Source organism: Klebsiella sp. GW_Kp181, from assembly GCF_040062315.1.
GTDB lineage: Bacteria > Pseudomonadota > Gammaproteobacteria > Enterobacterales > Enterobacteriaceae > Klebsiella > Klebsiella oxytoca.
In genome coordinates, this window is sequence record NZ_JBEAFR010000079.1 from 56449 (window position 1) to 97279 (window position 40831).

At 55.2% G+C, this 40831-nt stretch carries 37 protein-coding genes (1 of these 37 cut by a window edge); 16 read left to right on the forward strand and 21 right to left on the reverse strand.

Features of this window, described 5'->3' with window-relative positions:
* From hlyD to ABLV11_RS21845, 3 genes are all read right to left on the reverse strand, one after another.
* Positions 1 to 52: the 5' portion of a secretion protein HlyD gene (hlyD, locus tag ABLV11_RS21835; protein WP_049095994.1), read on the reverse strand. Its footprint begins 941 nt before the window's first position; the window shows 52 of its 993 coding nt (coding positions 1-52); its start codon is at positions 50 to 52; its stop codon lies beyond the left edge, outside the window.
* Positions 49 to 726, reverse strand: a complete 678-nt coding sequence (gene cecR, locus ABLV11_RS21840) for a transcriptional regulator CecR (protein WP_064370642.1) — start codon at positions 724 to 726, stop codon at positions 49 to 51. The genes hlyD and cecR overlap by 4 nt, the downstream gene beginning before the upstream one ends.
* A gap of 71 nt (positions 727 to 797) precedes the next feature.
* On the reverse strand, positions 798 to 1721 hold the full coding sequence (locus tag ABLV11_RS21845) for a LysR substrate-binding domain-containing protein (protein ID WP_016808147.1): 924 nt from the start codon (positions 1719 to 1721) through the stop codon (positions 798 to 800).
* 341 nt (positions 1722 to 2062) lie between these two features.
* Here ABLV11_RS21845 and ABLV11_RS21850 point away from each other — a divergent pair, with 341 nt between their 5' ends.
* The 5 genes from ABLV11_RS21850 to rhlE all read left to right on the forward strand — a co-directional run bounded on the left by ABLV11_RS21850 (position 2063) and on the right by rhlE (position 7710).
* Entirely contained in the window at positions 2063 to 3394 is a 1332-nt protein-coding gene (locus tag ABLV11_RS21850) for an MFS transporter (RefSeq protein ID WP_016808146.1), read from the forward strand.
* Positions 3395 to 3444: 50 nt separating this feature from the next.
* Positions 3445 to 4194, forward strand: coding sequence for a glucose 1-dehydrogenase (locus ABLV11_RS21855; protein ID WP_004100470.1), 750 nt, complete (start codon positions 3445 to 3447; stop codon positions 4192 to 4194).
* Between the two features lie 13 nt (positions 4195 to 4207).
* A complete protein-coding gene (locus ABLV11_RS21860; protein ID WP_017146299.1) occupies positions 4208 to 5053 on the forward strand; it encodes a transketolase in 846 nt (281 codons plus the stop codon).
* Positions 5053 to 6045 carry a transketolase family protein gene (locus ABLV11_RS21865; RefSeq protein ID WP_016808144.1) on the forward strand — a complete coding sequence of 331 codons (993 nt, stop codon included), beginning with the start codon at positions 5053 to 5055 and terminating at the stop codon, positions 6043 to 6045. Before ABLV11_RS21860 ends, ABLV11_RS21865 begins: the two co-directional genes overlap by 1 nt.
* 300 nt (positions 6046 to 6345) lie before the next feature.
* Positions 6346 to 7710, forward strand: a complete 1365-nt coding sequence (gene rhlE, locus ABLV11_RS21870) for an ATP-dependent RNA helicase RhlE (protein WP_049121245.1) — start codon at positions 6346 to 6348, stop codon at positions 7708 to 7710.
* A gap of 114 nt (positions 7711 to 7824) precedes the next feature.
* On the opposite strand, the gene ABLV11_RS21875 is transcribed toward rhlE, so the two are convergent.
* On the reverse strand, positions 7825 to 7950 hold the full coding sequence (locus ABLV11_RS21875; RefSeq protein ID WP_100214974.1) for a small membrane protein: 126 nt from the start codon (positions 7948 to 7950) through the stop codon (positions 7825 to 7827).
* 444 nt (positions 7951 to 8394) lie between these two features.
* On the opposite strand from ABLV11_RS21875, the gene dinG reads away from it, so the two are divergent.
* Positions 8395 to 10539: an ATP-dependent DNA helicase DinG gene (dinG, locus tag ABLV11_RS21880; RefSeq protein ID WP_023320613.1), complete on the forward strand. Its 2145-nt coding sequence runs from the start codon at positions 8395 to 8397 to the stop codon at positions 10537 to 10539.
* 42 nt (positions 10540 to 10581) lie between these two features.
* Entirely contained in the window at positions 10582 to 11550 is a 969-nt protein-coding gene (gene ybiB, locus ABLV11_RS21885; RefSeq protein WP_049121244.1) for a DNA-binding protein YbiB, read from the forward strand.
* Between the two features lie 132 nt (positions 11551 to 11682).
* On the opposite strand, the gene ybiJ is transcribed toward ybiB, so the two are convergent.
* The 3 genes from ybiJ to ABLV11_RS21900 all read right to left on the reverse strand — a co-directional run bounded on the left by ybiJ (position 11683) and on the right by ABLV11_RS21900 (position 13355).
* Complete coding sequence (gene ybiJ / locus ABLV11_RS21890; RefSeq protein WP_004100481.1) at positions 11683 to 11943, reverse strand: DUF1471 family protein YbiJ; 261 nt, start codon at positions 11941 to 11943, stop codon at positions 11683 to 11685.
* Between the two features lie 285 nt (positions 11944 to 12228).
* On the reverse strand, positions 12229 to 12495 hold the full coding sequence (locus ABLV11_RS21895; protein ID WP_004100483.1) for a DksA/TraR family C4-type zinc finger protein: 267 nt from the start codon (positions 12493 to 12495) through the stop codon (positions 12229 to 12231).
* Positions 12496 to 12740: 245 nt separating this feature from the next.
* On the reverse strand, positions 12741 to 13355 hold the full coding sequence (locus ABLV11_RS21900) for a flavin reductase family protein (RefSeq protein ID WP_004100485.1): 615 nt from the start codon (positions 13353 to 13355) through the stop codon (positions 12741 to 12743).
* A gap of 96 nt (positions 13356 to 13451) precedes the next feature.
* Here ABLV11_RS21900 and rlmF point away from each other — a divergent pair, with 96 nt between their 5' ends.
* A complete protein-coding gene (gene rlmF, locus ABLV11_RS21905; protein WP_053064723.1) occupies positions 13452 to 14366 on the forward strand; it encodes a 23S rRNA (adenine(1618)-N(6))-methyltransferase RlmF in 915 nt (304 codons plus the stop codon).
* Here rlmF and ybiO read toward each other — a convergent pair.
* The 6 genes from ybiO to rhtA all read right to left on the reverse strand — a co-directional run bounded on the left by ybiO (position 14361) and on the right by rhtA (position 20923).
* Entirely contained in the window at positions 14361 to 16571 is a 2211-nt protein-coding gene (ybiO, locus tag ABLV11_RS21910; RefSeq protein WP_049121243.1) for a mechanosensitive channel protein, read from the reverse strand. The genes rlmF and ybiO overlap by 6 nt on opposite strands.
* Positions 16572 to 16681: 110 nt before the next feature.
* On the reverse strand, positions 16682 to 17404 hold the full coding sequence (gene glnQ, locus ABLV11_RS21915; protein ID WP_049121241.1) for a glutamine ABC transporter ATP-binding protein GlnQ: 723 nt from the start codon (positions 17402 to 17404) through the stop codon (positions 16682 to 16684).
* Positions 17401 to 18060: a glutamine ABC transporter permease GlnP gene (gene glnP, locus ABLV11_RS21920; RefSeq protein ID WP_004100490.1), complete on the reverse strand. Its 660-nt coding sequence runs from the start codon at positions 18058 to 18060 to the stop codon at positions 17401 to 17403. Before glnP ends, glnQ begins: the two co-directional genes overlap by 4 nt.
* Positions 18061 to 18193: 133 nt before the next feature.
* The gene (gene glnH, locus ABLV11_RS21925) at positions 18194 to 18940 is read right to left on the reverse strand and encodes a glutamine ABC transporter substrate-binding protein GlnH (RefSeq protein ID WP_004100491.1); all 747 of its coding nucleotides are present in this window, start codon (positions 18938 to 18940) and stop codon (positions 18194 to 18196) included.
* Positions 18941 to 19315: 375 nt separating this feature from the next.
* Positions 19316 to 19819 (reverse strand): DNA starvation/stationary phase protection protein Dps, encoded by a 504-nt coding sequence (gene dps, locus ABLV11_RS21930; RefSeq protein ID WP_004100493.1) that lies wholly within the window; start codon positions 19817 to 19819, stop codon positions 19316 to 19318.
* A 216-nt stretch (positions 19820 to 20035) separates the two neighbouring features.
* A complete protein-coding gene (gene rhtA, locus ABLV11_RS21935) occupies positions 20036 to 20923 on the reverse strand; it encodes a threonine/homoserine exporter RhtA (RefSeq protein ID WP_004100495.1) in 888 nt (295 codons plus the stop codon).
* 351 nt (positions 20924 to 21274) lie between these two features.
* Here rhtA and ompX point away from each other — a divergent pair, with 351 nt between their 5' ends.
* Positions 21275 to 21787 (forward strand): outer membrane protein OmpX, encoded by a 513-nt coding sequence (gene ompX, locus ABLV11_RS21940; RefSeq protein ID WP_004100497.1) that lies wholly within the window; start codon positions 21275 to 21277, stop codon positions 21785 to 21787.
* A gap of 71 nt (positions 21788 to 21858) precedes the next feature.
* Here ompX and ABLV11_RS21945 read toward each other — a convergent pair whose 3' ends face one another.
* Positions 21859 to 23436, reverse strand: coding sequence for a phosphoethanolamine transferase (locus tag ABLV11_RS21945; RefSeq protein ID WP_126489700.1), 1578 nt, complete (start codon positions 23434 to 23436; stop codon positions 21859 to 21861).
* A gap of 267 nt (positions 23437 to 23703) precedes the next feature.
* Positions 23704 to 23829, reverse strand: coding sequence for a manganase accumulation protein MntS (mntS, locus tag ABLV11_RS21950; protein ID WP_004100500.1), 126 nt, complete (start codon positions 23827 to 23829; stop codon positions 23704 to 23706).
* Positions 23830 to 24011: 182 nt separating this feature from the next.
* Here mntS and mntR point away from each other — a divergent pair, with 182 nt between their 5' ends.
* The 5 genes from mntR (at position 24012) to ABLV11_RS21975 (ending at position 29055) form a co-directional block, all read left to right on the forward strand.
* Complete coding sequence (gene mntR / locus ABLV11_RS21955) at positions 24012 to 24485, forward strand: manganese-binding transcriptional regulator MntR (RefSeq protein WP_017146296.1); 474 nt, start codon at positions 24012 to 24014, stop codon at positions 24483 to 24485.
* Positions 24482 to 25588, forward strand: coding sequence for an anion transporter (locus ABLV11_RS21960; RefSeq protein ID WP_004111594.1), 1107 nt, complete (start codon positions 24482 to 24484; stop codon positions 25586 to 25588). The genes mntR and ABLV11_RS21960 overlap by 4 nt, the downstream gene beginning before the upstream one ends.
* Positions 25589 to 25698: 110 nt before the next feature.
* On the forward strand, positions 25699 to 26739 hold the full coding sequence (locus ABLV11_RS21965; protein WP_024273951.1) for an aldo/keto reductase: 1041 nt from the start codon (positions 25699 to 25701) through the stop codon (positions 26737 to 26739).
* A 152-nt stretch (positions 26740 to 26891) separates the two neighbouring features.
* Positions 26892 to 28268, forward strand: coding sequence for a glycoside hydrolase family 1 protein (locus ABLV11_RS21970; protein WP_126488828.1), 1377 nt, complete (start codon positions 26892 to 26894; stop codon positions 28266 to 28268).
* A gap of 70 nt (positions 28269 to 28338) precedes the next feature.
* Positions 28339 to 29055 (forward strand): GntR family transcriptional regulator, encoded by a 717-nt coding sequence (locus ABLV11_RS21975; protein ID WP_004100505.1) that lies wholly within the window; start codon positions 28339 to 28341, stop codon positions 29053 to 29055.
* A gap of 45 nt (positions 29056 to 29100) precedes the next feature.
* Here ABLV11_RS21975 and ldtB read toward each other — a convergent pair whose 3' ends face one another.
* Together ldtB and ABLV11_RS21985 are read right to left on the reverse strand one after the other, a co-directional pair.
* The gene (ldtB, locus tag ABLV11_RS21980; protein ID WP_004100506.1) at positions 29101 to 30015 is read right to left on the reverse strand and encodes a L,D-transpeptidase; all 915 of its coding nucleotides are present in this window, start codon (positions 30013 to 30015) and stop codon (positions 29101 to 29103) included.
* 190 nt (positions 30016 to 30205) lie between these two features.
* On the reverse strand, positions 30206 to 30988 hold the full coding sequence (locus ABLV11_RS21985; RefSeq protein ID WP_004100507.1) for a tyrosine-protein phosphatase: 783 nt from the start codon (positions 30986 to 30988) through the stop codon (positions 30206 to 30208).
* Positions 30989 to 31166: 178 nt separating this feature from the next.
* Here ABLV11_RS21985 and ABLV11_RS21990 point away from each other — a divergent pair, with 178 nt between their 5' ends.
* Positions 31167 to 32759 (forward strand): ABC-F family ATPase, encoded by a 1593-nt coding sequence (locus ABLV11_RS21990; protein ID WP_016808105.1) that lies wholly within the window; start codon positions 31167 to 31169, stop codon positions 32757 to 32759.
* 608 nt (positions 32760 to 33367) lie between these two features.
* Here ABLV11_RS21990 and ABLV11_RS21995 read toward each other — a convergent pair.
* On the reverse strand, positions 33368 to 35731 hold the full coding sequence (locus ABLV11_RS21995) for a glycoside hydrolase family 31 protein (protein WP_108704041.1): 2364 nt from the start codon (positions 35729 to 35731) through the stop codon (positions 33368 to 33370).
* Between the two features lie 15 nt (positions 35732 to 35746).
* Positions 35747 to 37048, reverse strand: coding sequence for an MFS transporter (locus ABLV11_RS22000; protein ID WP_348855774.1), 1302 nt, complete (start codon positions 37046 to 37048; stop codon positions 35747 to 35749).
* A 298-nt stretch (positions 37049 to 37346) separates the two neighbouring features.
* On the opposite strand from ABLV11_RS22000, the gene ABLV11_RS22005 reads away from it, so the two are divergent.
* On the forward strand, positions 37347 to 38420 hold the full coding sequence (locus ABLV11_RS22005) for a LacI family DNA-binding transcriptional regulator (RefSeq protein ID WP_004100514.1): 1074 nt from the start codon (positions 37347 to 37349) through the stop codon (positions 38418 to 38420).
* Here the strand turns inward: ABLV11_RS22005 and ABLV11_RS22010 are convergent.
* Both ABLV11_RS22010 and ABLV11_RS22015 read right to left on the reverse strand, forming a co-directional pair.
* The gene (locus ABLV11_RS22010; RefSeq protein ID WP_126488829.1) at positions 38417 to 39682 is read right to left on the reverse strand and encodes a DUF1479 domain-containing protein; all 1266 of its coding nucleotides are present in this window, start codon (positions 39680 to 39682) and stop codon (positions 38417 to 38419) included. The two genes, ABLV11_RS22005 and ABLV11_RS22010, sit on opposite strands and share 4 nt — an antisense overlap.
* Before the next feature lie 136 nt (positions 39683 to 39818).
* Entirely contained in the window at positions 39819 to 40634 is an 816-nt protein-coding gene (locus tag ABLV11_RS22015) for a Cof-type HAD-IIB family hydrolase (RefSeq protein ID WP_004100518.1), read from the reverse strand.
* Between the last annotated feature and the right edge of the window lie 197 nt (positions 40635 to 40831).

Below are 40831 nucleotides of genomic sequence, written 5' to 3' on the forward strand. Positions count from 1 at the left end.
TGACAGCGGCCAGCAGGAGAAGCAGCACAACGACGATGAGCGGTTTTTTCATGACTCCAGACCCCTTTGCGATAATCCTTCCAGAACGAAATCTATATGGCAGGTAATAACTTCAAAAATTTGCTCGGTTTTTTGCCGATCGAATTCAGCCCAGCCCGCGCGGCGTAGCACCGTTTCCCGGCCAAGACGAAAGGCGAGCACTTCGCCAAGTAGCGCGTGCGTGTGCAGCACCATCTGCGTGCTGTCAGGGTTAAGGCCGGTATAAGCGGCGATTAAACGGGTCAGGTAGCAGTGTAGCGGAGCAATGACCTGATCGTGGATAAGCCGGTAGGCCGCAGTCGGCGATAGCTGTTCGCGGGAGATAAATTTGCTCAAGTTAACCGTATCATCCTGGGTCAGTAGCAAAATCATATTCTGACAGGCGCGCAGAATCAGAGTGCGCATGGCGGCTTTGTCCGGAACAGGCTGAGCGAATAGCGCTTCCGCCGCCTGCGCGTGGGGACGGAAATTGTGCTCGATAAAATCGGCGATCCACTGGGCGCAGGCGAGATAGAGATCGTCCTTAGAACCAAAATAGTAGGCGATCGCAGCGATATTCTGCCCGGCCTGGGCGGCAATATCGCGGGTCGTGGCGTGCAGGCCGTATTCGCCGAACTGGGCGATAGCGGCGGCGATGAGCTGGCTTTTCGCCTGCTCTCCCTTGCTGGTAGTCGGTGTGGTGGTCATCGCGCTGAAAGAGTTAATCAATCGATTGATTAACTCTAGGCGCAGGTTGCCGCTTTGTCCAGCGTCGACGGTTAGATATGAAATCCCTCATGACTGAGCTCTTCGGCAACCCAGTTAAAAAAGATCTTCACTTTCTCTTTTTGCTCGTTAGGGTGCGGCAAAACGAAGTGATGGGCGTTAACCGGCATACTCGCGTCGCTTGAAAAAACCGGCTCGAGGTGCCGTTGACGAACGCTCTGACCGGCCAGCAAATTACTCTCAAGAATAATGCCCATACCCATGCGCGCGGCCTCAATGCTCATATAGGAACGGTCAAAATTAAAAATAAAGCTTTTATTCCAGCCGCGAACCTTGTGCCAGGATAACCAGTTGCTCCAGCCGATCAGCGTGCTGTCGGAGTGGATAAGATCGCAGGCCAGTAAGTCTTCAATAGTCTGAACTTCGCGGCTGGCTAAATAAGTTGATGAGCTATAGGGGAGCATGCGTTCATTTTTTATGGTTTTGACCACCAGAGTCGGCCATTGTGAGAGCCCATGGCGAATATCGATATCAATATTATCGCGGGAGAACTGGATACTTTCATAAGAGCAGGTCAGGCTAATTTTAAGCTCGGGCCAGGCCTGGCGAAATTTGTTCAGGCGGGGCATCAGCCACAGGAGCCCAAAGCTGGGCGCGGAGTGAATGCGTAAATAATCCTGATGGATATCGTTAATCACCTGATTGGTGGCCTGGCCAATAATATTTAACGCTCCGGAAACCTCTTTAAGATATTTTTCACCAATTGCGGTTAACACCATGCCTTTACTGCTGCGGGAAAATATTTTCTTTCCGAGATACTGTTCCAGGCTGGCTATCTGATGGCTGACCGCTGAGGCCGTAATATTGAGATGCTCTGCGGCCAGATTGAGACTGCCGGTATCCGCCACTTCAATAAATGCCTGAATATTGCGTAAGGAGGGCATCGGTAAACTTTTATTTTGCAGCGGCTGATTCATCATTTCTCCAGCAAGTAGAAAATGTCTGGTGGTGTTATTTTTACTTCGCAAGAAGCTACGCTCGTCCTTATCTCCACAATGGCACATCAGCATAACACAGAGACAAAATAAGTAATGGCGTAATTCGTGATGAAGTTAACAGTTTTAGGGCGAGGGATGCCAGGCAACATAATTCGCAGGAATTTGCGTGCAGTCACGAAGCAAATTTTTCTCACTCATAATTGAGGTTTTTTGAATACCCTTTCTTTTTTGGGTTGTTATATTGCAACCACAGGCCTGATACCAAGGCGCGATGCGGTAAGGTTCGCGACAAAAACATAAAACAATAATGAGGATACCCTATGTCACGTATAGATACTGTTGTCTGTACTGACGCCAGGAAAACAAAATATCGTTTCGTGGTTTTGACGATGATTTTTCTGGTGTATGCCATAAATTACGCTGACAGAACGAATATCGGCGCGGTGCTGCCGTTTATCATTGATGAGTTTCATATCAATAACTTTGAAGCCGGGGCCATCGCCAGCATGTTTTTTTTGGGCTATGCGGTAAGTCAGATCCCGGCAGGATTCTTTATTGCCAAACGCGGTACCCGGGGGTTGGTTTCGCTATCCATTTTCGGCTTTTCCGCTTTTACCTGGCTGATGGGCACCGTGAGCTCCGTTTTTGGTCTGAAAATGGTGCGTCTGGGACTGGGTCTTAGCGAAGGGCCGTGCCCGGTAGGACTGGCTTCAACCATTAACAATTGGTTCCCGCCGAAAGAGAAAGCTACGGCGACGGGCGTTTACATTGCAGCTACCATGTTTGCGCCGATCATCGTTCCGCCGCTGGCGGTGTGGATTGCGGTAACCTGGGGGTGGCGGTGGGTCTTTTTCTCCTTTGCGATACCGGGGATTGTGGCGGCGATAGCCTGGTACCTGTTGGTTAAGTCAAAACCCTCGGAGAGCGGATTTGTCTCACCAGCCGAACTGGAAGAGATCAATGCCGGGCGTGAAACCGATGATAACCTTGTGCGCGAAAATATCTTAATTGCCAATCGTTTTACCTGGCTGGATAAAATTATTCGAGTGAAGAAAATGGCGCCTATCGATACGGCGAAAGGATTATTTACCTCAAAAAATATTCTCGGTGACTGTCTGGCCTATTTTATGATGGTTAGCGTACTGTACGGGTTATTAACCTGGATCCCGCTGTATTTAGTCAAAGAGCGCGGTTTTGATGTGATGAGCATGGGCTTTGTGGCAAGTATGCCGTGCATCGGCGGTTTTATTGGCGCGATCGCCGGAGGGTGGATTTCAGATAAAGTATTAGGCCGTCGGCGTAAACCCACCATGATGTTTACCGCTATTTCAACGGTGGTAATGATGTTAATCATGCTGAATATTCCAGCGAGTACCCTGGCGGTCTGCATTGGTTTGTTCTTCGTCGGCTTTTGTTTAAATATCGGCTGGCCGGCTTTTACCGCTTACGGTATGGCCGTTTCGGACAGTAAAACCTATCCGATCGCCTCTTCTATTATTAATAGCGGTGGCAACCTTGGCGGATTTGTTGCCCCGATGGCTGCGGGATTTTTACTGGACCAGACCGGCAGCTTTAATTCTGTATTTACTTATTTTGGTATCTGCGCAGCAATTGGTTTGCTGGTTATTCTCTTTCTCGATGAGCCACAATAACGGAAATATATCCTGTTAATTAATATGACGTAACGTCATGGAGTAAAATTATGTTATTAAAAGATAAAGTCGCCATTATTACTGGCGCGGCCTCCGCACGCGGTTTGGGTTTTGCTACCGCGAAGTTATTTGCCGAAAACGGCGCTAAAGTGGTCATTATCGACCTCAATGGCGAAGCCAGCAAAGCCGCGGCGACGGCATTAGGCGAAGGCCATCTCGGGCTGGCGGCAAACGTCGCCGATGAAGTTCAGGTTCAGGCGGCAATGGAACAGATTCTGGCGAAATATGGTCGGGTAGACGTGCTGGTGAATAACGCCGGTATCACCCAGCCGCTGAAGCTGATGGACATTAAACGTGCCAACTATGACGCGGTATTGGATGTCAGCCTGCGCGGTACGCTGCTGATGTCGCAGGCGGTTATCCCGGCGATGCGGGCGCAAAAATCGGGCAGCATTGTCTGTATCTCGTCGGTTTCCGCCCAGCGCGGCGGCGGTATCTTCGGCGGCCCGCACTACAGTGCGGCAAAGGCCGGAGTGCTTGGCCTGGCGCGAGCGATGGCCCGCGAGCTGGGTCCGGACAACGTCCGCGTCAACTGCATTACCCCGGGGCTGATCCAGACCGATATCACCGCCGGTAAGCTGACCGATGAAATGACGGCCAACATCCTCGCCGGAATCCCGATGAACCGCCTCGGCGATGCGGTTGACATCGCGCGCGCCGCGCTATTCCTCGGCAGCGATCTCTCTTCCTACTCTACCGGTATCACTCTTGACGTAAACGGCGGCATGTTAATCCACTAAGCGAGGCAAGCAGATGAAGATCACCGAAGCACAAAAAGTCGCCGCGGCGGCGTGGCGGATTCGCCGCTATGCCCTGCGCATGGGGGAGGTTCAGGGTCAGGGCTATATCGGCCAGGCATTAGGCTATGCGGATGTACTGGCCACCGCGTTCAGCCACGCGATGACCTACCGTCCGCAAGAGCCGCGGTGGGAAGGACGCGACCGCTTCCTGCTCTCTCACGGCCATTACGCCATCGCCTACTATGCGGCGCTGCTGGAGGCGGGAATTATCCCGGAAGAGGAGCTGGAAACCTACGGTTCTGACGACAGCCGCCTGCCGATGTCGGGAATGGCGACCTACACCCCGGGGATGGAGATGTCCGGCGGCTCGCTGGGGCAGGGGCTCTCTATTGCCGTCGGGATGGCGCTGGGGCTGCGGCAAAAAGGGAGCGCATCCTGGGTCTACAACTCCATGTCGGATGGGGAGCTGGATGAAGGTTCCACCTGGGAAGCGGCGATGTCGGCGGCGCATTACGGCCTGACTAACCTGATCAACATCGTTGACGTGAATAAACAGCAGGCGGACGGCGATTCGCGCAAAATTCTCGGCTTTGAGCCACTGCATGAAAAATGGGCCGCCTTCGGCTGGTACGTGCAGCGCGTCGACGGTAACGATCTGGCGGCGGTGATGGCCGCCTTTGATAACGCGAAAAATCATGCGGGCAACCAGCCGCGGGTCATCTTATGCGACACGTTGATGGGTAAAGGGGTCCCGTTCCTCGAAACCCGGGATAAAAACCATTTTATTCGCGTCGATGCCGATGAGTGGCAAAAAGCGATTGCGGTGCTGGACGCCAACAAACCGGAAGGAGTGCTGTAATGAGCCAGAGTAAACCACGTTTAAAAACGTCCGCGATGATCGCTTCTATTGCTGACGAAGGTCAGGCGACGATTCCGGCACCGTTTGGCGTTGCGCTCTCGAAGCTGGCGGCGCAGCGACCGGAAATCGTTGGTATGACCGCGGACCTGTCAAAGTACACCGATCTGCACATTTTCGCGCAGGCTTTCCCGGATCGCTTTTTCCAGATGGGAATGGCGGAACAGCTGCTGATGGGGGCGGCGGGAGGAATGGCGAAAGAGGGATTCATTCCCTTCGCCACCACCTATGCCGCTTTTGCTACCCGCCGCGCCTATGATTTTATTCATCAGGTCATTGCCGAGGAGCATCTCAACGTGAAGATCTGCGCGGCGCTCCCGGGCCTGACCACCGGCTACGGGCCGAGCCATCAGGCAACGGAAGATCTGGCGATTATGCGCGGCATTCCCGGCATGGTCATCGTTGACCCATGCGATGCGCTGGAGATAGAGCAGGCGGTACCGGCGATTGCCGACCATAACGGTCCGGTATATATGCGCCTGCTGCGCGGTAAGGTGCCGCTGGTGCTGGATAAGTACGACTATCAGTTTGAGCTGGGCAAGGCGAAGCTGCTTGAGGATGGCAACGATGTGCTGATTATCTCTTCCGGGCTGATGACCATGCGCGCCCTCGAGGCGGTCGAAAAGCTGCGGGCCGATAATATCAGCGCAGCCGTACTGCACGTGCCAACGATCAAACCGCTTGATGAAGAAACGATCATTGCACAGGCCTCGAAGCCCGGTCGCCTGGTGGTTACTGCCGAGAACCATACTTCGGTTGGCGGACTGGGGGAGGCGGTTGCCGCGTTGCTGATGCGCAAAGGCGTGCGCTGCGAGCTGGATACCGTTGGCTTGCCTGACGAATTCCTGCTGGCCGGCGCGCTGCCGACTCTGCACGATCGCTACGGCATTTCCACCGCGAGGATGGTCGAAAAAATTAAGTATCGCCTGCGTTAATTGCTTTCGCCGCCGCGTCCTGCGGCGGCGCTTCTCTGCTTTTGTTCGCGGTTTCCCTGTCGAGGCATTAAACGTGCTATTTTGGGGACGCCTGGCGCGAAGCGCCATCGCCGCTTCTCATCGACAGAACGGGGAGCTGTCGTTTGTGAGACAGAGGATTCTTTTCGGCAGATTTTATGCGGTTCGTCACAAAATCTGCTAGACTGCGCAACTTCATGGCATTGTGGTTTTTGCCATCTCTTTCGCAATAATCTCCCTGAAAACTACGCCTGTGACGGGCCGGGGCGGTTCGGAGTTGTTATGTCTTTTGATTCCCTTGGCCTGAATCCTGAAATCCTGCGCGCCGTCGCTGAGCAGGGCTACGTAGAGCCAACCCCTATTCAGCAGCAGGCTATCCCGGCAGTATTACAGGGCCGCGATCTGATGGCCAGCGCCCAGACGGGTACCGGCAAAACGGCGGGATTTACGCTGCCGCTGCTTCAGCACCTGATCCAAAAAGAACCCCACGCCAAAGGTCGTCGCCCGGTGCGCGCCCTGATCCTGACCCCGACGCGCGAGCTGGCGGCACAGATTGGCGAGAACGTCCGGGATTACAGCAAATACCTTAACGTTCGTTCGCTGGTGGTTTTCGGCGGCGTGAGCATTAACCCACAGATGATGAAGCTGCGCAGCGGCGTCGATATTCTGGTGGCAACCCCTGGCCGTCTGCTGGACCTTGAGCATCAGAACGCCGTGAGCCTGGACAAAGTCGAAGTGCTGGTGCTGGATGAAGCCGACCGTATGCTGGATATGGGCTTTATTCACGATATTCGCCGGGTGCTGGCGAAGCTGCCGGCAAAGCGGCAGAACCTGCTGTTCTCCGCAACTTTCTCCGACGACATTAAATCACTGGCGGAAAAGCTGCTGCATAACCCGCTGGAAATCGAAGTCGCCCGCCGTAACACCGCTTCTGAGCAGGTGAGCCAGCTGGTACATTTTGTCGATAAAAAGCGCAAGCGCGAGCTGCTGTCGCAGATGATCGGCGAAGGCAACTGGCAGCAGGTTCTGGTCTTTACCCGCACCAAACACGGCGCAAACCACCTGGCGGAACAGCTCAATAAAGACGGCATCCGCAGCGCCGCTATTCACGGCAACAAGAGCCAGGGCGCGCGTACCCGAGCGTTGGCTGATTTTAAATCCGGCGGCATCCGCGTGCTGGTCGCAACCGATATCGCCGCGCGCGGTCTGGATATTGAAGAGTTGCCGCACGTGGTGAACTACGAGCTGCCAAACGTGCCGGAAGATTACGTGCACCGTATTGGTCGTACCGGGCGCGCTGCGGCAACGGGCGAAGCGCTGTCGCTGGTCTGCGTAGATGAACATAAGCTGCTGCATGATATCGAACGCTTGCTGAAGAAAGAGATCCCGCGCATCGCCATTGCGGGTTACGAGCCGGATCCGTCGATCAAAGCCGAGCCGATTCAGAACGGTCGCCAGCAGCAGCGCGGCGGCGGTCGTGGCGGTCAGAGCCAGGGCCGGAGCGGCCAGGGACGTGGTGGTCAGGGACAAGGTCGTGCCCAGCAGGCTGCTCCGCGTCGCTCCGATGGCGAAGCGCCGAAAGCGCGCACTCAGGACGGTAAGCCTCCTCGCCGTCGCCGCCCGCGCAAACCTGCTGCGGCTGAGTAAAGTTGTTCTGGCTGCGGTGGGGAAATCTACCGCAGCTTGTTCCTTTCAGAACACATCGCGATTAAAATTTAACACTCTCCCGCTAAGTCTGACTTCAATGTTGCCGCTCGCTATTTATCTTTTATGAGATCTTACTTTTGGCAATGAACTATTTTTACGATTTTTGCAATAACTAACAAAGTTATAACCTGCAACTATCAAAAGAATGACAGATACTAATAACATTAAAAAAGCAACCATATATACCCTCAATAATTTACAGACCCTGCGGGTTCATAAAGCAGTATACGGATTAGCGTTTAAGATATAATATATTATGAGTGTAGATATTCTTAATGCATCTGAAATTAAAGGATTAATTTTAATTTCACGGTCTTTTTGACGATATTTTTCGGAATTCGTTTAGATGATTTTAAACATCTTCATGTTTTTTTGAATGCCCATAAAGTTAAATTGATAGCGATTTTGGTGACTGTGCTGGTATTTTGAAAATTATATTCAGCCCGGATAAAATAACGTTATGACACATTATTCATTAAGTGGATGTCGAGCGTTGGTTGTGGCTGCATAAACCGACTTCAACCTGATTCTGCGAGACCGCTTCCTGTTTGCCGAAAAAGGGATACCTCCCTCCCGGCAAAAATGGCACAATAGTGGCTGTTTATACAGTATTCAGGTTTTCTCATGGCTTTGACCGCAGCGCTGAAAGCGCAAATCGCCGCCTGGTATAAGGCGCTTCAGGAACAAATTCCTGACTTTATTCCCCGGCCTCCGCAGCGGCAGATGATCGCCGATGTGGCGAAGACGCTCGCCGGAGAAGAGGGGCGGCACCTGGCGATTGAAGCGCCGACCGGGGTCGGCAAAACCTTGTCGTATCTGATCCCTGGCATTGCTATTGCCCGCGAAGAGCAAAAAACGCTGGTGGTCAGCACCGCCAACGTTGCGCTGCAGGACCAAATCTACAGTAAAGATCTGCCGCTGCTGCGCAAAATCATCCCCGATCTGCGCTTTACCGCCGCCTTTGGCCGCGGGCGCTACGTCTGCCCGCGTAACCTGGCCGCGCTTGCCAGCACGGAGCCGACGCAGCAGGATTTGCTGGCCTTTCTTGATGACGAACTCACGCCTAACAACCAGGCGGAGCAGAAGCTGTGCGCAACGCTGAAAGCGGATCTCGATAGCTACAAATGGGACGGCCTGCGCGATCATACCGACAAAAACGTGGATGATTCTCTGTGGAGCCGCCTGAGCACGGATAAAGCCAGCTGCCTGAATCGAAACTGTCACTATTATCGCGAGTGTCCGTTCTTTGTCGCCCGACGGGAAATCCAGGAAGCGGAAGTGGTGGTGGCGAACCATGCGCTGGTGATGGCGGCTATGGAGAGCGAAGCGGTGCTGCCGGAGCCGAAGCATCTACTGCTGGTGCTTGATGAAGGCCACCATCTGCCGGAGGTCGCCCGCGATGCGCTGGAAATGAGCGCTGAAATTACCGCCCCGTGGTATCGCCTGCAGCTGGATTTGTTCACTAAGCTGGTTGCGACCTGCATGGAGCAGTTTCGCCCTAAGACCACGCCGCCGCTGGCGAATCCCGAACGTCTGACTGGACACTGCGAGGAGCTGTTCGAGCTAATCTCCTCGCTGAATAATATTCTCAATCTCTACATGCCGGCCGGCCAGGAGGCGGAGCATCGCTTTCCGATGGGGGAACTGCCGCAGGAAGTCATGGAGATCTGCCAGCGGCTGGCGAAACTCACCGAAACGCTGCGCGGCCTGGCGGAGCTGTTCCTTAACGATCTGGGCGAAAAAACCGGCACGCACGATGTGGTGCGTCTGCACCGGGTTCTGCTGCAGATGAACCGCGCGCTGGGGATGTTTGAAAGCCAAAGTAAACTGTGGCGGCTGGCGTCGCTGGCGCAGTCCTCCGGCGCACCGGTGACTAAATGGGTTACCCGCGATCTGCGCGATGGTCAGATGCATATCTGGTTCCACTGCGTGGGGATCCGCGTCAGCGATCAGCTGGAAAGGCTGCTCTGGCGCAGCGTCCCGCATATCGTCGTTACCTCCGCGACGCTGCGTTCGCTGAACAGCTTCTCTCGCCTGCAGGAGATGAGCGGGCTGAAAGAGAAAGCCGGAGATCGCTTTGTGGCGCTGGATTCGCCCTTCAACCACGTCGAACAGGGTAAAATCGTCATTCCGCAGATGCATTATGAACCGCTTATCGATAACGAAGAGCAGCATATTGCCGAAATGGCCGCCTATTTCCGTGAACAGGTCGAGAGCAAAAAGCATCTCGGCATGCTGGTGCTGTTCGCCAGCGGACGAGCGATGCAGCGTTTTCTCGAGCACGTGACCGATCTGCGCCTGCTGCTGCTGGTTCAGGGCGATAAGCCCCGCTACCGACTGGTGGAGCTGCACCGCAAACGCGTTGAAGGCGGCGAGCGCAGCGTACTGGTTGGGCTGCAATCCTTTGCGGAAGGTCTGGACTTAAAAGGTGAGCTGTTAAGCCAGGTGCATATCCATAAGATAGCTTTCCCGCCGATAGACAGCCCGGTGGTGATCACCGAAGGTGAATGGCTCAAAAGCCTCAACCGCTATCCGTTCGAAGTCCAGAGCCTGCCCAGCGCGTCATTCAACCTGATTCAGCAGGTGGGACGCCTGATCCGCAGCCATAGCTGCTGGGGAGAGGTGGTGATTTATGATAAACGTCTGTTAACCAAAAATTACGGTAAGCGCCTGTTGAACGCATTACCCGTATTTCCGATAGAGCAGCCTGCCGTCCCTGAGGTTATAGTAAAAACGAAAGCAAAACCGACGCGTCGCAAGCGGCGATAGTGGTGCAATGTCGACGATGTGAGAAGCTCAGAGGAGCCTGCAATGGACTACAGCAAGATTATTAAAGAAGTCGGGCGCGGAAAGAACCACGCCCGCGACCTGGATGTGGAGACAGCCCGCGCGCTCTACTCGCGGATGCTTAACGGCGAGGTGCCTGAGCTTGAGCTCGGCGGCATTCTTATCGCTCTGCGCATTAAAGGCGAAGGCGAAGCGGAGATGAAGGGCTTCTATGAAGCGATGCAGGCGCATACGATTAAGCTGACTCCGCCGGTCGCTAAACCGATGCCCATTGTGATCCCCAGCTATAACGGCGCGCGTAAACAGGCAAACCTGACCCCTCTGCTCGCCGTCCTGCTGCATAAGCTCGGCTTCCCGGTCATCGTCCACGGCGTGAGCCACGATCCGACCCGCGTGGTGACGGAAACGATTTTTGAACTGATGGGTATCCCGGCGACGCTTCACGCGGGTCAGGCCCAGGCGCGATTGGATAGCCATCAGCCGGTTTACGTTCCGGTCGGCGCATTTTGCCCACCGCTGGAAAAACAGCTGGCGATGCGCTGGCGCATGGGCGTGCGCAACAGCGCCCACACGCTGGCCAAGCTGGCGACACCCTTTGCGGAAGAGGCGGCGCTGCGCCTGTCGAGCGTTTCACACCCGGAATACGTCGGTCGGGTAGCGAAATTCTTTGCCGAAATCGGCGGGCGGGCGCTGCTGATGCACGGTACCGAAGGGGAGGTTTACGCCAACCCACAGCGCTGTCCGCAGATTAGCCTGATTGATGCATCTGGTATGCGGGTGGTAAATGAACGACAGGATAGCGTAGCCGCGCAGGCACTCGCCCTGCCGGAGTCAAAAGATCCTGAAGTCACCGCCCGCTGGATTGAGCGCTGCATCGTCGGGAGCGCACCGCTACCGCAATCATTGCGAATTCAGTTGGCCTGCTGTCTTGTGGCCACCGGCGCCGTTTCGTCTCTTGAACAGGGCCTGGCAAAGGTGGCTGAGCGCTGGTAACCGTAGCGGCAGGCAAAAAAAAGCCCGTCCAGTGGCGTGGACGGGCAAGGCAAGGGTATTAAAGGATCTTACAGGGTTAAAACAGTGGCATTACAGGGTGTTGCTACAGGAAATAGCGGCAATTAGCGGCGATTATTTGTAGATAACCGCGGTACCGCTAAGTTTGTTGTTGCTGTTAGCTGAGGTGATGCTATAACCGGTCGCGCCGGCAGCCTCTGCTTTTTCAGCCAGTTTAGCTTCCAGTCCATCCAGCGTCGTCGCGCCTTCAGCGGAAACTACACCAATTTTATTCATGCTTTCTGCCTGAGCCGAGGTCACCGGCTGGGCGGCGAATGCGCCAAAAGAGAGAGCGGAAAGGGCGATGGCAGCGGCAGCAAATTTCATGTTTTTCATAGTTAATCTCTCGCAGGTTGTTCTGTTCAGGGGACGATGTTGCGTCGATGTGATAAGTATCACGGTTTTTTACGGGAGATAAAATCGAAGGAAATTAACAGTGTCCATCTAATTTTTTGAATAAGTATTAATTTATTGAATATTAATAAATTATTTTGGCCGGGAAAAGCAAAACCCGTGAGGATGAAGTTCAGAGGGCTTTAAGGGCACATATTGCCACGCCGCTTGCCAAAAAACGTGCGCGAAAAGATAACGCGATATGTGGTAATGAACGGTAAATATCGGTCAGCGAAGCTGGCTATCTTTGGAACCTCTGCGATTATATCCTGAAAATGTATTGTTATGTAAATCTTTCTCCTGCTGGCATTTGATGCAGTATTTCACGCCCGCGACCGCGCGCTGACGCGCTTCGGGGATCGGCTCTCCGCATTCTTCACAAAATTTGTTGCTCTCACCCGATGACAGCTCATTTCGCGCCCGTGCAATCGCGTCATTGATAGTGCTATCGATTTGTTCCTGCACCGCGTCGTCATTTGCCCAGCCTGAAGCCATAGTCCACCTCGCTATCTCGTCTTTCTTTAGTATAGGAAATATGGGGGCAAAAAATGACCAGACAAGGAGTCATGTTCACTGCAGAGAAAATCCAGGGGTGAGGCAGTGGAGAGAGGGATACTGAAAGGGCGTTTGCGCGCAGGCCTCCGCAGGGGAGGTTAAAGGGATGATAACAGGTGGATAAAAAGCCGCTTCCCGACCAGCCCGGCGGGGAGCTTGCCGGTCGGGGGAGTCGGAATAAACGTCTAGCGGGCGTCCGGACGCACAAGGTCAAAGCGCAGGCTTTCATCAATGGCGTAATAGGCGCTGGGACCGCCCGCGCGCAGAATCGGCTGAGCCCTGGCGGTCTGGTAAATCCCGTCCTCCAGCAGCGACTCATCAATATGCACTGCCACAACTTCGCCCAGCACCAGCCAGGTGTCAACCGCCAGCCCTTCGGCGGTGGTTAACTGGATGCATTGCGACAGGCGACACTCAAAATTGACCGGACTTTCGGCTACCCGGGGGGCGCTGACGAGACGGCTGGCGGCGGGAGTGAGCCCGGCGCGGACAAATTCATCTTCGTGACGCGGGATACTGGCAGAGGTTTCGTTCATCGCGACCGCCAGGGGGCGGGTGGCGAGGTTCCAGACGAACTCTTTGGTCTCAACGATATTCTGCACGCTATCTTTCCAGCCGCTGCTGGCGAAGCCAATAATCGGCGGCCGATAGTTAAAGCAGTTGAAAAAACTATACGGCGCAAGATTATGCTGGCCGCTATTATCCACGGAAGCTATCCAGCCGATAGGCCGTGGTCCGATAATCGCGTTAAGCGGGTCGTGCGGCAGCCCGTGTCCTTGCGAAGGTTGGTAGAAGTACATACGACACTCGTGACAAATAAAGAAGATATCCAGACTCACTTATTTACCGCGCCGCCGTCAACGGGTATCTTACGCGGCTGTTCAAAGGAGAATGCCATGAAAGCCCAGAAACCGGGGTTACACCCGCGTAACCGTCACCATCAACGCTACGATCTGCCCGCGCTGTGCCAGGCCCATCCTGAGCTGCAGGCCTTCATCACCCTTAATCCGGTGGGTGAGCAGACTATCGACTTTGCCAACCCGCTGGCGGTGAAGGCGCTGAATAAAGCGCTGCTGGCGCATTTTTACGCGGTGAAACACTGGGATATTCCCGACGGCTTTCTCTGCCCGCCGGTGCCGGGCAGGGCTGACTACATCCATCACCTCGCCGATCTGCTGGCGCTGGATAGCGGGACGATCCCGGCCAACGCCAGCATTCTCGATATTGGCGTTGGCGCAAACTGCATCTATCCGCTCATTGGCGTGCACGAGTACGGCTGGCGTTTTACCGGCAGCGAAGTGAACGCCGACGCGTTCGCCAGTGCCCAGGCTATCATCAACGGCAATCCGGGTCTCACTCGCCAGATCCGCCTGCGTCGTCAAAAAGACGCCAACGCGATTCTGACCGGCATTATTCATAAAAATGAGACCTACGATGCGACCCTCTGCAACCCGCCGTTCCATGATTCCGCCGCCAGCGCGCAGGCGGGCGGCGAGCGTAAACGTCGCAACCTGGGACTGGGCGAGGAGAGCGTGCTGAACTTTGGCGGCCAGCAGCAGGAGCTGTGGTGCGAAGGCGGCGAGGTGGCCTTTATTACGCAGATGATTGAAGAGAGCAAGCCGTTTGCTCGTCAGGTTAAATGGTTTACTTCGCTGGTTTCTCGCGGCGACAACCTGCCGCCGCTATATCGCGCGCTGACCGACGTCGGCGCGGTGAAAGTGGTGAAGAAAGAGATGGCCCAGGGGAATAAGCAAAGCCGCTTTATCGCCTGGACCTTTATGGATGAGGCCAAACGTCGCCGCACGCTATAACGTGGGCTCGGCGGGGGCAGGCGGTCCTGCGGGTGCTGGCATCGGCAGAACCTGATAAGTTTGTACCGGCGCCCGCACGCCTGCGAGGTCAAAATGCCTTTTCACCTGCGTATCGAGGGCGAATCTGACCGTCCACTGCTTGAGCGGCAGGGTGGTAAAGGTGACGCGCAGGGTGAAGGCGGTATTGCTTAAGCCTACCACGCCGGTGAAGGATGGCTCGCCAATGATCAGCCCGCGAATCTCTTCCTGCGCCATCACTTCCGCGACCGCATCCTTCAGCGCCTGGTTAGCCTTATCCAGATCTTCATGCCGGTCAACGTCATAGTTGGCCACCACCGAGCCGATACCGCGAACGAAGTTGGCGAAGGTGGTTATCGAAGACCACGGAATAATATGGTAAGCGCCGGTATCCTGACGGACGCCGACGGAGCGAATCGACATGCGCTCCACCGTCCCGGTGAGCGGCCCGATCGTCACCAGGTCGCCGGTATTCATACCGTTCTCGAACTGAATAAAAATGCCGGTAATAATATCTTTGACCAGGGTCTGCGCGCCAAATGAAATTGCCAGGCCCAGCGCGCCCGCGCCAGCCAGCAGCGGGGCGATATTCACCCCCACTTCCGAAAGCAGGATCATGATGGTAATGGTACTGATCACCACCGCCAGCGCGTTGCGAAATAGCGTCAGCAGCGTTCGGGCGCGGGCGCTGGGCAACGGTCGACCGTGAATGTCCGATGCCAGCCGGTTTTCAATCAGGCTGGCGAGCAGCGTCCAGCCAATCGCCGAGAAGAACAGGATCAGCGCGATACGAATCAGCACATCAACCGCTTTTTGCCCGCTGCCGTTATGCATCCACTGCCAGAAATCGAACAGCCCCCATGCGCTGAGCAGCAGCATAATCGCCACGCAGACCGTCAGGATGCGCGCGGCCTTCAGCGATGCGGAGATCCAGCCGTTAAGTCGTTTTTGCAGTTCAGGATAGTTACGCTGGGTTTCCGGCGACAAGGTGATGGTTTTCGCAATCCAGCGCGACAGTATACCGGAGACCAGCGCGGCGGCGCCGACGATGGCCAGGCTGCGTAGGGTCGCGCCCATCATAAATTTCAGGCTGTTACCGGGGTCGAACAGCGAGAAGAAAAACAGCACGATGAAATAGGCGCAGGCCAGCCAGTGCCACACCAGAGCAAAGGCGCGGATAAACAGGCTAAAAAAGGCCAGCGATCGGTCGGCAAGATGGATAAGCCCTTGGGTAATTAACTGCTTATTGTGGAATATCAGATACAGGGCCCAGAGCGTAATGCACAGCATAATGACCACATTGGCCAGCGCCCCGAACTGCACGTTGACCTGGTTGGAGATAATTGGCACCGCAACGATCAGCCCGTAGCCAATCAGGCTGCTGAGCGCGCTGAGGCGCAGATTCCAGTATTTCGCCGCTTCATCGCTAAGGTTAAACGGGCGTAGCTCCGGGATGCGTGGGCAGAAAATCAGCCGCAGAATGGCTTTGAAAAACTCGATCAGCGCAAAGGCATTGAGAAACAGACTTTGCTGGAAGGCGATAGTGGGATTATTACCGTTCAGGCGATCGCTTAATAGCTGGCCAACAAACAGCGTCAGGGCCAGCAGAAGCAGGTCGAAAATAAATGCGCCGGCAATCGTGGCCGGCAGCTGTAGCCAGTTGCTGCGGTCGCGGTTTTTATGTCGTCCCCAGTGCCCCATTTTGCGATACAGCGGCAGGGCAGCCAGGCGTACCAGCCACCAGAATGCAAAGACCAGACCGGCAAGCAGCAGGAAATGCCAGGCGGCGCTGATGAACGATTGCGAATTAAATGGTTTATGCGGAGAGCCGGTGATGTTGCGCCATAGCTGGGAGAAGCGCGACGAAAGCTGTTCGCCATATTCACGACTGATCTGAGTGACGTTCTCCAGCACCGTCGTTTCGTCTTTAATTTCCGGCGGCGTCAGCGTCGGGGTACTGTCCGGCGGCGGCGTGGCGGCGGCTTTACGCAGCTGATCGATAAGCTCCTGGCGGGCATCGGCGTTTTCAAGCACGTCGGCCAGCGCGCCGTAGGCCGCTTTTTTCTGCGCCAGATCGGGTTCGCTACTGCTGGAGTGGTCCGTTGTGGTTGCCGGAACGCCGGGCAGCGTCGCGGCCCATAGCGGAGCGGTGAAGAGTAAAGCGAGCAGAAACAAAATCCGCGGCACAGGCACCTCCATTGCATCTCAAACCGTTAAGTATAGAAGACGAGATCCGGAGCGCGAGGTTGGGATGATTCTGGAAAGCGGCTCTCCCGCGAAGGGAGAGCCGGGCAGGGTCAGGCGACGTGCTGTAAAAACTCCTGCAGACGCGGGCTTGGCGGGTTGTTGACCAGCACCTGCGGATCGCCATCTTCGGCAATGCGCCCTTTATCGATAAAGATCAGGCGGGAAGCCACTTTTTCGGCGAAGCCGATTTCGTGGGTGACGATGACCATGGTCATGCCTTCTTCAGCCAGATCCTGCATCACTTTCAGTACTTCATGACGCAGTTCGGGATCGAGCGCGGAAGTTGGCTCATCAAAAAGCATCATTTTAGGTTTAACCGCCAGCGCCCGGGCAATAGCTACGCGCTGCTGCTGGCCGCCTGAAAGCTCGGAAGGGTAGTGATGCGCGCGTTCCGCGAGGCCCACTTTCGCCAGCAGATCCTTCGCCAGTTTTTCTGCCGCCGCTTTATTGGCGCCGCGTACGCGCAGCGGGCCAAACATCACGTTTTCCAGCGCGGTCAGGTGCGGGAACAGATAAAACTGCTGGAACACCATCCCGGCTTCCTGGCGAATCAGCCGCTCATCAACCTTCGGGTCGTTGACCTTCAGACCATCGACGATCAGCTCGCCGCTGGTAATCTCTTCGAGTTTGTTAATACAGCGCAGCAGGGTCGATTTACCGGAGCCGGACGGCCCGATAATCACCACGACTTCGCCCTGGTTGATCTTCAGATCGATATCATGCAGCACTTTGGTTGGGCCAAAGTGCTTGGAAACGTTTTTAAATTCAATCACAGGATTTTCATCCTTCTTTCAAGACGACGCAGAACAAAGCTCAGCACCAGGGTGATGATCAGATAGATAACCGCAACGGCGCTCCAGATCTCCAGCGCGCGGAAGTTACCGGCAATAATTTCCTGGCCCTGGCGGGTCAGCTCGGCTACGCCGATGACAATAAACAGCGAGGTGTCTTTAATGCTGATAATCCACTGGTTGCCCAGCGGCGGCAGCATACGGCGCAGCGCCAGCGGCAGGATTACGTAGCGAATAGTTTCGCGACGAGAAAGACCCAGGGCGAGGCCGGCTTCCCGGAAGCCTTTGTGAATCGACAGCACCGCGCCGCGGGTAATTTCCGCAATATAGGCGCCAGAGTTGATCATAATGGTGACTACCGCCGCGGAGAACGGGTCGATACGTAAATCGCTAAAGGCCATCGGCAGAGCGAAGTAGATGAACATGACCTGCACCACAATCGGGGTGCCGCGGATGATTTCAATAAAGACCAGCGCAATGTGGTTGGCAATCCAGCCGCCGAAACAGCGGGCGAAACCGGCTACCAGACCGATTATCAGACCGCCGACCAGGCCGAGGACCGAAATCCACAGCGTCATTTTGGCGCCTTCCAGCAAAATGGGGATGGCGGGCCAGATGGCACTCCAGTCAAACTGCATAATATGTTCCTGTTACCGTGTCGAAAACAGAGGAAATTCCTCTGAGAAAACTATTCAGGCCTGCTGACGGGTAGCCCGGAAAGCTCCAGGTCTACCAGACCACAGCAGGCCTGGAAGAGAGCATCGCTAATTATTATTTAGGTTCAGTACCGAACCATTTTTTATAAATTTCGTTATAAGTGCCGTTTTCACGCAGAGTTTTCAGCGCGCCGTTCACTTTTTCACGCAGCTCGTCGCTACCTTTCGGGAAAGCGATACCGTAGTTTTGCGCTTCCAGCGAGTCGCCTACCGCTTTGAACTTACCGTTACCTGCGGTTTTAATGAAGTAAAGGATGTTTGGCGTATCGTGCAGAACCGCATCGGCGCGCCCGGTACCAAGTTCCATATAGGCATTATCGATGTTCGGGAACTGGCGCAGATCTTTGGTTTTGATATTGGCTTTCGCGTAATCAACCGAGCCGGTACCGCCCTTCACGGCAACCACTTTACCGTTCAGGTCTTTGACATCCTTAATTTCGTTATTATTTGCGTTCACCATCACCAGAAGACCGCTTTTGTAGTAGCCGTCAGAGAAGTCGATGGCTTTTTTACGCTCGTCAGTGATAGTGATCCCCGCCAGCGCGAGGTCGATGTTTTTTGTTTGCAGCGCCGGAATAATACCGCTGAAGTCCATTGGCTTCAGGGTGTAGTCAAGCTTCAGCTCTTTTGCGATGGCAGCCCACAGGTCAACGTCGAAACCGACGTACTTATCGCCCTGTTTAAATTCGAACGGAACAAACGCCGTGTCGGTAGCGACAACCAGTTTTTTATCAGCGGCGTGAGAAGAAACCGCAAAAGCCAGGGTCAGTGCAGCCAGTGAAACTTTAAATACAGACTTCATAGCATTTCCTTTTATATCCACGGGACGATCCCCTGCGAGAACGAGTTGCCTTATGAAAAAATCATGCCAGTTTTACAACCTGTTGTTTTATAACAACCAGGATAATTCCTGCTGCACGATTTTGATAAGGGATAACGTTAAACGCACCGATATGGGGCGCTATTTTGGTGCGTCATAAGCGCATCGCATAACAAGAGCATTTTTAACGCAAACCCTGATGTTAAAACAATCTTGATGTAACGATTGTGTGAGGTGATTATTACAATTGATTTACTTTGGCGCGTATTTTGACCAATCTCATGCACTAATGTGGTGCGAAGCGGGGCGTGGGGAAAAGAAATAAAAAAGCCGCCAGCGTGGCTGACGGCAGTTGGCTTACTCGATATTCGCTTCGATGAACCACAGGAACTGATCCAGGTCGCGGGAAGCGGCGGTAAAGATATCAGCGGTATCTTCATCTTTTGCTTCGTCGATGGCTTTACGCACATCGTTGGCGACGATGGCATAGCGGTCGGCCAGCTCTTTCAGGTGGTCCTGGACGCTATGGATATCCAGCGGATAGCTTTTCAGCGGGCTCTTGCTGTTGATGACCTGAGTGGTACCCAGCGCCACGCCGCCAAGCTGGACGGCACGTTCAGCCATGGTATCAAGGTGGTTGACGAGCGCGGTGCGGAAGCCGTCCAGCATCTCATGAACGGCAATGAAGTTTGCACCGCGCATATTCCAGTGAGCCTGTTTAGTAATCAGAGACAGGTCAATGAACTGGATCACCTGGCGATTCAGCAGCTCAACGGTCGCTTTCTTCGCGCTATCTGCGACGTCGTTACGGGTATAGAGCAGATTCGTTGCTTTAGTTTTAACCAGTTTTGCGGTACTCATAATGTCATATCCTCTTGATATTTGTACTCGTCATACTTCAAATTCGAATTATTCGGAGCGTCTCATCCCAATAACTTGCGGAATTAAGTATAGCAACGGATTTGAGCTTTGCAGCGGCGGTAGTCTCTATCGGTCTGATAGCGCAGGGCTGTTGGATTGGCAAAAATCTTTATAAATCAAAGGCCCTGACTGGTTTTCTTGCTCAGGGCCTGTTCTTTAGCTGATGTCGACTTTCTGAATTTTTGTCTCCCGGCGCATTGTCAGCGTCGAGCCCATTGATGCCAGAATGATCGCCCCGAGCGCCAGGGTCTGGGTTGCAGTTAGCGTTTCACCAAGAAACACCATGCCGGAAAGCGCGGCCAAAGCGGGCTCCATGCTCATCAGGGTGCCAAAGGTCTTGCTGGGCATCCGGGTGAGGGCCACCATCTCCAGAGAATAGGGCAGAGCAGTGGATAAAATGGCGATCCCAAGGCCCGGTAACAATAGCCCCCACTGAAATAGCGTATCGCTGGCCTGAATCATCCCCATCGGCACGAAGACCACCGCAGCAATCAGCGATCCCATGGCGACCGTGGCAGGACCATGCTCTTCCCCTGCGCGCTGGCCGGTGAGAATGTAGACCGCCCAGCAGGCGCCGGCGCCAAGCGCCAGCAGCGCGCCGATGGGATCGATCTGGGCAACGCTTTGCCCCAGCGGCAGCAGAAACCAGAGTCCAAGCACCGCCAGCGCTACCCAGACGAAATCCAGCGGGCGGCGGGAGCCAAAGAGCGCCACCGCCAGGGGGCCGGTAAATTCCAGCGCGACGGCAACGCCTAGCGGAATGCGCTGAATTGATAAATAGAACAGGTAGTTCATCGCGCCCAGCGACAAGCCATAGAAGAGCAGCGGCAGACGCTGCTCCGGCGCAAAGCGAAGACGCCAGGGTTTGAAAATAACCACCAGGATGAAGGTACCGAGAGCCAGGCGCAGGGCGGTAACGCCGGGCGCGCCGACGAGCGGAAACAGTGATTTGGCCAGCGATGCGCCACTCTGAATGGAAATCATGGCGATTAAAATAACCAGTATCGGCAACCATGCCGGTACTTTGCGGGACGAGCCGGGCATCCTTTCTCCTGTCAATTTTGTCAAATGCGGTAAAGGTTCCAGTGTAAATGAATTACCCCGCGCCGGTTGAGCTATTGTTGAAAAAAAGGGGAGTGAAAGCAGTACAATAGCGCGGGGGCGAAGATAAATTCACCAGAAGATTAGGAATAATCTGGATACACGTCGAGTGCTTTATAGGCCTTAATAGGTCTATATTTGTAAAAAAGGTTTGTTTTCCAGTTTGTTATAGAAACGTAGAAACCTTTAGTTACATGAAAAAGTACGTTAGACAATGTAAAGTGAAAAGAGTTTCCCAAAAGTTTTTGTTATATTTAAGACTTAGGACTTATTAGAAACACATTTGAGGTGGTTATGAATAAAATTGCACGTTTTTCAGCACTGGCCGTTGTTCTGGCTGCATCCGTAGGCACCACTGCTTTCGCTGCGACTTCTACCGTTACCGGTGGTTACGCTCAGAGCGACATGCAGGGCGAAGCTAACAAAGCAGGCGGTTTCAACCTGAAGTACCGCTACGAGCAAGACAACAACCCGCTGGGTGTTATCGGTTCTTTCACCTACACCGAGAAAGACCGTTCTGAGTCTGGCGTTTACAAAAAAGGCCAGTACTACGGCATCACCGCAGGTCCGGCTTACCGTCTGAATGACTGGGCAAGCATCTACGGCGTAGTAGGTGTTGGTTACGGTAAATTCCAGAACAACAGCTACCCGAACAAAACTGACATGAGCGACTACGGTTTCTCTTACGGTGCTGGCCTGCAGTTCAACCCGATCGAAAACGTTGCTCTGGACTTCTCCTACGAGCAGTCTCGCATTCGTAACGTTGACGTTGGCACCTGGATCGCTGGCGTAGGTTACCGCTTCTAATCACTTCGGTGATATAAAAAATCCGCCTCCATGGGGCGGATTTTTTTTTGCTTGCGACTTACGCGCCATCGTTAATTGACGGTGAACGCGTCGGTACCCAGATGGGTATAGTCGACCTTCTTCAGCTGGAAGTTGGTGATGTAGATAGGGCCAGCTTTCTGCTCTGAGATAAAGCGATAGCGCGGACTGATCTCCTGAGCGCTGATACCGGTCCACTGCGAAAAGAAGCTGAGAAAGTCGTTGGCGGAACGTCGCGCTTTAATGATCTTATGCGCTTTATCATCGCTGGAGATCACCATAAACGGCACCTGGAAATTCTGCTGGTACTTATCGTCGTGTGCCAGATACTGCACCTCTTTCCCGCGTTCCTTAAAGGCCAGACCGTGATCGGAAAAATAGGTCATCGAGAAGGTTTCCCCCGAATTTTGTAGCTGAGTATAAAGATTGCTCAACAGCGTATCGGTTTGCGTCATGGTGTAGAGATAGCAGGAGGTCTCTTTCGACTGCACGAAAATGGCGTATTTGCCTTTGGTGCGATCGCAGGCCTGCGGGTGTGAGCCCATCAAATGCAGGACGATTAGCTGTGGCTGGGTACGGCGGGTGGCAAGCACCTGCGCGGTCAGCTTTAATAGCTGCTCATCCTGAGTGTTTTTGTTGGCCTCAAAATCGCCGTTTTTAAGGAACTGAACTTCGTCTGCGCGTTTGGCGATACTGGCAATCGCCGTATCATATTCACCAATTTGCCCCTGATTTGAGAACCACCAGGTCTGAAAACCGGCACGGTTGGCGAGGGTGACAAAGTTATCCTGAAACTGCGGTTTGTCATCGACCACCCGGTTCAGGGTCAATCCGAGGGATTTCTGCGTTGAACCGCTGGCGGCGATATAGTCGTTGAATAAATAGCCTTTGACCGAGCTGGCGAACGGCGTATTGTCCCAGTGGCCGCCAAAGGCACCGAGCGCATCACGGCGCGCGCTCTCTCCGATAACCACCACGTACAGATGATACTTTGGCTTTACCGCCAGCACGTGCCAGCTGTCTTTCATATTCGCCAGCTGCGCCATCCGCGCCTGCTCATCCAGTACTTCACTATTATTCACCACCACATCTTTAACGAAGCGGACGGCAGGGTAGCCGGTATCGATGACCTTAAAGACGCCGCCCCAGGCAAGGTTTTGCACCGGTTGCAGAAAGAAAATAGCGATGCAGAACAGCAGCCCCAGCGTATCTGTTTTCCCCCAGCGCGCCGGCGCTTCCGGTTTGCGGCGCACGGCAATCACCCCGAGCGCAAAGATAAACACGGCCAGCAGATAGCTGTACCACGGGAAAATGGTGAGGATTTCGGTGGACTCTTCGATGTTCGTGGCGTGCAGCGCCAGCAGCGTGTTGAAATTCGGCGCGCCGTAGGCCTGGCCAAACGGATAGTACATGGCCGCCAGCAGTGAATAGACGCCAACGACCACTTTTTGCGCGCGCGGAAAGCTCCGCCACAGCAGATGCAGCACGCAGGTAAAAGCAACGGTATAGAGCAGGCTAAACTCATAGCCCAGCGCCAGGTTAATAAACAGCGATTGTAAAAAGTAGAATCCTGTCCATGGGTTCAGTACCGGCCTGCGGGCGACCAGCGTTTCTTTCAGCGTGACATTCATAGTAAACAATCAAAAAGAGCCATGTGTATCCCCTGGCATCAAGGGGTAAAACCTGCTGGACAGTGCGTGAAGAGGGTCTCTGCGAGCCGCAGTAGTGGCAGGGCTGACAAAAGATAGGGCTTGCAAATGGTAAGGTCAACAGTCCATAACGGATTGTTTTGGGAGAAAGCTTACAAAACTTGAAAAAAGTCGCTGAAGCGCTGAGTAATCAGCCAGTGTGGCAGGAATTTGTGGCAGAAAAATGAAGCGGCGTACCGCGACGCCGCATTAGTTGTTGGGTTTATCCTGCTGCGGTTTGCCGTTGATCAGATCGCACAGCATCCCGACAAGCATTAACCGCACTTTAAAAGGAGAATGGGTAAACACGTTTAAGCACCTCTTGAATTCATTCATATCGACCTCCTGTAACTTCGTCCTTCGCTCCTTGAAGGATGTGTGTATTACATACAGATATAGCACAGGCTATATTTTATAGCTATGGCTAAAACGTTAATTTTTTGTTCTCTGTGCGCGATCCATTACAATGGGGATCCTTTTATATGATGCTTGATGCGTCACAGGAATGAGGAAGCACAATGAACCGTCGCGCAGGTAAGCCAATAACAAAAAAAGTGACGCAGCTAGTGAATGTCGAAGAACACGTTGAGGGATTTCGTCAGGTACGCGAGGCGCATCGTCGGGAGTTGATTGATGACTACGTGGAGCTGATTTCCGATCTGATAATGGAAGTGGGCGAAGCCCGCCAGGTGGATATGGCCGCGCGGCTTGGGGTGTCGCAGCCAACAGTTGCCAAAATGTTAAAAAGACTGGCCAGCGTTGGGCTGATCGAACAGATCCCCTGGCGGGGGATCTTTTTAACGCCTGAAGGCGAGAAGCTGGCGCATGAAAGCCGCGAACGTCACCAGATCGTTGAAAACTTTTTACTGGTGATTGGCGTTAGCCCGGAGATTGCGCGTCGCGACGCCGAAGGTATGGAGCACCACGTCAGCGAAGAGACGCTGGCGATGTTTAAACAGTTTACCCTCAAGCAGGGGCCCTCGGGAGAATGAACCTCGTCTTTGTTCAGTCGCTGATCCGCGACCGCTTTCTACACCTGCTGCTGGTTGTCGGCGTTGTTTTAAGCTTCTTTGTACCGTTTGCCCCTGCAGGCTGGCTACACGCCATTGACTGGCATACGATTATCACCCTTAGCGGGCTGATGCTACTGACCAAAGGCATTGAACTGAGCGGCTATTTTGACGTAATAGGGCGCAAAATGGCGCGCCGCTTCGTCACCGAGCGCCAGCTGGCTATATTTATGGTGCTGGCGGCCGCGCTGCTATCCACCTTCTTAACCAACGATGTGGCGCTGTTTATCGTTGTGCCGCTCACGCTGACCCTGAAAAAATGGTGCGCTATTCCGACCAGCCGGTTAATCATTTTCGAAGCGCTGGCGGTGAACGCCGGGTCGTTGTTAACCCCTATCGGTAATCCGCAAAATATCCTGCTATGGGGGCGCTCCGGCCTCTCATTCCCGGCCTTTATCGGCCAGATGCTGCCGCTGGCAGCAGCGATGATGATGACACTGCTGGCGCTGTGCTGGTTCTGTTTCCCCCCCAGGCATCTCAATTATCAGAGCAGCGACAGGGCGCCCTCCTGGCGGCCAAAGCTGGTTTGGAGCTGCCTGGCGTTCTATGTCGTCTTTTTGACCGCCCTGGAGCTAAAACAGGAGCTGTGGGGACTGGCGCTGATCGCGCTGGGTTTCCTGCTGCTCGCGCGGGCGGTGATCGTTAACGTCGACTGGACGCTGCTGCTGGTGTTTATGGCGATGTTTATCGATGTTCACCTCTTGACCCAGCTCCCCGTTCTACAGCATGCGCTCAACGGCGTTGGCCAGCTCTCGGCGGGAGGGTTGTGGCTGACCACGATTGGTCTGTCGCAGTTTATCAGCAACGTTCCGGCAACTATTTTACTGCTCAACTACGTTCCACCATCGGCGCTGCTGGCCTGGGCGGTTAACGTCGGCGGATTTGGCCTGCTGCCGGGCTCCCTGGCCAACCTGATTGCGCTGCGCATGGCTGGCGATCGTCGCATCTGGTGGCGCTTCCATCTCTATTCGCTCCCCATGCTGCTGTGGGCGGCGTTGGTGGGATACGGCCTGCTGCAGCTCTGATATTCAGAGAATTGGGCAAGAAACGGACAGAAACGCCACATTCGCGTTCTCCTTTTCCGGGGTATAACTCTCTTCACGGCAGTGAATCACCCTGATTGAAGGAGAGTCCTATGCGTTATCAAAAATTGGGTCATACCGGCCTTTTTGTCTCTGAGCTGTGCCTGGGCACCATGACCTTCGGTGGTGAAGGCGGCCTGTGGGGGAAAGTGGGGCAGCTGCGCCAGGCGGAGGCAGAGCAGCTGGTGGGCAACGCGCTGGATGCGGGCATTAACTTCATCGACACCGCTGATGTCTATTCAGAAGGACGCTCGGAAGAGATTACCGGCCAGGCGCTAAAGAATCTGAAAGTGCCGCGTGAAAACGTGGTGGTGGCGACTAAAGTCTTTGGCGAAACCGGCACTGCAGGCGTGAACTCGCGCGGCAGTTCGCGCTATCACATTATCAGCAGCGTCAAAGAGAGCCTGCGTCGTCTGCAGCTCGATCATATCGATCTCTATCAGCTTCATGGTTTCGATCCTGCGACTCCGATCGAAGAGACGCTGTATGCGCTGGATAATCTGGTGCAGCACGGCCACGTCCGCTATATCGGGGTGTCGAACTGGGCGGCATGGCAAATAGTGAAAGCGCTGGGCATTTCCGAACGCCTTGGGCTGGCGCGCTTTGCCTCTTTGCAGGCTTACTACACGCTTGCCGGGCGCGATCTGGAGCGCGAGCTGGTGCCGATGATGCAGAGCGAAGGGCTGGGCCTGATGGTCTGGAGCCCGCTGGCGGGAGGTCTGCTCAGCGGTAAGTACGATCGCGATGGGCAGTCGGCGAGCGGCGGCCGTCGTCAGGAGTTTGATTTCCCGCCGGTGAACAGAGAGCGGGCTTTTGACTGTATTGATGTGATGCGCGAGATTGCCGAGGCGAAGGGCGTTTCGGTGGCACAAATCGCGCTGGCCTGGCTGCTACACCAGCCGGCGGTGAGCAGCGTGATTATTGGCGCGAAGCGGGTCGAACAGCTTACCGATAATCTGGCGGCGACCCGCATTGCCCTGAACGATGATGAACTGTCGCGGCTTGATGCGGTCAGCGCGCTGCCGCGGGAATATCCGGGCTGGATGCTGGAGCGTCAGGGCGAATATCGTCGCAATCAGCTCGCACAGCAGTAATTTCTTTTCCTCTAAGCCGGATCGCCCGCGTCGTGATCCGGCTTTTTTTATCCGCGGCGCTCACAAAAAACGATCCTCGACTTTGCCTGCTAATGAAAATTCGTTTATATGACTAGTCATGAAAATTATATGACTAGTCATAGGGGCGAGAGATGAACAGAACACTGCCGGCAGATTTTTTATGGGGTAACTCGGTTTCCAGTATGCAAACCGAAGGGGCGTGGAATGAGGGCGGAAAAGGGATGTCGGTTTACGATATTCGTCAGCCGGCGGAATTTGCTTCCGACTGGAAGGTGGCGACCGACTCCTACCATCGCTATCGGGAAGATTTCGACCTGATGCAGGATTTGGGCATGAACTGTTACCGCTTCCAGATTGCCTGGAGCCGCGTTTGCCCGGAAGGCGACGGTGAGTTCAATGAAGAAGGTATTGCTTTCTATCACCAGTTTATCGACGAGTTAATTGCCCGTGGCATTGAGCCGATGATTTGCCTGTATCACTTCGATATGCCGCTGTCGCTGGCTGAACGCTTTAATGGTTTTACCGACCGTCGGGTGATGGAAGCCTTTATTCGTTACGGGCAGAAGATGATTGACTGCTTTGGCGACAAGGTGAAGTGGTGGCTGACCTTTAATGAGCAGAATCTTTACCATATGCCGGACGCGTTTCTGATTTCAGGCTATATGCGCGGCGAGAAGACCCTGCGCGAGCTGTATCAGATCCAGCATCACGTGATGATGGCCCACGTTCATCTGACGCAGTATCTGCACCAGACTAAGCCGCAGTGTCTGATGGGCGGGATGCTGGCCCATGCGCTGATCTATCCCGCCACCTGCAAACCGCGCGATATTCTTTGCGCCCAGCAGCTGGACGAATTTTTAAACCAGAACCTGCTGCGCGCCTTTGCCGGGGAGGGCTACAGCCCTGAGGTCATGCACGTGGTCGCCCGCGAAGGCCTGGAGGATATCTACCGCGCAGAGGATCTGACGCTGATGGCGCAGGTTAAAATCGACTATCTGGCCTTTAGCTACTATGCCAGCAAAGCGCTGGATAGCGACCCGATCCCGCCGGGCACGCCGGTCAACTATTACATGCAGTTTGGCGATAAAAAGAATGACTATCTGGAGGCCACCGAGTGGGGCTGGCAGATTGATCCGCTGGGCTTTCGCACCATTATTACCCGCTACTACAACGACTGGCGTCTGCCGGTGTTCCCGATAGAAAACGGCATTGGGGTGATTGAGTCCTGGGACGGCGTAAACCAGGTGGCTGACGACTACCGCATTGCCTATCATCGCGACCATATCAACGCCATGAAAGAGGCGATATTTGACGATGGCGCGCAGGTGATTGGCTACCTGGGCTGGGGATTGATCGATATCCTCAGTTCGCAGGGCGATATGCGTAAACGCTACGGAGTTGTCTACGTGAACCGGGACAACCACGACCTCAAGGACCTTAAGCGCGTACCGAAGAAAAGCTATGCCTGGCTGAAACGGGTCATCCATAGTCATGGCGCAGAGATGTAGCGGCGCCTCGCGCGGGCAGATGGTATATTCTGCCCGCCAGCCACAATCAGTCACGTAAAAGGATCGGGGAATGACGGCCAAATATCTGAGTATCGCGCGGGAAATCAAAAAACGTATTATCAGCCGCCAGTATCCCGCCAGCGCGCCGTTACCCGATCAGTTCGCCCTGGCGGCAGAGTTCAGCACCAGCAGGATGACCATTCAACAGGCGATGCGCCAGCTGATTGTCGAAGGCCTTATCTACACCCGTAAGGGGCAGGGGACCTTCGTGCGCAAAAATTTCCTCCAGCTTTCGCAGTGGGAGCTACCCGGCAGCGACTATTTTGGCGCCACCAAAACCTGGGAACATTTAGGGGAAGTCACCAGCCGGGTGATTCGCTTCGAGCTGCGTTTCCCCACGGAAAAAGAGCAAAGCTCGTTGCTGATTGACGCCGATGCCCCGGTCTATGATTTCGTCCGTCTGCGGTTGCTCAATGAGGAGCCCGTGTCGCTGGATCTCACCGTGATGCCCGTTGCGCTGGTGCCCGGCCTGAATAAAACGATTCTGCAAAGCTCGGTGTTTCGCTACGTACAGGAGACGCTGGGGCTTAAAATGATGGGCTCGTATCGGGTGGTGCGGGCGATGAAACCGCAGGCGCTGGACAGAGAACATCTCAACTGCGAAGCGACCGACCCGGTGCTGGAGGTGGAACAGGTGATCTATCTGGAGGATGGTACGCCGCTGGAGTATGCCCATTGCCACTATCGCTACGATCACGGCGGAATCATTCTGGTCAATAACGGTTAAAAAAATGGCGGGCACCGGGCCCGCCACTCTCTGCATTATGCGCGTTTAGTTCAGACGCACCGGCATACCGGAACGGTTCTGAATCGCCTGATCGAGCACGCTCTGGTCTACGTCAGTCTGGCTGGTAATCGCCTGCACTGATTTGGTCAGATTAATCGGCACGATTTCACCGCCCTGGAACTGCTCTTCGGTCGTGGACAGCGGGTTGTGAACTTCAATGAAGCGGCTGCCGTCTGGCTCAGTCGTCGCTTTTACCGGCTCATCGATAAACTCAACGCGGGTGCCGACCGGCACGTTTTCGAACAGGAATTTGATGTCGTCGTTACGCAGACGCACGCAGCCGTGGCTGACGCGCAGGCCGATACCAAAGTTGGCGTTGGTGCCGTGAATGGCGTACAGGCGGCCGATATACAGGGCGTACAGGCCCATCGGGTTATCAGGACCGGCCGGAACAACCGCTGGCAGCGGTTCGCCAGCCGCGCGGTATTCCGCATGCATTTTGGCGGTAGGGGTCCAGGTCGGACCGGCTTTTTTACGCTCAACTTTGGTGACCCAGTTGACCGGCGTGTCTTTACCTAACTGGCCGATACCGATCGGCAACACGATAACGGTGTTGGTGCCTTTCGGGTAGTAGTAGAGGCGCATTTCCGCGCTGTTGATGACGATACCTTCATGCACGGTGTCCGGCAGGATCAGCTGCTGCGGGATGTTTAGCACGGTGCCGCCTTTCGGCAGGAAGGTGTCCACGCCCGGGTTGGCTTCCAGCATGTTGGATAAACCCATCTGGTATTCGGCGGCGAAGTATTCCAGCGGCTGCTTGTTGCCTTCCGGAATGGTGATCACCTGGTTCTGACCAATCAGACGGCTGCCGTCGGTGGGCAGAGGATAAGTTACAGCAGAAGCTGTGTTGCAAAAGCCCACGATGGCGAAGGCTGCCGCGAAGAGTGTTGATAATTTCATAATCTTTATGTCGTGGGCGATGTTAATGCCGCACAGGCCTTTGTCAGTTTAAACAGGGAGTCGATGGGAGCGCATTATATGTGCTTTCCGCCAAACAGGTAAATGAGATGTGTACGAAATCACATTTTTTTCCTGTGACCGAGAGTGTAGCCCGTCAACGCTGGCCCTGCCGCCTGAAAACGGGAGGGGATTACCCCTCCAGAAGCCGCGACTGGAGCGCTTCACGCGCCTGCGGCGTAAGCTGATACTCTTTCTCCAGCCAGGCATCGACGCTGGCGTAGCGGTCGTCGATTTGAGAAAGCGCGGCAGCAAGATAAGACTCATGAACCGTCATGATTTCCGCCAGGTTCTGCCGGCCGCGAGCGGTCAGTTCATCGCCGAGGGAATCGAGCATGAAATTCTCGACCTCAGTCAGCATGCCCTGGGTCAGCAGGTACTCTTCCATCACCGTATGGCGATCGCAGCCGAGGGCGAACAGCGTCAATGCGCAGCCAACGCCGGTGCGGTCTTTGCCCACCGCGCAGTGCTGCAGCAGCGCGCCGTCGAAGGGTTCCATCAGCCAACCGGCCAGCTGGCGATAAGCGGCGTTGTTGAACGGCAACTGGCGATAGAGCTCCAGCATAAACTGCTCGCCGTTAAGGGCGTTGAGCGTGGCGGCGCTGAGCTCGGTGACTTTAGCGTTGACGTCGCGAACGTGCGGATTCGCCGGGGCGTTGAGATAGTGGGCCGTTTCGTTCAGCTTATCGGGGCTGCGATGCACTTCTCCCGGATCGCGATAATCTATCACCCGGCTGAGCGGGATAGCGTCCAGGTGGGTTAAGTCAGCGGTCGTCATCATATGCAGCGAGCCGGAGCGGAAAAGCTTCCCCGACCGCACGCGGCGGCCGTCGGCGGTACGCTGGCCGCCCAGGTCACGAAAGTTGATACCGCCCTGCAGCGATAAGAAGGCCGGATGGCGGGAGATTGTGGTCATAGGTTCCTTCCAGATTAGGGTAAAAAATTACGCACTGAGTAGTATAACCGCGCAAGGTGACAACGACCCTAACACAGGCGGCAGTGATGATTTTATAACGGCCCGTGAAAAGTGAAGCATTTGCTGGCATAATGTCTGGTTCATCACACTTCTCATTCTCTATTTTCAGGATAACCCCGTGCTAGTATCCAGCAACGTCACCATGCAGTTCGGCAGTAAGCCGCTGTTCGAAAACATTTCCGTCAAATTTGGCGGCGGCAACCGTTACGGCCTGATTGGCGCCAACGGTAGCGGCAAATCGACCTTTATGAAGATCCTCGGCGGCGATCTTGAGCCGACGCTGGGCAACGTCTCCCTCGATCCGAACGAGCGTATCGGTAAGCTGCGCCAGGATCAGTTTGCGTTTGAAGAGTTCAGCGTGCTGGATACGGTGATTATGGGCCACGGCGAGCTGTGGGAAGTGAAGCAGGAGCGCGATCGCATCTACTCCCTGGCGGAGATGAGCGAAGAGGACGGCTACAAAGTGGCTGACCTTGAAGTGCTATATGGCGAGATGGACGGCTATTCCGCTGAGGCGCGCGCCGGCGAGCTGCTGCTCGGCGTGGGGATCCCGGTTGAACAGCATTACGGTCCGATGAGCGAAGTCGCTCCCGGCTGGAAGCTGCGCGTGCTGCTGGCGCAGGCGCTGTTCTCTAATCCGGACATTCTGCTGCTCGACGAACCGACGAACAACCTGGACATCGACACCATCCGCTGGCTGGAGCAGACGCTCAACGACCGCGATAGCACCATGATCATCATTTCGCACGACCGTCACTTCCTGAATATGGTCTGTACCCACATGGCGGATCTGGATTACGGCGAACTGCGCGTTTATCCTGGCAACTACGATGAATACATGACCGCGGCGACCCAGGCGCGCGAACGTCTGCTGGCTGACAACGCCAAGAAAAAAGCGCAGATCGCCGACCTGCAATCTTTCGTCAGCCGTTTTAGCGCTAACGCCTCTAAATCTCGCCAGGCGACCTCGCGCGCCCGTCAGATTGACAAAATCAAGCTGGACGAAGTGAAAGCCTCCAGCCGCCAGAACCCGTTCATTCGCTTTGAGCAGGATAAGAAGCTGTTCCGTAACGCCCTGGAAGTGGAAGCGCTGGCTAAAGGTTTTGATAACGGCCCGCTGTTTAAAAACTTCAACCTGCTGCTGGAAGTGGGAGAGAAGGTTGCCATTCTGGGCGCCAACGGCGTGGGTAAATCCACGATGCTGAAAACCCTGGTCGGCGATCTGGCGCCAGACAACGGTACCGTTAAATGGTCTGAGAATGCGCAGATTGGCTACTACGCGCAGGATCATGAATATGAATTTGAAAACGATCTGACGGTATTTGAGTGGATGAGCCAGTGGAAACAGGAAAGCGACGATGAGCAGGCGGTGCGCAGCATCCTTGGTCGACTGCTGTTCAGCCAGGACGATATCAAGAAGCCGGCGAAAGTACTCTCCGGGGGCGAAAAAGGCCGTATGCTTTTCGGTAAGCTGATGATGCAAAAACCGAATATTCTGGTGATGGATGAACCCACCAACCACCTGGATATGGAATCGATCGAATCGCTGAACATGGCGCTGGAGATGTATCAGGGCACGCTGATTTTCGTTTCCCACGACCGTGAGTTTGTAAGCTCGCTGGCGACCCGAGTGATTGAAATTACGCCGGAGCGCGTTGTGGACTTCACCGGTAACTACGAAGATTATCTGCGCAGCAAAGGTATCGAATAATTTTCCTGTTGTTTGTCCCGGATTGCGGCGCTGGCGCGCCTTGTCCGGGTATCTCCCACAGACGGTGATGAACCTGTAGCCCGGGCAAGGCGCGTTGAGCGCCGCCCCCGGGAGCAGCGCGCAGAATACCCCTTGCAGAGAACAGAGCGGCTGAATTCCCCGGAGGCGATGCTGCGCATCTGTCCGGGCTACCGCACTGCAGACGGCGATGAACCTGTAGCCCGGGCAAAGAGCGTTGAGCGCCGCCCCCGGGAGCAGCGCGCAGAATACCCCTTGTAGAGAACAGAGCAGCTGAATTCCCGGAGGCGATGCTGCGCATCTGTCCGGGCTACCACACTGCAGACGGCGATGAACCTGTAGCCCGGGCAAGGCGCGTTAAGCGCCGCCCCCGGGAGCAGCGCGCAGAATACCCCTTGCAGAGAACAGAGCAGCTGAATTCCCGGAGTCGATGCTGCGCATCTGTCCGGGCTACCGCACTGCAATCGGCGATGAACCTGTAGCCCGGGCAAGGCGCGTTGAGCTCCGCCCCCGGGAGCAGCGCGCAGAATGCCCCTTGCAGAGAACAGAGTGGTTGAATGCCCCGGAGGCGCTGCAGCGCCTTATCCGCACTACACCCGCCACTCGCTCTTTTCTTCACCATTCACCAGCAGCCTGCGGGTTTCCCCTGCAGGTAACGACACCTTCAACGCTTTCCACGCCGGTCGATAATCGCCGCGCGCGTTGACCTTCAGATTGATGCTGGCGCTATCGCAAACCATTTCCCACTCTACCCACAGCGCATGGCCATTCTGGTAACCCCAGCTTTCGCCATCATCCTCAAACAGCAGGCCGCGGCGGGTCCCCACGCCTTTCAGCGGGAACAGTTTCAGCTCACGACGATCGTCTTTTTGCGCATCGACGTGACGGATGCGTTCGCTGAGCGGCAGGCCTGCTCCGGCACGAACCAGCAGCGGCAGCTTTTCCAGCGGCGCATCAAGGACGATCCACTGCCCGCCGGCGAACCACTGGTGGCTATCAAAGTCGTACCAGCCGTCCTGATTAGCCGGCAGCCAGACGCGGCGCTGACGCTCACCGGGCTCGACGACGCTGGCGACCAGCAGATCGCGACCCAACAGGAAGTCGTCGCATTCGGCAAACGTCTGCGGATCGTGCTCGTGATCGAGGAAGGTCGGGCGCAGCATCGGTTCATCGTCGGCGTGAGCCTGCCAGAGCAGGGTATAGAGGTACGGCAGCAGACGATAGCGCAGCTCAATGGCCGCACGGATGGCCGGCGTGATTTCCGGATACATCCACGCTTCATTAACCGTCTGGTCGTCATTCCATGAGTGAATGGTAAAGCGCGGATGCATAACGCCGTTTTGCACCCAGCGAACGAACAGTTCCGGGTCCGGTTTATCGCCAGAGAAGCCGCCAACATCGTGGCCGACGTTGAACAGTCCGGAGAGGCTCATTCCCAGCCCCATCCGGGTGTTGTAGCGCAGCGTGTCCCAGTTAGTACGGTTATCACCGCTCCAGGTCTGAACATAGCGCTGCATCCCGGCGCAGCCGGAACGAGAGATAAGATACGGACGTTTGTGCGGCGCAAAGCGCTGCTGAGCCTCCAGCGACGCGCGCATCATCAGCAGCGGCATGACCGGGCGAATATGTTTAATGGCAATCTCCTGGCCAAACCCATAACAGCGGGCTTCGCCGTCCCACACTTCATACTCGTTATTATCGTTCCACGTGGAGTCGATACCCATCTCCAGCAGCTGGGTTGTCACGCCTTCCTGCCACCAGGCGACGGTCTGCGGGTTGGTAAAGTCGAGGTGCGACCCTTCGTCGTCCCAGAAGCTGGAGCGCTCGGGGGCATCGGCCTGTGAATCACGAATAAATAGCCCGCGTTCCGCCACTTCGTTATAGCGCGGATGGTCCTGCAGCAGGCAGGGCTTAATATTGGCGGCGAGCTTCAGCCCGGCATCGTGGAAGGCCTGGCTCATCACCTGCGGCTGCGGCACTTTATCGTAGTTCCAGTTAAAGACATAGCGTTTGCCATTAATCGAGGTATAGCCGGATGAGAGCTGAAACGAATCGCACGGAATGGCGTGTTCATCGCACAGACGGATAAAGTTCATCAGCTGGTTTTGCGCATCCGGCGCGTCGGTGTAATGCATCGTCGAACCGCTATAGCCGAGGCTCCATTTTGGCCCAAACAGCGTTTTACCGGTCAGGCGAACGAAGGCTTTAGTGATATCCAGTACGCGCTTGCCGGTGAACAGATAGTAATCGATGTCGCCAGCTTCCGCCTGCCAGCGGCGATAGGCGGTATGGTAATTATCGATTTCGTTACCGAGATCCAGCCAGCAGCTGCTCAGGTTGTCGTAAAACAGGCCGTAGCTGACATCGCTACGCTGCGCGATGGTAAATGGAATATGTTTATACAGCGGGTCGGTGCTCACCGCGTTATACCCCATCGCGTCGAGGTTACGCATCTCATAGCGTTTGCCGGTACGCTGCAGATCGCCCGCCTTCTCACCCAGACCGTAGAAGCGCTCATCTTTACGTCGGCTCAGGTAGTGGGCAACGCCGTCGCCGTGCGCATTCGCCAGATAGGCGCTGGTCGGGCGGTCGTTCGCCAGCGGCTGCCACTCGCCGGCTTCATCGCGATAGCTCCATTCCAGCCACAGCGGCTGGTGGACGATAACGCGCAGCTGTTCGGTGACGATACAGAGGGTGCCTTCCTGTTCCGTGAGCTGCCAGGCGGGGAGGCTAAAGCCGCTTAGCTCTTCGCGCGGACGGCCTTCCCACGGCACATCCTGTCCGGGAGCGATACTCCAGGTGCGATCCACCGCCAGCTGACCGTGCCGTTTCAGCAGCACGCGGAACATATTCTCTTCCAGAACGTACAGACACAGGGTGTGTTGGCCGTCGACGGTCAGCTCAACGTGGTGCTCCAGCCGTTGGCGTAAAGTCCAGTTTTTCAAAGTCTTCATTTTTTACATCCACTCTCAGGCGCGTTTTGCGCATCGTTCAGCAATAAATGCCACCAGGAATACCGCGCCAATCAGGTCAAAGAACCCCATGGCGATAAACAGCGGGTTGAAGCCGATTTTGTCGGCGGTGACCCCAATTAACAGTGAGAACAGAAAGCTGGCGATCCACGCGGCGGATCCGCGCATGCCGTTCACGGTCGCCATCTGTCCTTTATCGAACGACTCCACCACCAGCGCGCTGAGCATGCAGGAGATAATCTGGTGACCGAAGCCACCTATTGAAATCAGTACGATGGTGATATAGGGATCGCGGGTGATCGCCACGGTGGCGAGCGAAATCATCAGGAAGGCGCCGGTCACGGAGCTGGCGACCACCGAGTTCACCCGTGAACAGCCGAACCAGCGGGTATACAGTTTGGTCAGATAGCCGCTGGCGACGCTGCCGAGGTCGGCCGCCAGAAACGGTAGCCAGGCGAACATAGCGATTTGCTTTAAATCCATTCCGTGCTCTTTTGCCAGATAGAGCGGTACCCAGAAGCTCAGCACCGCCCAGGCGGGTTCCGCCATAAAGGCCGGAATGGCGATACCGTAGAAGCGCTTGTTTTTTGATACGGTTTTCAGCGCGGTAAAGAAGGGCAGTTTGACCGGCGGTGCTTCATTATCCTGCTGGATCAGCGCCAGCTCAGCTTTCCCGAGGTTAGGGTGCTTCTCCGGATTATGATAAAACGCCCACCACAGCACGACCCACAAGAGCGCCAGCGCGCCGGTGAACATGAATGCGCCCTGCCAGCCGAACGAGGCGTGCGCAAAGTAGATAATCGGCGGCGCCAGCATGGCGCCGACCGAGAAACCGACGCCAGCCCAGCCAGCCGCTATCGGCCGCTCGGATTTTGGAAACCACTCACCCAGCGTTTTGGCGTTGGCTGGCGTCGCCGCAGCCTCAGCGCCGCCCATAAAAAAGCGCAGGATCGCCAGGTGCAGCCAGCTTCCCGCACCGGCATGGGCAATGCAGGCGACGGCCCACAGCGTGGCGCAAATCATAAAGCCGAGCTTGAGGCCGATTACGTCGATGAGCCAGCCGCAGAGCGGCTGGAAAATGGTATAGGCCAGCTGAAATGCGCCGACTATCCATGAATACTGTTCGGTGGTAATACCCAATGAGGTTTTTAATTCCGGGGCGATAATCCCCAGCGAGTTGCGCGTAATGTAGTTCACGGTCACGCCCAGCAAAAACAGCACCAGTATCCACCAGCGCAGATTTTTTACTATGCGGCCTGATTTACTCACCGCCATATCATTATTGAGACCTTGGCTCATAGAACTCTCCACGAGACATGTAGTAGGGAAAATTGACCAGCCTGATTCCTGAGTGGTCGCTAAAATTTTCTGTTTCGTTGTTCGATAATGCTGTTTTTCCGCCACGATTGGTTGACTTATTTGATTTGTGGTGGACCAATTCAGGCTAAGGGAGAAAAGAGGTGGACCCTAGCGGCAATTCTGCAAATTTTTTCATGAGCCGATCGCGATCGCAGTAAGAAGCGGGCAATTCCCTTAAAAATATTCATATTCTGAATATGAAAATTTTTTCATCAGCAAATTAGAGCGCGATCACAAAATGGATAAAAAGCTAAAAGTGAGCGAAATAGCGGGCCGCACGGGGCTCTCTGTCAGTACGGTATCGCGAGTGCTGGCAGGGAAAGCGAATACCAGCGCCAGGGCCCGCCAGAGGGTTCTGGAGTGCGCTCGCGAGCTGGGCGTCATGGACGGTATCGCCGCCGGGAGAATGCTGCTCAATAATCTGGTGGTCTTTGCCCCTCAGCGGGCGTTCGATGAGCGTACAGATATTTACTACTATCGCGTTATTCAGAGCATCAATTCGGCGCTGGTGCCCCATGAGGTGCATCTGCGCTACTGCGCGCTGGAGGAGAATGACAGCGATGCCAATTTGTTTTTGCAGCGAATGCATGAAACATCGACCCAGGCCGCCATCTTACTGGGAATCGACGATCCGCATATTCACGATCTGGCGGCGGACCTGGCCAAACCCTGCGTGATGATTAACTGCCACGACGCCGGAATGCGCCTCCCTTCCGTCGCGCCGGATCATCGACTGATCGGTCAATTCGCCGCCCGCTATCTGTTTGAGATGGGGCACCAGGCGATCATGAACGTGATGTGCCTGCGCCGCTATACTATGGAACTGCGTTTACTGGGGATTAAGCAGGCGTGGCGTGCGCGGAATCTGCGCTTCGTCGATAGCATGGATTTAATCGACGTCGCCAATTTCAGCGCCCGGGATACTGAGACAAAAGTGGGCGAGTGGCTGGATCAGCGCGGTGATGGCCCGCTGCCAACGGCGTTTCTGGTAGGCGGTGATTTTATGGCGGCAGGGACGATCGCTGCTCTGCAGAAGCGCGGATTACGCGTGCCGCAGGATATTTCTATCATGAGTATCGACGGCTTTAACCTGGCGGCGATTCAGGATGTGCCGTTAACCGCTGTCCACGTCCCGCGCGATGAATTAGGCGTTGAAGCAGTACATTTGTTGCAGCAGAGGCTGATTCGTCCCGATGCGCCGCACGGCTCACTATTATTGCATGGTACGCTGGCGGTACGTGATTCGGTGCGGCGGATACGTGCCGGTAACCGCCGCACCGCCGTTGAGCCTAAGGGGTTATACGACGATTAATCCGCCATCCCCAGCGCCCGCTTGCCGTGGACATTTAAATCCTCCAGCGTGAAGCGGCCTTCCCAGTCGGTTTCATAATCTTCACGCGGGAAATCTCCCGGCGAAGCGCCGCGCGCCAGCGCGGCTTTAACCTTCTGCGCGTAGGCGAGGTTTTTCTCACACATCGGCGCGGCGGGAATATACATGACGTTGCCCCAGCCTTGCTGATTTTCCACCGGCGCGACTGAGTGGATGATGTCGCAGTGCCACCATACCGAATCGCCCGCATTGAGCGCCGGAATAGAGCTTAAGGCTTTGATCAGCAGCGGGTGCCATTTTTCCGAAATCGGCAATACCTTGCCCGGCGCGACGCCGCACAGTTCATCCTCCGGCACATCGTCGAGCAGCGGACGCAGCAGTACGTAAGCCATAGCTTCCGGGATCGGCACGACGTGCAGCAGGCCCTGATCGGGGATCATATCGGAGAGCGCGGTCCAGCCCTGGAAGGTACGGAATACCGAGCATTTGGTGGTATTGTCGACCGTGTACTCTTCGACGTCAGTACGGTGCGCCGCGTCCCACGGGTCGTAAGCATCAACATTGCCGTTAAACACGTCGGCAAACACTTTCTGATAGGCCGGTAGCAGCCAACGTTCCAGGGCGCCGGAATCGGTATGCGCGCCCAGACCTTTCGAGGTGGTTCCCGGCGGGCGGCGGCGAATACGGTCCGGGTAAATAACGCTGATATCCGGGTTAAACCACTGCTTGCCGTCGTGGTTAAACGTCCACAAGCGGTTAAGAAATGACTGTGCGGCGGCCATTTCATCGCTCTGGCGCGCCTGCATCTGCGCCTGGGACCAGTAAATCGGATAGATTTCCGGGCGCGACGCTTCCAGTGAACCGAAAAAAGTATCGCCGGGGCCTTTGTAGACCTCATCGAAATGGTTGCGGTCCAGATACGCGAGCATCGAGTTATCCCATCCCAGCGCCTGTTCGCGGGGAAAATGGCTCTTGATCACCACGCAGCCGCGACGCTTGATGAGCTCGCGCTGAGCTTGCGTGACCCGATCCCGGGCAATATCGGCGAACGGGATCGTCGGCCAGACGTCCTGTCCGCTGGTTTTAAGGGCATCAATCTCTTCCACTCGCGCAGCGATTCGCGCCGTCAGACGATCGAACACCGCCTGCACGTCGCCAATTTGCGCCCGCAGCTCTTGCTTGATCTGGCGGATGGCCGCTTTTGGGTCGGCAGGTAAAGTTTCACAGGTACAGGTAATAGCCATAATGACCTCTCATCTTTCATTCGAAAGTATTAAATCTTACATACGATAATTTAAGTTAAAATTAAGTTAATGCAAGTTTAAAATTATGCGGAGATGCACAAAATGGAAAATCGGGGCGGTAAGCCCCGGAGAGGCGTTACTTGTCGAACGGGGTGGCGTGGTCGAGGACGGCCTGAATCACCTTCAGCGCGCCGTCGTGGTTGTTGTCATCGGTAGCATAACGCGATACCGCCTTAATGCTTTCGGCGGCATTGGCCATCGCGAAAGAGTATCTCACCAGCTTCAGCATTTCCGTGTCGTTCGCGCTGTCGCCGATGGCTACGCACGCCTGCGGCGAAATGTTCCAGCGCTTAAGCAAGCGGCTGATACCGTTGGCTTTATGCAGGCCGGGGATGATCAAATCGACGAAGCCAAAACCGCTGGTGACCGGCTTCATAATGCCGTCCAGCGAGACGTGCAGTTTGTCGATAAGCTGCGGAATTTCGCTATCCGGCAGGTTAAGGGAAAACTTAAACAGCTTATCGTCGATGTCATGGTAGCTGCCAATACGCTGCAGACGATGGTAGTGCTTTGACATCAGCGCGACAAAGGCGTCGGGCGCGCGATCGCTGACGTAAGCGCTCTCGAGGCCGCAGGCGACAAAGTTGAGCTGCGGGTCTTTGAGCAGTTCGCCAATCACTACCTGGGATTCATGGCGAGTAAGTTCACCGTGGAACAGCTGTTGACCGTGTTCGAAAACCAGCGCGCCGTTCTCGGCAACAAAGGAGATTTGGTCGCGGATTTCCGGGAAAAAAGAGATCAGCTGATAGTACTGGTTGCCGCTGGCGACCACAAATTCAATACCCTGCTGCTGGAGTTGCGCGAACTGCGCAAGAAAACGCGAGCGATCGTACTGCTTGGCGTCATTGAGAAAAGTTCCGTCCATATCGGTGACGATAACTTTAACGGTCATAACACATGCTCCTGGCTTAACTTCGACCAGTAACATTCTAATTACAATGTGATGGGGAGCACAAATTTATTTCGAATGAAAGTTTGTGTTCACCCTTGTGCAGCATAAAACCCCGGGTTGCGGCGTAAACGCCTTACCCGGACTTGTATTATTAAAAAACCAGAAAGAACCGGCCTGTTCTCTCTGGTGGTGGTCCG

Bases quoted from the DNA above. Each gene is read 5' to 3' on its own strand.
- cecR (WP_064370642.1), bottom strand. From the start codon at position 726: ATGACCACCACACCGACTACCAGCAAGGGAGAGCAGGCGAAAAGCCAG.
- ABLV11_RS21845 (WP_016808147.1), bottom strand. From the start codon at position 1,721: ATGAATCAGCCGCTGCAAAATAAAAGTTTACCGATGCCCTCCTTACGC.
- ABLV11_RS21850 (WP_016808146.1), top strand. From the start codon at position 2,063: ATGTCACGTATAGATACTGTTGTCTGTACTGACGCCAGGAAAACAAAA.
- ABLV11_RS21855 (WP_004100470.1), top strand. From the start codon at position 3,445: ATGTTATTAAAAGATAAAGTCGCCATTATTACTGGCGCGGCCTCCGCA.
- ABLV11_RS21860 (WP_017146299.1), top strand. From the start codon at position 4,208: ATGAAGATCACCGAAGCACAAAAAGTCGCCGCGGCGGCGTGGCGGATT.
- ABLV11_RS21865 (WP_016808144.1), top strand. From the start codon at position 5,053: ATGAGCCAGAGTAAACCACGTTTAAAAACGTCCGCGATGATCGCTTCT.
- rhlE (WP_049121245.1), top strand. From the start codon at position 6,346: ATGTCTTTTGATTCCCTTGGCCTGAATCCTGAAATCCTGCGCGCCGTC.
- ABLV11_RS21875 (WP_100214974.1), bottom strand. From the start codon at position 7,950: ATGGTTGCTTTTTTAATGTTATTAGTATCTGTCATTCTTTTGATAGTT.
- dinG (WP_023320613.1), top strand. From the start codon at position 8,395: ATGGCTTTGACCGCAGCGCTGAAAGCGCAAATCGCCGCCTGGTATAAG.
- ybiB (WP_049121244.1), top strand. From the start codon at position 10,582: ATGGACTACAGCAAGATTATTAAAGAAGTCGGGCGCGGAAAGAACCAC.
- ybiJ (WP_004100481.1), bottom strand. From the start codon at position 11,943: ATGAAAAACATGAAATTTGCTGCCGCTGCCATCGCCCTTTCCGCTCTC.
- ABLV11_RS21895 (WP_004100483.1), bottom strand. From the start codon at position 12,495: ATGGCTTCAGGCTGGGCAAATGACGACGCGGTGCAGGAACAAATCGAT.
- ABLV11_RS21900 (WP_004100485.1), bottom strand. From the start codon at position 13,355: ATGTACTTCTACCAACCTTCGCAAGGACACGGGCTGCCGCACGACCCG.
- rlmF (WP_053064723.1), top strand. From the start codon at position 13,452: ATGAAAGCCCAGAAACCGGGGTTACACCCGCGTAACCGTCACCATCAA.
- glnP (WP_004100490.1), bottom strand. From the start codon at position 18,060: ATGCAGTTTGACTGGAGTGCCATCTGGCCCGCCATCCCCATTTTGCTG.
- glnH (WP_004100491.1), bottom strand. From the start codon at position 18,940: ATGAAGTCTGTATTTAAAGTTTCACTGGCTGCACTGACCCTGGCTTTT.
- dps (WP_004100493.1), bottom strand. From the start codon at position 19,819: ATGAGTACCGCAAAACTGGTTAAAACTAAAGCAACGAATCTGCTCTAT.
- rhtA (WP_004100495.1), bottom strand. From the start codon at position 20,923: ATGCCCGGCTCGTCCCGCAAAGTACCGGCATGGTTGCCGATACTGGTT.
- ompX (WP_004100497.1), top strand. From the start codon at position 21,275: ATGAATAAAATTGCACGTTTTTCAGCACTGGCCGTTGTTCTGGCTGCA.
- ABLV11_RS21945 (WP_126489700.1), bottom strand. From the start codon at position 23,436: ATGAATGTCACGCTGAAAGAAACGCTGGTCGCCCGCAGGCCGGTACTG.
- mntS (WP_004100500.1), bottom strand. From the start codon at position 23,829: ATGAATGAATTCAAGAGGTGCTTAAACGTGTTTACCCATTCTCCTTTT.
- mntR (WP_017146296.1), top strand. From the start codon at position 24,012: ATGAACCGTCGCGCAGGTAAGCCAATAACAAAAAAAGTGACGCAGCTA.
- ABLV11_RS21960 (WP_004111594.1), top strand. From the start codon at position 24,482: ATGAACCTCGTCTTTGTTCAGTCGCTGATCCGCGACCGCTTTCTACAC.
- ABLV11_RS21965 (WP_024273951.1), top strand. From the start codon at position 25,699: ATGCGTTATCAAAAATTGGGTCATACCGGCCTTTTTGTCTCTGAGCTG.
- ABLV11_RS21970 (WP_126488828.1), top strand. From the start codon at position 26,892: ATGAACAGAACACTGCCGGCAGATTTTTTATGGGGTAACTCGGTTTCC.
- ABLV11_RS21975 (WP_004100505.1), top strand. From the start codon at position 28,339: ATGACGGCCAAATATCTGAGTATCGCGCGGGAAATCAAAAAACGTATT.
- ldtB (WP_004100506.1), bottom strand. From the start codon at position 30,015: ATGAAATTATCAACACTCTTCGCGGCAGCCTTCGCCATCGTGGGCTTT.
- ABLV11_RS21985 (WP_004100507.1), bottom strand. From the start codon at position 30,988: ATGACCACAATCTCCCGCCATCCGGCCTTCTTATCGCTGCAGGGCGGT.
- ABLV11_RS21995 (WP_108704041.1), bottom strand. From the start codon at position 35,731: ATGAAGACTTTGAAAAACTGGACTTTACGCCAACGGCTGGAGCACCAC.
- ABLV11_RS22000 (WP_348855774.1), bottom strand. From the start codon at position 37,048: ATGAGCCAAGGTCTCAATAATGATATGGCGGTGAGTAAATCAGGCCGC.
- ABLV11_RS22005 (WP_004100514.1), top strand. From the start codon at position 37,347: ATGGATAAAAAGCTAAAAGTGAGCGAAATAGCGGGCCGCACGGGGCTC.
- ABLV11_RS22010 (WP_126488829.1), bottom strand. From the start codon at position 39,682: ATGGCTATTACCTGTACCTGTGAAACTTTACCTGCCGACCCAAAAGCG.
- ABLV11_RS22015 (WP_004100518.1), bottom strand. From the start codon at position 40,634: ATGACCGTTAAAGTTATCGTCACCGATATGGACGGAACTTTTCTCAAT.